The organism is Candidatus Solincola tengchongensis (genome assembly GCF_015711935.1).
Classification (GTDB): domain Bacteria; phylum Actinomycetota; class Geothermincolia; order Geothermincolales; family RBG-13-55-18; genus Solincola_A; species Solincola_A tengchongensis.
Map to the genome: position 1 here is coordinate 1 of NZ_MU158678.1, position 57,671 is coordinate 57,671.

Consider the following 57,671-nt stretch of genomic DNA (forward strand, 5'->3'; position numbering starts at 1 on the left):
GCAGGAGCACCCCTGCGGCCACCAAGAGGAGGAGCTGCTCCATGCCCGTCGCCGGGAGGGCGGTGGTCCCGCCGGTGATGGCCGGAGGTGTCGGGGGTGTAGGCGGGTTGACCTCCTCCCCTCCCACGATGACCACCCCGTTGAGGAAGTCCACGTTCTCCTCGGCGCCCGGAGCGAGCTCCACGTCGACGCTCTTGTCGGTGATCGCGGAGTACTTCTGGGGGTCGAACTCCTCGCTCACCGTGTAATGGCCGGCCTCCAGGAGCAGGAAGGAGTAGGTACCGTCCTCACCGGTGACCGTCTGCATGTTCACCACCAATCCGTCCAGGGTCTCGCCGGTGAGCTTGATGGTGAAACCGGGGCCCGGCTCGTCCTGGTCGGGCTCCAGGATGCTGTCGCCGTCGTCGATCCACTTGGAGCCCACGATGGACGCGTAGGGGGCGTTGGCGAATATGACCGCCGCCGTCCCGCCGGGATCCAGCGTCACCTCGACGCTGAAGGGGAGGGTGGCGTAGTACCCGGCGGGCACCGTCTCGCTCACCTGGTAGTCACCAGGCAGGAGGTCGACGAAGGAGAAGGTGCCGTCCTCCCCGGTGAAGGTCTCGGCGGAGGCACACTTCTGAACCAGCGATTCGGTCGTCTCTACCGGCATTTTGAGGGTGATCTTCACCCCCTGCATCCCGCTCTCGCCCTCGTCCAGCACCCCGTCGCCGTCAAGATCCAGGAACACGAGGCCCGTGATGCGGCCGTACATGCAGTTGCCGAAGTCAACCACGGCTCCCTCGCCGGGTGACAGTTCCACGGCGACGGAGTCGGGGGTGGTGGGGAAATACCCCTCGGCACCCTTCTCCACCACCGTGTAGTCGCCCGGTTCAAGCTCGGGGAAGGAGTAGGAGCCGTCCTCGTCCGTGACCGCCGTCTCCAGGAGCTCCTCAGGCGGGCTTCCCGACCAGAGCTCGATGGTTATACCGGGTATGACGGTGGTCTCACCGGCGTCCCAGACCCCGTCGAGGTCCTCGTCCAGCCACTTGTGTCCGGAGATGGAACCGTAGGGGGCGTTGCCGAAGTAGACCCTCTCCGTCTCCCCCGCTCCCAGCTCCACCACGATGGAGATGGGGCCGGTGGGATAGTAGCCGGGTATGGTGGACTCGTCCACGGCCACCACGTAGGTGCCGGGTATCAGGTCTTGAAAGGAGAAGAGGCCGCCCCCCGCGGTGACCGCGGTGCGCCAGCCGCCGTTGAGCTTGATGGTCACCCCGTCCAGGCCCTCTTCGCCCTCGTCCATGATGCCGTCCCTGTCGAGGTCCAGGAACTTGACCCCCTCGATGGAGCCGTAACGACAGTTGTGGAAGTCCAGGTCCTCGATGGGCTGGCCGTAGACTAGGTTGAAATTGTCGTGGGAACCGTCGCTCGGGTTGGTGGGGAACCACCCGGCGGGCAGCACCTCCTTCACAGTGTAGTTGCCGGGCAGAAGGCTGCCGAAGAGGTAGCTCCCGTCCTCACCCGTGACCGTATCCGCCACCTTGGCCCCGTCCTGCCACAGTTCCACGGTCACCCCGGGGACCGCCGGCTCGCCGGGGTCGTGGGCGCCGTCCCGGTCGAGATCCTCCCACTTGTGCCCGGATATGGAGAGGTGGCGGCGGTTGAGGAAGTCAAGGCCCTCGACGTTGTCGCCGCAGCCCACCTCCACGCCCTCGTGTATCCCGTCCGGCGGGGATACCGGATACCACCCGGCGGGAAGGACCTCCCTCACCTCGTACACTCCATCTTCCAGGTCGCCGAAGTAGTAGCTCCCGTCCTCCCCGGTGATCGTATCCGCCACCTTGGCCCCGTCCTGCCACAGCTCCACGGTCACCCCGGGGACCGCCGGCTCGCCGGGGTCGTGGACCCCGTCCCCGTCGAGGTCCTCGTATTTGTGCCCGGATATGTGGAAGAGAGGGTCGATGAGGAACTTTACCTGCTGCCAGGTGCAGGTAGGCACACAGTAGTAGCACTTCAGCTCGAAGGTGCTGAAGGTGTCGGTGTAGGTCCTACCGGCCCACTCCACGGTAAGGGCTCGCCACCCCTCCGGGACGACCATGTTCACTTGGTAACGACCGTGGAGGTTCTCGCCCAGAGGGTTTCCGAAGAGGTCGTAATTGTTGCATGGAAGCTCTTTCCAGCTGCTGCAGCCATGGGGATAGACGGGCAACCATGAGGGGCCGGCGCCCGTCGGCTTCTGGTAGGGACCGTCCCAGCCGTCGGCGGGGATCAGCATCCCGTCCATGTCGTGGAAGAGCTCGATGACCACCGGCTGGGGATGCAGTGAATCACCGTCATCCAACTGGCCGTTGCAGTTTGTGTCCTCGAAGACCAACACCTCGACCTTGCCCTTGAGGCACTCCGTCCTTTTGTTGAGGAAGTCCACGCCGGTGATCTCCTGGCCGGCGTCCACCTGGACGCCGTCGTGGGAGCCGTCGGCGGGATTGGTGGGCGTCCAGCAGTCGCAAAGGACCTCCTTGACCGTGTAGGTACCCGGTTCCAGTTCCTGGAAGGAGTATCCCCCGTCCTCCCCGGTGATCGTATCCGCCACCTTGGCCCCGTCCTGCCACAGCTCCACGGTCACCCCGGGGACAGCCGGCTCGCCGGGGTCGTGGACGCCGTCCCCGTCCAGGTCCTCGTATTTATGCCCGGAGATGGAGCCCGGGGGCTGAGGCAGGGGCGCGTTGCCGAAGAAAACGGTGACCGTCTCGCCGCAGGGCTGCGGCATCCAGCACTGGATGCTGGAACCGGTGCACAGCTCGATCTCGTAAGAGGTGGGTGTTGTGGCCCGGTACCCCGGAGGCACGGTCTCGCTCACCACGTAGATCCCCGGTTCGAGGTCCTCGTAGCATGCCCGACCGTCCTGACCCGTTAGGCGAGGATTGCCGCCGTTGAGGGTGATGGTCACCCCGGCCATTCCCGTTTCCCCGGAGTCTTTTACCCCGTCACCGTCAGAGTCCAGGAACTTGACCACGCAGATCTCGCACTCCGGCTGCGGCGGGGGGCAGCACAGGGGCTGGGACCCCTCCGCGGCTGGCGCCGCTTCCGCCTCGCTCTCGCCCATGCCCGTTCCGGGGTCAACAACCTTTCCGGCCCCGGCGCCCTCCAATGCCTGGCCCTCGCCGGTGGCGGGCACTCCTTCCGTGCTTCCCTCCCCCTGTGCCAAGACCTCCGCTTCGCACGATACCGCGGTCGCCGCGGCGCTCTGCGGCTCCTCGGGCGTCTCGCCATCGCCGGCCAACGCCGAGACTATGCCGCCGAGCAGTGTGGCCAGGAGCAGCAGGCACACGGAAAGGATCACCAGTCCCTTCCTTGACCCTTTCATTCGGTTCACCTCCGTTTTGAAGATCCTTCCATCTGATTTTTGGGCAACAGGAATAGTGGGCTTCCGATGGAAGGGCTTCTCGTCACGGTGACAAGGGGAGGATCATAAAGAGTCGGTTACCAGAAAGACTTTGCCGAGTGAGTTCTGGCCCAGACCGGAAAACCTGCCCCTTTTCCAGCCCTCCCTGGTTTTTGTGTCCTCCTTTTGTCATCCCTCCGCCAATATACCCTTTATACAAAAACCCGATCGCATAGCGATCGGGCCGGTTTCACCACTCGCTCCCCGTCATCCAGGTGACCAGGTCACGGACGACGGATCTCAGCTTTCCCTATCGCCAGTATAAAACTGAACCGATTCCCGTTATCCATTTTTATTATACAATTAAAAGGTGGAAAATTGAACAGTTTATTCCCGTCAAGACGATCATCCTCGTCAAGAAGCCCCGGCCATCCGTTCCCTTCCCCTCTCCGCAGGGAGCAGTGAGGCCGCCAGGAGCTCGGGCAGGTTGTGGAAGAGGGGCTCCCTCTCCTCCAGCGCTCCTTCCCGGAAGATGTCGTAAAGGGCTTCTCCCATGGCCAGGTAAACCCAGAAGAGGGTCAGCATGGGGATGGCGAAGAGGATCCAGGCCCCGAACATGTTGGACACGGCGTAACCCACCATGCCCAGCATGAAGGCCTCGGCATGGAAGTAAATGCAGGGGTCCTGGCGGGAGCGGGATCGCGCCCGGAGGAGGATGCCCCAGTAGATCCCGAAGAGGAGCAGGAAGGCGGTCAGGCCCACCAGGCCGTGGGACACAAGGTAGGTGAGGAAGGCGTTCTCCACCGCCGCCCAGGTCTGGCGGATGTTGTTCTCGATGATGCGCTGCCCCTCCATGCCCATGCCGATGCCGAAGATGGGGTGCTCGAGAAAGTAGTCTAAGGCCAGTTTGTAGGTATAGATGCGCACCTGCGCCGCCTCCTTGGCGCTGAGGCTGGAAAAGCGCTTCTTCACGAACTCCGGGGGGTTGAGCATGACGAAGATGAGCGCCAGAACCAGTATCACCGTGGCCGCCGTGAGCCAAAGCCGGCGGTCGAAGAGCCCGAATAGGCCGTAGAGGGCGGCGATGACCCCTGCGGCCACCCAGGCGGCCCGGGACCCGGTGAGGAAGAGGGCGGCCATGTTGATGCCCATCCCGGCCAAAAGGAGGAACCAGGAGAAGTAGCGGCGACCCCTCCAGGCCAGGCTCAGGAGACTCACGAAGAAGGGAAGTGCGAAAATGAGGTACCCGCCCAGGACGTTGGGGTGGAGGAAGGTGGAGTTGATGCGGTAGGCCTGCGCCTCGCTTTCCCCGGCCACATAGTTAACCGACTCCGGGTAACCGAGCTTGGCGAGCACGTGCTGGGCGACCCATTCCGTCTTCGTCTGCCCGATGGCCTTCTGGACCAGTCCAAACAGGGCCACCAGGGTGAAGCAGACCATCATCAGGATCACCAGGTTGCGGAAGGCCTGGCGCGTCCTCACGATGCTGATGACCACGAAGAAGACGTAGGCGAAGACGACGGTGCGCACGAAACGGAAGGCCATAACCAGCCCATTGGCGTCGTGGAGGAAGCCCACGAAACAGGCCAGGATGGAGGTGAGCACGTAGGCGGCGACGGCGATGGTGATCGGGCTTCGGACTTTCAACTCCGCCTTTCCGTTCACCGTCTTGATGAGGAGAGCCACGAAGGTCAAAGCCATGACGATCTCGTGGATGTTGAAGTGTATCCCCCTCGACTCACCCACCATGGCCACCTGTATGCCCAGGTTCCAGGTGGGGCCGGCCTGGGGGAGGGTGAGGTTGAAGAAGATGAAGATGGCCACCCCCAGCCAGAGCCACTGGTAGATGACCACCAGGAGGATGGCCCCCGCGGCCAGAAAGAGGATGATCTTCACCGGGAGCTGGGTGGAGATCAGGCCGGCCAATATGCCGCACAGGGCCACCGCGGCCAGGATCGCCGCCGTCTTGCGGGAGACGGAGCGCCCAGTCATCATTCCCCTCCTGCCGGGGACCTTAATCGGGGTCAGCACCGTTTACTCCTTTGTCCGCCGTTCCCGTCCCGTGGCCCATCTCCTCACCTCACCGCCCGGCGGTAGAGGTCGAGTATCCTGCGCGCGGCGGCATCCCAGGTGAAGGAGGCTGCCCTATCCCTTCCGCGGGAGGACAGTTCCGCCCTCAGGTCAGGCTCCTCCCAAAGTTTTCGCATCCCCCCGGCGATCTCCTCGGGGTCCAGGGGGTTCACCAGGATGCCCGCCTCTCCGACCACCTCGGGTATGGAAGAGACGCCGGAGGCCAGCACGGGCGTCCCGCAGGCCATGGCCTCCAGGAGGGGGAGGCCGAAGCCCTCATAGAGGGAGACGCAGACGAAGGCCGAGGCGCCCCCGTAGAGGGCCGGCAGGTCCTCCTCGGGCACGAAGCCGGGAAAGAGCACCCGGTCCTCCAGGCCCAGCTCCTCCAACTCGTCCTCCAGGTAGCCCTCGAAGCCGCGGCGGTCGCCGGCCATTACCAGGAGCACGTCCTCGTCGACGGAGCGGAGGAAGAGCTTGAAGGCCAGGAGGAGGTTGTGCAGGTTCTTTCGGGGGTCGAACCCCCCCAGGTAGAGGAAGTAAGGCCGCCGGATTCCGTAGCGGGAGAGGGCGCTCCCCACGATCTCGGGATCCTCGAGAGGCCGATATCCGGGGGTCACCCCCTCCGGGACCACGGCTATTCTCTCGCGGGGTATTCCCCAGATGCGGTGCACGTCACGGGCGGTGTTCTCGGAGACGGCGACCACGAAACTCGCGCGCCGGGCTGCTGCCCGGTGGAAGCGCATCCAGGCCCAGGCCGTGGGGCCCAGGTAGGGACCGCGCAGGACGAGGAGGATGAGGTCGTGGACGGTTACCAGGCTGGGGCGGGTCAGGAAAGGGCTGAGGTTGTGGTCGATGCCGTGGAAGACGTCCACACCGGTCTCGGACACACGCCGGGCGAAAAGCAAGTGCTCGGCGATCATCCCTGGATAGGAATAATTTTCCAATAATGGAACGCTAACCCAGTCTACGCGATCGGTCGTGCCGGCATCCAGCAGGTCCCCGCCGGGGCCGTCCCCATAGCCGAAGAGAATGAACGCCGTATCCCCTTCCGCGTTCCGCACCAGGGCCTCCACCAGGCGGGCGGTGTAGCGACCTATGCCCCGCCAGCGGTTGATGTTCCCCAGGCCCCGGGCGTCTATGCCCACCCGCATGACCTCAACCCTCCGCTTCCCGGCCATCCCTTACCGCCCGCAGCAGTATAACCCGGCCCCTCTCCCCCAGGCGGGGCATCTTTTCCAGGAAAAGGAAAAAGCCCAGGTCGCCGCGGTAGAGCGCGGGTAGCTTGAGGTCGGGGAAGAGGGAGGTCACCTCTTTCACCCGGAACCCCTGCTCCTCCAGGAGGGCCCGCAGGGAGGCGGGGGTGAAGGAGCGCCTCGGAGGGGTGCCGGGGCGGGGCTCGAATCCACGGAAGAGGGCGTTGCGGGCGGCGAGGACCAGGGTGCCGCCGGGTTTGAGCACCCTCCGCCATTCGCGCAGGGCTCCTCTCGCGTCCTCCAGCCGGTCGAGGGTGAACTGGGCGGCCAGGGCGTCGAAATGCGCCGGGGGGAAGGGTAGCGCGGCGGGGTCCGCTCCCAGGCGCCTGATCCCCTGAGGGGAGACGTTGACCTCCCCTTTCCCGTTGCTGCGCGCTGCGGTGTCCGCCCAGGTGACCTCCGTCTCCGCCAGACCGGCGAGGAGGCGCGCCAGCTTTCCCTCCGCCTCGCCGACGAGGAGCACGCGGGCTCCGCGGGGAGGGCGGAGCATCTCGGCCAGGCGGCCGGTCCTCACCTCCGCCTCCCTCCCGTGCAGACGCGGCCGGGCCACGGCCATGAGGCTGGTGCAGAAGAAGTATCCCTGGGGAGGTGCGAAGAGGATGCGCATCGCCAGCCTCTCCCAGCGGTTGGGGCTTATGCCCACGAAGAAACTGCGGGGGACCACCCGGACCCGGAATCCGGCCGCGCCGAGGCCCCGGTAGAGGCTCCAGGGGCTCTGCTCGTTGACGTGCATCACGTCATCGTACTGGCCGCGCAGGCTCTCCGGCAGTTCGCGGCGCAATAGGAGGCGGGCCGCGGCGCGCACCAGGGGGTATCCGAAACGGTAGAACCAGGTATTGGGTCCCGTGTGCACGATGAAACTCCCGCCCGGACGAAGCACCCGGAGGACCTCCCTGAGGGTCTCCTCTATCTCGTAGGGATGGAGGTGCTCGTAGACGTCGATGAAGAAGACCACGTCGAAGGAGCCGTCCGGGAAATCGAGCCCCTTGGCGTCGGCCAGGCGGAACTCCGCCCTGCTCCGGGCCTCCTCGTCCAGCAGCGAACGTCTTTCCAGGGAGAGCTCGATGGCCGCTTGGGCGTAATCGATACCCACCGCGCGCGCTCCCCGCCGGGCGGCCTCGCAGACCAGTTCCCCCCGGCCGCACCCGATGTCCAGAACCCATCTCCCGGAGAGGTCGCCGGCCAGCGCCAGTGCTTCCCGGATGCGGTCGGGTATTCTCTCCGGACCCTCGCCGAAGAGGTGATAGCCCTCGCAGTCGGTGGTGAAGTACTCGCGCGTGTAGAGGTCCGGAGAGACTGGAGCGGGGCGTCGCCGACTTTTCTCGGTCACCTCTACCGCCCCCTTGGTCCTCTCCGGCATCCCTGACCGCTTGCGCACGGGCAGCCGTCCGCATCCGGCGTTAGCGCGGGATGGCGGCGGAAGTCCGGCAATTCCCTGGTGTTTCCCATTTTATACCATCCATCACATGTACTTCTCGAACCAGGCGAACATGAGCTCCCAGACCTCAAGCCTCCCCGCCGGGTCGTTGACGCAGTGGGCCTCATTGGGGTAGACCTTGAGCTCCACCGTCTTCCCCGCCGCCTTCAGGGCCTCGTAGAGGCGGTAGGCCTGGTCCACCGGGCACAGGGGGTCCTTCGCGCCGTGGATGATGAGCGTGGCGGCGTGCATGGTATCCACGTAGTTGAGGGCGGATCGGGCGGCGTATTCGTCCGGGACCTCCTCCGGGGTGCCGCCCACCATGGGCACGAACTGGTCAAGCAGCGCCCTCACGTTGGGGTCCGGGGAATCCTTGGCCTTACGGTAGAGGTCGGCGGCGTCGTAGAAACCGGCTTCCGCCACCACCGCCCGGAAGCGGGGGTCTTTCTCCGCGGCCAGCACGGATACGGCGGCCCCGTGGCTCTGCCCGTACATGCCGACCTTCCCCTCGAGGACGAGGCCCCGGGATTCCAGGTAGTCCAGGGCGGCGATGACGTCGTCCACCTCGCCCTTGGCCCCTTCGTGCCTCCCCTGGGACTCGCCGCTGCCCCGGAAATCGGGGTTGAAGACCAGGTATCCGCGGTCGCGGATGAGGAGGGCCACGTCGGTGAAGTCGCCGGCGGTCCCGAAGCCCGCGTGGTTGACGATGACCGTGGGCCAGGGCCCTACCCCATCGCGGGGACGGAAGAGGAGGCCGGACACGGTGAGCCCCCCGCTGCTTTGGTAGAAGACCCTCTCCGCGACCAGCTCCAGGGTGGGGAGTATACGGTATACCTCGTCGATTAGGCGGTCGGCGCGGGAATAATCCCCCTGGTTGTAGGCATCCAGGGCCTCCATCCACTTGGCACGCGCCGGGCGCACGTCGTACCCCTGGTTGGCCTTCTGGCTTATCTCGTTGGCCGCCGCCAGGCCGCGCACGGTCACCGCGGCCTGGTCGATGATGCGGGTCACCGAGCATCCGCAGCCCTGGTTGAGGAACGCCGTCCCCAGCAGGATAAGGGTGGCCGCCAGCGCCTTCGGCCATCTTCCGTGTCTCATGGAACCCGCCTCTCTTCCTCCCATCTGGCCATACCAGCGGTCATCCCCCCGGGAAAGCGTGCCTTGCACGGTCGTGGGCTCACCCTCACACCGCGCGGCTCCTTCCCTGTCCACGCTCTTTTCGTGGTCCGGGAGCCTCGACCTCAACTCCCCGGGGTTCCCGTGAGACCTCCCTCGATTCGGGCCCTCATAGCCCGGGCATTCCCGTTAAAGTTGCCCTTCCTGCCCTTTCGCCCGCCCTCCGGAAGTTCCAGGAGGGTTCCCGAAACTCGCCCGATGTTTGCCGCCCCCCGCCGCGAGGACAACGGTCCTCCGGGGGGAGACGGTGCGGTCCGCGCGTGCCTTCCGGGTACAAGTCTAATTTTAGTACTTGTCGTCCTGCCACCCCCGCGGATCATCCCGTGGGCCCCGCAGTCATGCGCTTGCGCTCCGCTCATTCCGCCTCCTCCACGGTCAACAGCCGGTTCAACTCCCGGAGCCGCCCGCGGCTGAAGGCCCCGGTCATCGTGCCGAGGCACAGGAAGAGGGCCGCGAGTGCGGAACAGATGATCAGGGCGTAGCGCAGGGAGGCAAGGAAAGTCTCCTTCCCGGCGGCGAGGAAGGAATAAAGGGCGAGGCCCGAAGCGTAGAGCACGGCCAGCATAAGGAGAGGCACGGCGGCGAAACGCAGGGGTTTCAGGGGATGGTTCAGGTCGCGGGAGAGCAGGTGCGCCAGGATGCAGAAGACCAGGAATTCGCTGACCAGCACGGTGGCCGCGGCGCCGGTATAACCCCAGAGGGGGATGGTCACCAGGTCCAGGCCTCCCTTGATGGCCAGGGAGATCAGCACCACACGGGTCAGCTCCCGCTGGCGGTTGATGACCACGAAGAAAGGAAAGCTTATGGCGGTCATGAAGGTGAAGTTCATGGCCCCCATGGTGAGCCAGGTGGCGTGCCAGGCCTTGACGAAATCGTGCTTCTGCAGGACCAGCACGGGTCGGGCAAGGAAGGGGACGGCAACGGCCAGGAAGGCGATGAACAGCCAGACATAGCGCAGGAGGTGCTCCCATATCCCGCCCAACCTCTCCGGGTGCTTCCCTCCCACTCTGGATATGCCGGGCAGGACGGCCATGTTAACGGCCAGGGTGAGGAAGACGAAGGCTTTGGCGAACATGCCGGCCGCCCCGTAGAGGCCCACCTCAGCGTCACCGCGAAACCAGGAGAGCAAAGGGATGTCCATCCCCGCGTAGATGGTGACCCCGGCGGCGACGACTGCCAGGGGCCAGGCCCCGGACAAAAGATACCGCCACAGGGGCCGCTCCACGGTTAGGAAGCCCAGGCGGAGGTCCGGTTCGCCCTGAGGTGGAGGCACCTGGGAGCCCACTTCCGGTTCGCGGCCCGGTACAGCGGCATCCTCACCGGTCACGGACGAGCTTTCCTTCATCTCCGCGTAGGAGTAATCGGCGAGAAGCGCTTCCGAAGCCGCCTCTCCCCTGGGCTCCGGGAACCGGACCAGGGTTTCCGCCGCGGCAAGGTCGCTCTCGTCGGCGGAGGATTCGGCCAGCCGTTTGCGCAGCCGCCGGTAGAGGGGGTAGAAGTGCAGGATGGAATAAACGTAGGTCAAAAGATAAACCAATATCAGCAGGACCAGGATGTGCCGGAAGCCGGCGGTCAGCAGCCAGATGGAGAGCCCCACCTTCATGACGCCCATCACCAGGTACACCCCGGCCACCAGGACCAGTTTCTCCATGGCTATGAAATTCTCGGCCAGAGAGTTGGAGAACGGCTGCTCCACGAGCAGGCAGAAGGAGATGGTGAAGACCACCCAGAATTTCTCGCCCCCCACTCCCGCGGTGCCCTGCATAGCCAGGCTCACCAGGTTGGTGAGCATCAACAGAGAGAAGGCCAGGGTTCCCAGGAGGAGGCGCAGGGAGACGATGTTGGTGAAATAACGATGCATGCGGGAAGGCTCCTGGGAGACGTCTCTAATGGAAATGTTTCCCAACCCGAAGTCGGGAATGACCTGGAATATGGTGTAGAGGGCGAAAGCGTAGTTGTATATGCCCGCCTTCTCCGGTCCCAGGTTGCGGTTGATGATGATGGCCAGGAGGAAGGTGAGACCAGAGGTGACCACCCTGGCCGTCACCAGGGCCGCGGTGTTCTTAGTAAGCTTGCCGACCCGTTCCATGCCCCCTCTTTCCCGGCCTCTCCGCCTCTCCCGCTCGCGGGGAAGGAAAAAGGCCCGTTTCCCCTGCCTCCCCCTGTCGTCTCCTGCGGGTCATCCCCCTCGCGGGATTACCGGGCCTCCAGCCGCGGCGCGGCCACTATTCCCAGTCGACCTCCTCTTCGGGTTCCTCCCTACCCCCGTTTTCCGCCCCTTTCTCCTGCTCCGCATCGGATGCCGCCTGGCCCTCCTCGCGCCGCAGGCGCAGGCGCCTCTTCTCCTTCCGTTTAGGCTCTCTGACGGGTTCAGCCGTTTGCCGCCCGGCGGACGGCTCTCCCGACGGTCCGTAAGCCGGCCTTCCGCCGGAGGAGAACCTGGCCCCTGCCGCGAGGAGCATCTCCTGGAGGTGACGCCGGGCCTCCGTCTCGTCCATATGCGCGAACTCCCCTTCCCGCCGCATCATGCGGATGATGGACTCCGTGATCCTGGCCGTGTCTTCGTCCCCTATCCGGTACCGCCGCAGGAAGGCATGGTAGTAAGCGGTGATGGCTGCGGATGCGGATTCCCGCACGTCCGCCTTTTCCGAGTTCAGGGCGCGCAGCCAGTTTTTGGGGATCGGGGCGCCGGCCTCGCCAAGGCGCCGGAACTCGTCCAGCACCTTCTCGCTCGGCATGCCGGGTTCCTCCACCGGTACCGGCTGCGGCCCGGCTTCGGGTGAGACTCTGGTCTTCCCTTGCGCTTTCCCTTCCCTGGCTGGTGCGGCGGCGCCCGCCGTCTCCTTGCGCCGGTGGGCGGCCCCGTGTGGCGCTACCCCCGCCGCGAGCCTGTCCTCCCTGTAGGGGAGCTTCCTCTCGCTGCGGAGAACCGCCGGCGCGGCCTCCTTTCCCTCCAGGGCATGCTCCGGCTTTTCCCTCACCTTCACCTTGTAATTGGCCAGGGCCACGCCGGTGGGAACTATTCCCAGGAGGTGGAGGTTGTGCATGGCCTCCGCGGCCACCACACGGGTGCACAAGCCCACGTCAATGATCACCAGGCAGGACTGGGCCTGGGCGGCAACCACCGCGCCGTCCATGGAACCCACCAAGGGGGGTGCGTAGAGCACCACCTGGTCGTAGATCTCCTCCAGTTCCCTGAGGCCATCGGAGAAGGAGGTGAGGGAGAGGAGGTCGGTGGAGTTCTCGCACCTCCCGCCCGCGGAAAGGAAGGATAGGTTGGCGATTCCGGTGGCCCGCACGTTCTTCTTCAGGTCACCGTCGCCCTTCAGCGCCTCCGCCAGGCCGGGCCTGTCCCTGGCGTCGAGCAGGCGGCTCAAGGCCCCCTCGCGGAGGTCGCAGTCCACGAGCAGGGTATCCCTCTCGGTGAAGGCGATGCTCGCCGCCAGGTTGGCGGCCACAGCCGGTCCGGCCTCGAAGGGGATGGCCGGCACGGCCACGATGGAACGCGGCGGTTCCCCTTTGCGGGTGAGGAGGATACCGGAGCGCAGCTCGGAATAGGCTTCCCAGGTGGGAGAACCCTCGCCGAAGGAGGGCAGCAGCTTCAGCGCCCGGTCGCCCTTTAGCCGGGGGATTATCCCCAGGACGGGCAGCCCCAGGAGTTCCTCCGCCTCGCTGGGGGAGCGGAAGTGTGGGTCGAAGAACTCGATGATCACCGCCAGCCCTATCCCCAAAAGCAGCCCCACGAAGACCCCCAGGCCCAGATAGGCGGCAGGCTTGGGCTGTGTGGGCTTGGGAGGAGGGACGGCGCGGTTGGTGAAGACCATGCTCCCGTTGAGGAGCAGGGTCTTGAAGCTCTCGTCGTAGAACTCGTTGGCCTCACTGCGCAGGGTCTTGAGGACCAGCACCTCGCCCCAGGCGTTGGCGATGTCCGCCGCCCGGGTTGGGCTGCCGTCGGTGAAGGTTATCCTCACCGAGGTGGAGTTGGCCTCCGGCACGGCGCTCACCTTCTTGATCAGCTCCTCGGGGGCGATCTCGATGCCCTCCTGGGAGAGGCGCCTGCTCACCGCCTCCGCTACCCCCAGGCCCTCGGTGAAGTTGGCTATGGAGGGCATGAGGGCCACGTACGCGGTCTGGGTAAGGGCGTCGGGGAGCTTGGTGGTGGGGTTTATGGGGGCGGTGGCGGAAACGGCGATCTCCACCTTGTAGACCGGGCTCTGCACCTTGGTGACCACGGCGGCCACCAGCAGGGCCAGGAGGAGGATGGCGGCGATCATCCACCACCGCTTGCGTATGGCGAGACCCACGTCCCTGAATTTCATGTCCCCGCCTTCCTTTTGTCCTTTTCCGTCACACCGAAAAAACACCTTCCCACGCCGCCGACCGGCTCACACGTGGTTATATCGGTATCCACGCCCCTTTCTTTATCCGCGTTCATTATAGCAATGTGGAGGATGCCTGCGTTTCGCGTCCCGGTCCGCTGGAGTCCGCTCCTTTTAAGGGACGCAGGAGAGGTCGGACATCCTATATCCGGTTCATATCCCTCGCCTCGAGCATGTGATGCTCCAGGTTTTTTCGTCGTGGAGGCGGACATACACCTCCGGGGCGGCGCGCCTCTTTGGGGAGAGAAGAGCGCTGGAGATCTCTCCCGCGGCATGCCTCCGGTGCGGGAGCGACCGCTAAGGATACCGAGACGGCAGTCCGGCCGGAATGGAGTTCCGCCCGCTGGAAGCCCCTTCAGCGTGGCTCATGATTTCGGGCCTCTTGACGATATTCACCGTATAATCGGTCTTGAGGAAATCTCAGAGACGGAGATCGGTCTTTTAGGAATGGCTGTCGGCGAAAGGAGCGGTGAACATGGACCTGGAGCTCTGGATGAAGGCGGCCCGGGGATACCTGTTCCTGGGACGCAACCTCCTGGCGGGGAAGGTCACCAATAAGGTGCTGGACCTCCTGGCCTTCCTCGATTACCGCCTGCTCATGATCCTCTCCATGTGGCATCCCGACCACGCCACCCGTATCAAGCTGCTGCGCAAGCGGGGGGTGCGGATCTCGGAGAAGGCCTGGGTCGACCTGGGGGTATGGATAGAGATGACCACCCCTCAGCACGTGATAATAGAGGACTACGCCAAGATAGCCTACGGAGCCATCATCTTCGCCCATGACGCGGCGGTGAACTCCGTGGCCGACCTCCCCATGCGTGTGCAGGAGACCCGCATAGGGTACAATTCGGCCGTCGGCGCCCGTTCCATCATCATGCCCGGGGTGACGGTGGGCAAGCACTGCGGCGTGTTGCCGGGCTCGGTGGTGACCAAGGACGTTCCGGACCACACGGTCTGGGGCGGTGTCCCGGCGGTACAGATGTTCACCTCCGAGGAGCTGGGGCTGGCCTGGCAGGCCGACGTCCTGGCCCACCCGGAGAAATACTACGACCACCCCAATGTGGCCCGGGCCCCTTCCACCCCATTCGACCACCTCCTGAACTGGAGGGAATCGGGGGTCAAGGTGAAAGACTGGATGGAACTGCGCACAGGCACCCCCTTCGACTACATCATCGAGTTCAAACAGCGCAGGAAAAAGGGCCGGGAAGGGTGACGGAGAGGGGAACCCGGCCACGGGGTACGGCGGAAAGGGCGGCTCACAAGAGGAAGGGCATGTACGACGAGGAATACTACCGTTACCGTGAATCCACCCGTGATTTCCGCGTGGAGGCCAAACTGCTCTACCAGCTCTTACGCCCCGAGCCGGGCAGCCGCATCCTCGAGGTCGGCTGCGGGGGAGGCGCGTTCCTCTCCTTCCTGGAGGCCAGAGGCCACCGTGCGGTAGGGGTGGACGTGCTGGAGGAGGCGGTGCGCCTGGCGACGCGGGCAGCGCCTCGCAGCACGGTCCTCCGCGCTGACGCCTCTCGCCTTCCCTTCCCCGACGCCCACTTCGACCGTCTGGTCAGCCACCACCTCGTGGAACATCTGGAAGATATTGGGGGCGCCCTGCGGGAATGGAGGAGGGTACTGCGACCGGGCGGCGTCCTCGTGGTCTGCACGCCCAACCGCCTTTATCCCAGCCCGCGCATCTTCGAGGACCCGGGCCACGTCCACCTCTACGGCCGCAGGGAACTAGAGGGCGCGGTGAGGGAGTGCGGCTTCCTGGTGACGGAATCCTTCACCGTGTTCCCCCACCTCCTCCGCGACCGGGTGAGCGTGGCGGTGGGAGTCCCTCTCTACCGCCTCTTCTACCGCCTGCCGGGGTTCCGGGACCGGGGCCGCAGTCTTTTCCTCTCCGCCGTGAGGGAGTGAATCGGCGATGGGAGCCTACCGTCTGCTGGTGGTGAACCACGCTGTGGAGATGGGGGGAGCGGAGCGCGTGCTCCTCGATTTCCTCCGGCGGCTGGACCGCGAGCGGTTCGAGCCCGGGCTCGCCGTGCCCCGTCGCGGTCCCCTGGTGGAGGCGGCGGAAACACTGGGCATCCGCGTTCATCTGGGAATTCCTTCCAGAAGGCTTCTGGGGATAAGGAGGAGATCACTGGGTGAAGACCGGAAGGCGGTGGCCCTCTACCCCCTCGATTTCCTGTCCACCGTGCTGCGGCTGGCCCTCCTCATACGCAGGGAGGGCTACCGTCTCGTGCTCACCAACAGCGCCAAGGCGGATATCTACGGGAGCATGGCCGGGTGGCTGGCGGGAAGACCGGTGGCCTGGAGGTTTCACGACCTGGCCTCTCCCCAGACCTTCAGCCGCCTCAACCTGTGGCTCTTGAGGACCTGCGCCACCCTTTTCGCTCGCCGCGTTCTGGCCATATCCGGGGCGGTGCGGGACGCCCTGCTGGCCCTGGGGGTGCCGGGGGAGAGAGTGAGCGTGGTCTACAATGGGACGGAGGTCCGCGGGGAGACGGGGGTGATGCGCAGGAAGGCCAGAAGGGAGTGGGGGCTTCCCGATGACCGGCCGGCGGTGGGGATGGTGGGCAGGCTTGTGGAATGGAAGGGCCCGGACGTCTTCCTCCGCGCCGCGGCCCGGGTGGCGGAGTCCTTCCCGGAGGCGGTGTTCTTCCTGGTGGGAGGCGCCATATTCGGAAGGGAGGACTACCCGGAGGAGCTGCGCGAGTTGAGCCTCTCCCTGGGACTGGAGGGCAGGGTGGTCTTCACCGGGTTCCTCGAGGACCCCCTGCCGCTCATGGCCGCGCTGGACTGCCTGGTCCACGCCTCCGTTGAGCCGGAGCCCCTGGGGATGGTCATCCTCGAGGCCATGTCCCTGGGATTGCCGGTGGTGGCCACGGACGGGGGCGGGGTCCCCGAGGTGGTGGAGGAAGGGCGCACCGGCCTGCTGGTCCCTCCGGGAGACCCGGAGGCGCTGGCGCAGGCCGTTTGCTGGATGCTCGCCCATCCCGAGGAGAGGAAGGAGATGGGGGAACGGGGAAAGAGGCGGGCCGAGGAGGCCTTCGAGCTCGGCGCGCGTTGCAGGGAGATGGAGGAGGAACTCCTCTCCCTGCTCGATTGCGGGACCGGAGCCGGATGACCGGGGAGGCCGACCCTCCGGCGGGCTTTGCCGCGCGCGGCCGGAAGGCCCCGTCCCGGGAACGGGTCGATAGGCGTCGGGCGGTCTGGCCCTAAGGGGGGTGCGGGGTCTATCATTGCCCTTTGGAGAGAGGATTCACGCGGGGCGGGGGCCGACTTTTCCGGCCCCGGACGTGCACGCGGAAGGGTTAAGGATAGGAATTCCGGGGAGCGAAGAGAGGCCGAGCACCGGGGCCGGGGGGAGCGGAATGCCCAAAAAGGGGGATCGCGGCGGCATGATCGTGGGGATAGAAGGCCGGACCCTGCAGGGCAGGCGCTACGGGGTGGCCAGGTACCTGGTGAACCTCCTGCGTGAGCTCACCGTCCTGGAGGGGGAGGAGGAGTACATCCTCTACCTGTCGGAGCCCATAGAGCCTCTCCCCTTCCGCTCCCCGCGGCTGAGGGAGCGGGTCCTTACCCACGCACCCGGGCTCGCCTGGAGACATCTCCGCCTGCCGCTGGCCATGCGCCGCGACGGTGTGGACCTCCACTTCTCCCCTTCCTATTTCCTTCCTCTGCTGAAGGTCTGTCCCGCGGTGGTCACCGTGCACGACCTGACCTTCAAGGTGCACCCGGAGTGGTTCTCCTCCGACCGCCGCTTTCTTTTCGACGACATCTTCTGGCGCGAGGTGAGGCAGGCGGAGCGCATCATCACCGTGAGCGAGCATTCCAAACGGGACATCGTGGACGTGTTGGGGGTGGAGCCCTCCAGGGTGACGGTGATACCCGCGGCACCGGACCGCTTTTTCCGGCCCCTGCGGGACGAGAAGAGGCTCGCCGCGGTGCGGGAGAGGTTCGGCCTCCGCCCCGGTTTCCTCTTCACCGCGGGGTCCATCCACACGCGGCGCAACCTGGAGCGGCTCATCGAGGCCCTCTCCCTGGCCGAGGCGGAGCTGGGGGAGGAGCTGCAACTGCTCATCCTGGGCACGCCGGCCCCCTTCACCCCTCCCGTGGACATCTGGGGGACGGCGCGCCGCTGTGGGGTGGAAGGGAGGGTGGTTCACCTGGAATACGTCACCGAGGAGGAGCTGCTGTGCATCTACAACGCCTGCGGGCTCTTCGTCTACCCCTCCCTGTACGAGGGCTTCGGCCTCCCGGTGGTGGAGGCCATGGCCTGCGGGGCGCCGGTGGCCTGCTCTCGGGTCACCTCTCTTCCCGAGGTGGCCGGGGAAGCGGCGGCCTACTTCGATCCCCTGGACGTGGAGGACATGGCCCGGGTGCTGGCCTCCATCCTCTCCGACCCGGCTGAGCGGGAGAGGCTGGCCGCGGCCGGACTGAGGAGGGCGGGGGATTTCTCCTGGAGGAGGGCGGCGGAGAGCACGCTGCAGGTCTTTCGCGAGGTGGCGGGATGAACGGTGTTCAGGCCGGGGCTTCCGGGACCGAGTAAGAGAGCGGAGGAATGCAAGAGGAGACGGAGAAAGGGGAGGCCGGCATGCAGGAGGCGGGAATGGAGCGGGAATACAGGCCACGGGTGAGCGCGGTGATACCCAACTGGCACCGCAAGGACGATTTGCGGGAGGCGCTCCTGGCCATCAAGGCCCAGACCTACCCCGTGGAGGAGATCATCGTGGTTGACAATAATTCCCAGGACGGCACCCGGGAGATGGTAAAGGAGGAATTCCCCGAGGTGATGTTCATCCAGTCCCCCCACAACATCGTCATCCAGGCCCTGAACATCGGGGCCAAGACGGCCTCCGGGGACCTCATCCTCCACCAGGACAACGACGGCGTCCTGGAGCCGGACGCCCTGGAGCGACTGGTCCGGGTCATGGGCTCCGACCCCCGCATCGCCGTGGTGCACAGCAAGAACCTGTACTACGACACCGGTGAGGTGTTCGACCCGCTGCGCTGGTTCTCCCCCGAGGAACACGCCTCGGAAGGGGTTTTCGACGTCCCCACCTTCCACGGCAACGGGGCCCTGATACGACGGGACGTGCTGGAGGAGATAGGCTACATCGAGCCCGAGATACTCCTCTACCAATTCGAGCGCAACATCTCCGCCAAGGCCATCGACCGCGGCTACCGCATCGTCTACCACCCCGCGGCGGTCATCCGGCACAAGATCTCGCGGGAGGTGCGCGACCCGGGCCATCGCCTGTACATCACCATGACCGGGGGGTGGTGGTACTTGGCGCGTTTCTACCCCCTGGGCACGGCCTTGAAAAAATCCCTCCACTACCTGGTCTTCTTCATCCTCTATTCCGTGAAACACCATACCTTCCGCAGCTTCTTCCGCGGCATCCTGGACACCCTTCTGGGGCTCCCCAACGTCCTGAGGGGGAGGAGCGTGCTCAAACCGGAGACGGTGAGATTCCTGGAGAGCAGGCCCTACGAGACGGCGATGATAAAATACGGTTCGCTGGACACGGTACGCAAGTGGATCAAGGGTCGCTTGAGGGGAGGAAAGGGAGCGTGACCGGAAGGGGGGATCGCCTGTGGTCGAGGAGAAGAAGGCGCATTTCCTTGACGACCTGAGGCTGGCCCTGAAGCGCAAGGGGCTGGGGGGCCTGGTGCGCGACGTGCTCTTGCATCCGGGCAACCAGGCCATCGCCCTGTACCGGATCTACAGGTGGTTCTACCTCAAAGGGTGGGTGACCCTGGCCTTCCTGGGGTACCGCCTGAACTATTTCCTCTGTGGGGTGGAGATCCATCCCGACGCGGAGATCGGTCCCGATTTCCACCTCGACCACCCCATAAGCGTCCTCATAGGTAGAGGGACGCGTATAGGCCGCGGGGTCCGCATCTATTCCCACGTGGCCGTGGGGGCGGTGGGGCTCCCGGAGGAGAACCCCTTCATGGACATCCGTGACTACGTCCAGATCTACCACGGGGCCATGGTTGGGGGGAGCGCCACCATCGGGGAGTACGCCCAGATCGGCCTCAACGCCGTGGTCTGGAACCAGGACGTCCCTCCCTACTCCGTGGTGGTGGGGAACCCCGGGAGAGTGATCAAAGTGGAGGGAAAGCGGGTCAACCCCGAGGATTACGTGGGCTACAAGTACGACCCCTCGCATTTCCACGGGCCCCCGCCGGAGCACGACCTGGCGAAGGAGGAGGAGAAAAAGGAGTCCTGGATCGACCCCAGGACCTACCGTAAAGCCCCTCCGGGCCGGGATTCTTGAGCGTGCGGCCGGATGACTTAAAGCCGTCCTGGGCTTTGGCTCCTGTTCCCGCCCGTCTTCTCCGTAAGACTCCGGGAAAGGTCAGACGTCAAAGCGGGCAGGAGGTGGACGGAAAGGCCGTTTGAGGGCATGGGGTTTGGAGCGCTTCGAGCCGCAGATCGAGGGCCGGTTCGGGCGCCTGGGTGGTGGGCGGTATCCGGGAAGGCCTTCCCCTTGGCCCGGTAGCGAACCGACACTCAATCCCCGCAGGGGTTTTCCACGTACCGGCGCGCCTCTCCCCTGCTGTCCATCTCCGCATCGGGCCCCTTGAACCCGGAGCAACGGAAGATGTAGATCTCGCGTTCCCTGCCGTGGGAGGACAGGCGCAGGACGACCGGCTCCTCCACCTCCCGGAAATAGGGGGCCAGCTTGGCCTCCCAGAAGGAGGCCGGGGTCTGGAACCCGTCGGGGTTGTCCCTCTCGTCCACGAAGAGGAAGTCCCTCCCCTCCAGCCGGTCCAGCGGAACCCAGGGGGAGTAGGAGCTGTTGTCGCACATGACCTCGTTCTCGTAGACCAGGAAGGCGATGGTGTATTCGAGGGGATGCCCCCGTTGGTGGTAGGCGATCTCGCTGGATATGAAGTAGTAGGGGGAGGCCACCACGGGGGCCGTGCCTCCCCCTCCTTCTTCCGCCGAGGCCAGTGCATCCACCGCGCCTGCCACTTCCTTCCATCCGGAATGGACCGTGGAGGAGGCGCTGAGGTAGAGGGTGAGCGATGTGATGGCCAGGCAGGGGATGAGGAAAAGCCCCCAGTACGCCGCCGCCTGGAGTTGTCGGGAACGTCGCGAGGGGGTTGTGCCCATGAGCAAGGATGCGGAGGCCATGGCTAGGACGAGGGAGAAGAGATGGGAGGAGAACCCCCAGCGGGGAGGTCCGCCGGTGAGGGTGAAAAATACCGTGCCCGGAAGGGCGAGCCAGAAGAGGAAGAGCAGCTCGGGTTTCCTTCTCCTGAAGCCGAGGTATCCACCGCATACCAGGCCGATGATGCTGAACAGGTAGACGAAGGGCGAGAGGGAGAGCGCCTCCCAACCCGCATGTTTGGCCACCTTCACCAGATAATCGCCCGGCCCGGAATGGAGGAAACCGGGCCGGCTTGTCAGCTGGTAGATTATGGGTTCAAAGTGATGTACCGCGTACCAGGCGATGGTGGGGGTGAGGATGAGGAGAGCCAGGACCATGGCGAGGTAGGGCTCTTTCCTCTTCAGGTGGGAGCGGAAACCGGGGGAAGTGACCAGGAAGAACAAAATCCCCAGGATGAAGAGGACTGATTGCAGCTTGGAGAGGAGCATGAAGCCCACGGAGATCCCCGCCAGGTACCAGTACCCGCTTTCCCCGGCGGCAATCGCCCTCCAGGCGAGGATGGCGAAGAGCAGAGCGAAGAAGATCATGGGAGTGTCGACCACGACCATGGTTATCCAGTAATTGGTAAACGGCAGGCAGGCCAGGAGCAGCACGGTGAAGAACGACCACCGCCCGTCGAGCCCCATTTCCCGGCACAGCAGGTAGGCCAGGGCCAGGGAAGCGGCAGCCAAAAGGAGGTGGGCCATCCTTAGGCCCACAGCCCCGTCGCCGAAGACAAAGGTCCCGACGCGGACAAGAAAAGCTGTGAATGGCGGATGGAAATAATATCCTGCGCTCAGGTGCCTGCTCTGCATCCACCAGTTGGCCTCGTCCACGTGCACGCCCAGGAAGAGGCTCTTCAGGATATGTAAGAGAAGGAAAAAGGTGAGGAGCACGGCGAGCTTCCTGTTCCATCCCCCGAAGAGGCTTTTCCCTTCAGAATCACCGCATTCTCCGCCGCGGGAAGAAGTCACCTCCACCTTCCTTTTTGCCTTGGGACTCTGTAACGTCGTGAGGATCGCCTGTCAAGACGAAAGACGTGCCGTCGCGAAACCCCATGCACGTAATGTTACCCCATCCCTCGGGCAGGAGGACAGTCTTTTCGGATGGAAACTCCTGCCATGCCCTTCACCGATTCCCCGGGCGGGACCGCGCAGACGGACATACCGTATGTGGGAGGTCTCTCAAGACGGACGATCCCGCTCAATCTCCTGGTCAGGCCACATGGCGCACTTCGGGCTAAAGCGTGCTCGACGGCCCCACGGCCCGGGACCGGCGGTCGTTGTCCTGGAGAGCGAGGAGTTTCCGCTCCGCGCAGCTCGCGGCCTCTTCCGCTTTTTCGTATCTTCCCCTTTAAACCGGCCGGGCGGCACAAGGGCCGCCCGGCCTCCCCCCGATACGCACCCCCCGCGCCCTATCCCTCTTACCGCCCTTTTGCCGCCTCTCACGTGGTCTCCCGGACCGGTTTCTACGGACTGCGGGATATTTTTCCCGAGGGTCTGGAGGGCAGGAGTCCCCCCCGCCCTCTTCCCGCTCCGCAGCTCCCCGCTTTCCTCCGGTGGCCCCGTCGTCAATAAGCCCCATCCCCGGTGATTATGGCCTTGAAGGTGCGCAGGATTATCTTGATGTCCTGCCACAGCGACCAGGTCTCGATGTAGTAGAGGTCGAGCTTTATCATCTCGTCGAAGGGCAGGTCGCTACGCCCGCTCACCTGCCAGAGCCCGGTGATCCCAGGCTTGACGTTCAGGCGCTGGCGGTGCCAATCCTTGTACTGACGGACCTCTTCTTTGATGTGTGGACGGGGGCCTACTAGGCTCATCTGGCCGGCCAATACATTGAAGATCTGCGGGAGCTCGTCGATGGAGAACTTGCGAATCCACTTGCCCACCCGGGTCACGCGCGGGTCTTCCTTTTCCTTCCAGCACAGCCAGCCGAACTCGTTTCCCGACTTCCCGTTCACCAGTTCGGCCTGCATCTTGTGAGCCCCGTCCACCATGGAACGGAACTTGAGACAGTCGAAGCACTTACCGTCCTTGCCAACCCTGCGGTGCCGGAAGAAGACGGGCCCCGGCGAATCCAGCTTGATGGCGATGGCCGTCACCAGGAGGATGGGCCAGATGACCAGCAGTATGGCCGTTCCCAGCACGTAATCCTCAAGGGTCTTGAGCGCCTTCTTGTAGCCGTGCAGCCTCTTGTCCCTCAGCCGGATCAGGGGTATGCCCCCGATCTCGTTGACGGTTATCTCGTCGGTTATTACCTCGAAGAGGCGGGGCACGATGGAGCATTCCACTCCCGCCCCGTTGCAGGTGGAGGCCAGGTCGAGCAGCCTCTCGGCCGGCGAGGTGTTGAAGGCGATGATGACCTTCTCCACACGGAAATCGCGTATCACGTTCTCCAGGCTGTCCAGGTTGCCGAGCACCCGGAGGTCCCGGAGCTCGGGTTCCTCGAACTCCGCGAAGAGAGGATCGTCGTCCAGAAAGCCTATAGGCCGGAGCCCGAACCCCTGGTGCTTTATGAGCTTGCGGGCCACGGACTTCCCCACCCTGCCGGCCCCGATTATGAGTGTGTTGCGCATGACCACGTCGCCCCAGCCGATGAGGGAAGCCAGGAACTGGAGGAAGGTCCTGGACACGAAGATGAAGATGATGGAGGAGGCCCAGAAGAAGACCAGGAAGCCGCGGGGCGTGGCCAGCGAGTTGAAGAGGAAGGAGACGATGAGGGTGAACACCAGGTGGGCGTTGACCGAGCCGACTATCCTGGGTATGCGGTCCAGCACGCGGATGCGCTGGTACGGGTCGTACATGCCGCATGCCTTAAGGGCCAGGAAGAGCACCGGGGAGGTCATGGCCAGGGTGAGGGCCACGGGACCGAAAGAGACGGCGTTCTCGGGCGGGAAGAGCCGCACCACCAGCGGGTACTGGAAGCGCACCCAGTAGGAGAAGACCAGGGCCGCCCACATGGCCGAGGCGTCGCAAACGAAGCGCATGAGGATGCGGACGGTCACCTCCAGCCTGCGCTGGGAGCGGGGATGCAGTAGCTCCCTGCGAGCCTCTCTCAAGATGGCCTGCAGTTCCTGGTCGGAGATCTCCTCGACCTTTGGAGCGGTAACCCCAGACTCCACGGGTTGCTGCGCGGTCTGCGAGTCTCTCTCTTCGACCAGCCGCCCTTCCATTGCTTACCCCCTTTGGTTTGCCTCCCCGGAGGGCAGGCTTATCAACCGCCCTCTCCTTTCGCGAGCCGCCGATTCTTCCTGGAATCGCTCCCAGGCATCCCTGACGTATCTGGAAAACTTTTCCTTGAATGCCGAGGTGTCGAAGCGCATGGCGTGCCGCCTTATGGCCTGTGGGTCGAAGTCTCCGGGGTCGAACCTCCGGACCGCCTCCACCAGAGATTCCGTATCCTGGCGCTCGAAGAAGACGCCTGTCAGTCCCTCCCTGACCGTCTCCAGCGCGCCTCCCGCCCGGTAGGCGATAACCGGCCTTCCCGCGGCCATGGCTTCCAGGGGCACGATGCCGAAGTCCTCCTCCTGCGGGAACACGAGGGCCAGACAGCGAGAGTAGAGCTCGGCCAGTTCCGCGTCGCTCACCCGCCCCAGAAACTCGATGTTGGGCCGGGCCGCGCGGCGTAGGGAGTCCATCTCCGATCCGGTGCCGGCGATCTTCAGGGGGAGGCCGAGTCGGTTGAAGGCCTCCACTACCAGGTCGGCGCGCTTGTAAGGGATCAGCCTTCCCACCACCAAGAAATAGTCCTCCACGCGCTCCGAAATGCGGAGCCAGGAGGTGTCCACGGGCGGATAGATGACCTCCGCTTCCCTCCCGTAGTACTTGCGTATGCGGCGCGCCACGTGCTCGCTTATGGCCACGAAGAGGTCCACGCGGTCCGCAGCGCACCGGTCCCATATACGGAGGTAATTGGTCATGTAGGGAAGGGCCACCCTTACCAGGGGGTTGAGGACTCCGAAACGCGGGTTGGCCAGGTAATGATGATAGCCGCTCCAGTAATAGCGGATGGGCGTGTAGCAGTAGCAGATATGCAGTGTCTCCGGGCTGGTGATTACCCCCTTGGCCTCGGCGTGACTGGAGGAGATGACCACGTCGTATCCGGAGAGGTCGAAGCTCTCGAAGGCCACCGTCCGCAGCCAGGGGAAGGCCTGATGCCTCTTCCTGGCGCCGGGGACCCTCTGAAGGAAGGAGGTGCGCACGTCGGCGTGGCGGAGGGTGGGGAATTCCTCCGGAACGAAGACCGAGGTGTAGATGGGGGCATCAGGGTACAGCTCATGGAGGGTCAAGAGGACCCTTTCCGAGCCCGCCAGGTTGGTCAGCCAGTCGTGTACCAGGGCTGTCCTCATCGCTGCCTCTCGCCCCCGATGCCACGCCCGCCTCCGGCGCGGGGGATGGCCACTACTTCGGGTTGGGGATCCCGTCCTTCCCGGTCCCTCCGCCCGTCCGGCCACCGCCCATGACCGGTGCCGGCTCACTCAAAGAACCCGGATGGTGAGAAGAGATAGCCTGGGAACCGATTCGGGATTAGAAGAAGAACAATCGAATTGATCTTCGCCCGAGAGATGGTCCTTTTGCACCCAGGTTTTTGCTCTCACACACCCCCAGTCCGCAACGATCCCAACTGGCACCCCAAGAATCAGGTGGATCTCCTGCTCCGAACCTGGCCTTCACGGAGCTGCGGAATTACCGTCATACATCCACCCGATTTTTATATACCCCTTTAAAAAATCCCTTAAACCCGTTTCGGCCAGCCCGGGATGAACATGCTATCCACACAAAAATCATACAATCAATCGCTCCCGTGTTAAGTTACTCGCCTGTAAATGTAACATAAACTCAAAGTGGGCGTAACATTTATCACTTCAACGTAACAATTTCGTAACATCGAGTCTCGCCTTTCGGGGAACGATCTTTACCCCTCGCGAAATGTCCTTCTCCCGCCTTCCATTCCTCCTGAAGCACCCATTCTTCTTGAAGTCCTGAGGCTCCCGTTCTTCCTGAAGAGTTCTAAAGATTCACTTCACTCGCACACGGATCCCCCGTGTTCACGGAAGAAGGGGGATGGCCTTTTCCCTTAAATCCGCTTCGGGGTTGCCTTCGCTTCAGAAGCGGGTTTTTGCGTCCCGGCCTCCCTGCCTTTCCGGGGTCGTCAGCCCGCGAGGTGCCCGCAGTTGCGTCGCTCCCGGATTCCGTGTGCTCAGCGGGCTATGTGCGGCGTGGCCAGTGATGTTCGACATCCCGGGAGCCGCTCCTTCCCCCGGGAAGGTGCCGCTCAGGAGGCCACGGCGTTCCAGTGCCAGGGGTAACGGGACAGCAGAGGCAACCTGCCCAGCGACTCGTCCAGGGGGATGGCCAGGCGTTCCAGGGGGAAGAGCCTGACCGTCCTTCCCAGAAGCTGGGAGAGCTCTGTGGAGGCAAAGAAGAGGGCCGCCGAGAGGTAGCCGGCCGGTTTGAGATCCACGCGGTTGAAACCCGCCTCCCTGAGAAGGCGGGAGAGGGAGGCGGCGGAGAACCCCTCCGTGAGGCGGTCGGCCTCGGAGACGGTGTCCGGGGGTTCTTGCCCCTTTCCCGCCAGGGCCCGGATGATTCTCAGGAATATCTTTCCAACCGGGTATATGGTCCTGCTCTGCCAGGTGTTGGGCTCCGTCCCCAGTACCAGAAGCCCTCCGGGGCGGAGGACGCGGCGGGCCTCGCGCAGGGCTTTTCCGGGTTCCGGGAGATGGTGGAGGGAGGCCACCATGAGCATTCCGTCGAAGGAGGCGTCGGCGAAGGGGAGGCGGGTGGCGTCGGCAAGGAGGTGGAAGGAGGCGTCCTCGAACCCCTCCCCGTGATGGAGGCGGCGCGCCTCGGCCAGCTGTCCGGGGGAGACGTCCGTCTCCACCAGGCGGTATCCGGAGCGAAGGAGCTCCAGGCCGTCGTTTCCCAGCCCGCAGCCGGTCTCCAGGATGAGAGAGCCGGGAGGGAGGCGCCGCAGGTCATCGAGAAAGGCGGTGTGGTAATGGCGGTAAAAGGGGCTTCCGCACCAGGTGGCGTGCATGCGGAGGTAATAATCGACCTTCTCGGTGTAGTGTTCCCTCTCCGAGGCCACCAGGGGATGGACGTCCGGCGGGAGGAGGTCGGGCAGCCCGTTCACCTCCCCGAAGCCGGCGCCGCAGCCCGAACAGGCGGCTCCATTGGGTGATATTTCCAGTCCGCTGCCGCAGGAAGGACAGCGAAGCAGGTCCTTCCAGGGAAGCAGTGCGGACCAGGTGCCGCTCATGCCCCCTTCTCCATGATCTCGCGTGCCTGGTCCCACCAGGCCCAGAGCCCGAACCAGCTCATCCACTGTCCCGGGGCCATGCGTATGGTCCTCTCTCCGGCCTTGACCACCTCCCGCATGACCCTGGCCACCTCCGACTTCTTGTCCGCCGAGGTGTCGCAGAAGATGGGGGGCAGGAAGATGAGGCGGTTGTCGAAGGCCCCCTTTCCCCGCAGGAGGCAGAAGGGCTGGATGGGGGCACCGGTGTCGTAGGCGAAGTACCCGGCTCCCGCGGCGAGTGCCGCCGGACGGCCGAAGAACTCCACCACCCCCGTGCCGGGCACGTCGAAGGTGAGCCCGATGCACTTGCCCCGGGATAGGTGCTCGCGCACCTTGGGGATGATGTCCTTCCCGGCCAGGAATACCGGCTCCTCCAGGTCGCAGCCCAGGAAACCGGCGTAGAAGGCGAGATGTTCCACGTAGCGGGGCACCGCGGTGTCCTCGGGACGGTACATGATGGGCGTGTAAGGCTTTCCCAGGCGGGCCATGACCGCGTGCACGACGGCCACGCCGCCGATATGGGGACCGATGAAGATGATGCCCTTTCCCGCCTCCTCGGCCCGGGCCAAGTTCTCCCTGCCCTCTATGCGCAGCTCCCGCATGTAGCGTTCCCCGTGCCTTCCCAGGGTGAAGATGTCCAGGATGGGCATGAACACCGAGGCGCAGGCCTGGCGGGCTATCCTGGTGATCTCCCGGCGGTCGGTTATCTCCGGAAGGGCTTCGGAGATCTTCGCCTCCAGGCGGCGGCGCATCCCGGGTCGCAGGTAGAGCAGCGTGGCGCCCATGGCGCGGAAAAGGGCGTAGAAGAGTCCTGGCGGAAAGATGTAGAAGAGCAGGCGCGTGAGGTGAAAAAGAGCGGTCATGGACCATTCCACGGTCTTGAGGAAGAGGGGAGACCTCTCGGTGCTCTTTTCCGCCATGCTCATTCCCCCTTTTACGATCCGCATCCGGCCAAGGAATAAGGTTAATTATAGCCATCCGGGCGGCTTAATACTAACCGGGCTCCCAGTCCGTTTCGTCTGCATGGTTCGTTCCAGAGGAAGGGTGGCCCACCTTCTCCGCGAAAACTCGCTTCACCGTTTCTGCTTCTCGTCTTCATGGGGAGGAACCGCCTTACTGGTTTGGTTTCCTTCAGGTTACCGGAGGCTCTCTCCGGTTCGTGGTGGTCTTTTTTGAACCCGCTGGCCCTCCCCCGAGCCTTCACTTCCGCCCCGAAGTTTTCTCCCCGCTCCGCCGCGGAACATGGACGGGAGAGGCGCGAATACCCTTGAACCGCGGCGGTCCCCGCTGCACACCTCCACCTCTCTCGGTCCGGTTTGTCCTGCCGCGGTCGTGGGGAGGGGGATGAAAGGCTGCGTGGCGCGATCAGGGGAGGCGAGAGCTTGGTGGGGCCGGAAACGGCCGAATGGAGCACACCATTGATCGCCGTGCCCGGTCGAGGAGTTGCCTCGGGATGCCGTCAATAGGAGGGCATGAGGGCCTGTATCTTCTCCGCGGCCGCCTGTATGAGGGCGTTGGCCTCGTCGACCAGGGTGAGGTCACCCGTGGCTATGGCCTGGAGGAACAGGTCGCAGGCCTTGATGTACATGTCGAAGATCTGCAGCGCCTCCTGGCGTAGGGGCTCCAGTTCCGGAGGAAGAGGCATGGTGGCCACCTGGTTGCGGTAGTTGACCAGCGTGGACTTGATGCCCGACACCTGGGAGGCCATCTCCATCCCGGAGATGATGTCCTGCCCCATGACCTCTATATTGCGCTGCAGGGTGTTGAGGTCCTGGAATGTCTGGGCGGGTATGGAGGTCTCCAAGGCCTGGAAACCGGTGGATTCCTCCAACTCCTTCTCCTCGGCGGCCGCGGCCTCCTTCTCCTTTCTTATCTGCTCCTCGTGTTCCGGGCTGTAGCGGTCGACGTATTCCACCCGGTAGTTGGCGGCCTCAGCGGGACTCACCCAGGCGGTCTGCGTGTTGTCCTCCCATACGTGGTTGTCGATGGGGTCGCGGACGATGGTCCCGTAGCGGACGAGCACCTTTTCCGGGGTGAGGACCATCCAGGCCACGGCGAGCAACACCACGGCGGCCAGAAGGCCCAGTGAAGCCCACAAAAGGGCCTTGCCCTTCCGGCTGAGGTTGGAATACCAGATGATGATGCGCCGCATTCCCGCCCTCTTTCGTCTCCTCTGCGTTATGACCCTCCGTGAGCCCCTCAGGTTCCCCGGCGTCCCGCCCGACCGGTCTGCGGTGCCGGGGAACGATTTAAATGTTAGCATCTGCCGCCGGCGGCGGTAAAACGGGTGTGCTGGTCCACTACATGGTGAACACATCGCCCTTATCCTTGCATCCCTCCATCCAGACTTTCAAAAACTCCATGGTGATGAGATAACCCGGGCTCTGGTGGGGACGCACGTGGTTGTAAACGTAGTTCCACTCGTCCAGGATCTGGTTGAGCTCTTCCACCGTGTAGCCCTCCCGGAAGGCCCAGAGCTCGTACTTCGTGGTCTGGATCTTCCTCTCCACAAAGGCGTTATCCTTGGGGCAGTAAGGGTCATGGTGCCGGTTGGGAACATGCGGTCCATGAACGGGAGGGCGGCAGAGGTATCAAAGAGGCGTACGGTTCGGGGATCCCTATGGGCCTTCAGCCTTTCGGGGGAGGTGACGGTCGGCGTTCTTCGGCCTTTGGGCGCCATGGGGAGAGATCGGCTTGAGCGGAAGCCGGCGCTCCCGGACCTTGACCCGGATCATAGCCGGCGACGGAGGCGGGATGTATCCTTGTTGTCGAAAGGAGGAAGGAAATGCCCATATTCGAGTATCGCTGCGAGGAGTGCGGCCATCGTTTCGACGCCTTCTTCCGCCGCTCCGAGGACGCGGAGAAGGAGACCCCGCACTGCGATAGATGCGGGTCGGGGAGGGTGCGCAAGCTCTTCTCCCTCCTGGGATGGGGCGGCGGGAGCGGCCAAGGCCTGTCCGGGGGGTGCGCAACGCGCTCCACGTGAAGCCCCTGGTAAAGGTCCGGTCAGGACCGCGGAAAGATGAAGGCCCGGCGAGGCTCGATGCCTCTCCCCGGGCGTGGGCCTCACGTCCTTTATGCTTTTAGGCCTTCTTTTGACGGAAAGGCGTCCCAAGATGAACTGGATAGCGCTGCTGGGAGTCATAGCCGCCTGGCTGTTGTTGAGCGCCGTCGTCCTGCCGCGGCTGGGGGTGCCCACCTGAATGTCCGCGGGCTGCCGCGTGCGGCGGAAGGAAAGCCCCGAGGACGGCGGGCGAGCTCCCGAAACGGACGGTGTGGATGGCCGTTGCGGCGGCCTGCATGATTAGGCCCCGTGGAGCAGCGACTCGGCGGCGTCCATGCCGCTGCGCAATGCCCCGTCCACGGAGGGCATGAAGAGGTATTCCCCGGCCAGGCGCAGGCCCTTGACCTCCCGGGAGCTCCTTTCCTTGAGTTCCTCCATGGCGCGGAGCATGCCCGGAGGGGAGAGGCAAACCGCCTCCTCCCAGCGGTAGACCTCCGAGAACAGCGGCTCCCTGGGCATGGAGGGCATGAAGCGGCGGATCTCCTCCGCCAGCAGGGAGAAGACCTCCCCGTCCGGGCGGGAGTTCAGCTCCCGCGCGTGCTTCCCGTAGGTGAAGCAGTGCACCATCCCGGCGCCCGGCGGGGCGTAGAGCGGGGACTTTATGGAGTTGTCGGTGAAGCCGGCCATGGGGGACATGGCTCGCCGCGGGAGCCCCACTGCATACCATCCCTCGGGTAGCAGGCGTTCCTGCAGGCCGAACATCACGTGACAGCACGCGCTGTAGCGCACCCGCCCGAGGACCTCCCGCATCCGACCGGGGAGCTCGGGCATCAGCCGCCGGGCCACGCTGGCGGTGGTGGCGCAGATGACCGCGTCGGCCTCCATGAACCCCTTCCCGGTCTCCACCCCCTTCACCTTCCCGCCCTCCAGCACTATCCTCTGCGCCGGGGTGGAGAGCATCACCCGGTCCCGGCATTCCCGGTAAAGAGCCTCGGCCAGGGTCCCGATGCCGCCCTTCAGGGTGTACAGGCCGTGCAGGGCGTACCAGGCCAGCGCCAGCCCGTACCCCGCTCCTATCTCCTCCGGCTCGCCCAGGGTCAGGCAGGAGGCCAGCGGCTGGAAAAAATATTCCAGGGCCTCCTCCCCTCCGCGGCGCAGCGCCAGTTCGGCCAGGCTCTCGTCGTCGAGGTCCAGGGACGCGCGGTAGTCGATGAAATGCAGGTCCCTGCGCCTCTGGAAGATGAGGGGCATGATGCGGGCCATCTGCAGGATGCCTCGGGGGCCGAAGAGGCGGAAACGCAGAAGGTCCCTCCTGTCCTTCCACAGGAGCCGGGGGTCCAGGCCCGCGGTCAGGGGGTTGAGCCTGCCCTCCCTCCATATGGCCACCTTGAAGGGGAAGGCGACGATCTCTCCCTCAAGCCCCAGGCGGCGGCAGAGGTCGAAGGTGGTGTCGTAGTAGCGGAAGAAGAACTGCGCTCCCAAGTCGAGCACGTAACCGTCGCGCCTGGCTCCCGCCAGGCGTCCTCCCGGCGTGGAGGAGGCCTCCAGGGCGGTGACCTCCGCGCCGCCTTTTTTTAACACGTAGGTGGCGGCCAGCCCCGCGGTTCCCGCTCCCACCACGATTACCTTCATTCCCATCCCCCTTCCCGGTAGGCCCCTCCCAGGAAGCCGCGCCGCCCCTCGCTACCCGTAAAGGCGCCCGAGGGACGAAATGATTATAATCCCTCCCTCCGGTGTCGGTCCCGAGGGTGCCGCGCTCCGGAGAGGTCTCCGGAGACGGCGGAGACGGCTCGTGAATCGGCCAAGGTCGTGCCGGTGTCGGCGTTCCCGTTCCCGAATTGTGGGGCTCCCCGGAGACGGCACCGCCCGCGCCTTCCAGCGCCGTTACCCGGAACTCTCCTGGCGGAGGGTGTGAAAGATGATCACGCTCAGGTTGTGCACCAGCTTTTCCAGGTCGCAGTCCAGGCTGCCGTTCACCCACTGCACGGTGGCGAACTCCATCATGGCCAAGATGATGCGGGACACGACCTCCGGGTCGAGGTCGCGGCAAAGCCCCCTCCCCAGGTGTTCGCGCAGCTTGGCCTCCAGGATGCGGGCGAAGGGAAGATTGAGCTCGTCAAGGTCGCGGCGGAACTCCTCGCTTTCCACGGAGGCCCTGATGACCAGGGGGTGGATATGGGAATAACGCCGGAAGACCTCCATGACGCCGCGGATTATCCGCTCCACGTCCTGGAGATTCTCCACGGCGATCTCCTCGAGGTGGTTCTCGCGGTACCAGTCGAAGGACTCCAGCTCGCCGACCATCTCGCGGAGCATGTGGCGCAGGAGGTCCTCCTTGTTCCGGAAGTAGAGCCAGAAGGTACCGTGGCCGATCCCGGCGCGGGAGATTATGTCCGCCGCCGTGGTCTTCTCGTAACCCTTCTCGGCGAAGACCTCCCGCGCGGCGTCCAGGATGCGTTTCCTGGTCTCCGCGGAGCGTTCCTGCACGAACCGCACCGACCGCGCGTTTCCGCGTTTTGAGTCCTCCCTCAAGGCGACCCCTTTCGGAAATGACCGATAGTCACAATTTACCAGCGGAGGGCCAAAGGGTCAAACGGCCGGGGATGCCTCAGGAGACCCTTTTCTTCTTCTGAAGCCGGATTTCGCCACCGCGCCCCCTTCCTTTCCACGATCTTTTTGGATGGAAAAAACCGAAGGTCTCCTTGAGGCCTGGGGGGTTTGCGGGAAGGCCCCCGCCTCCAGGGGGGATGGAATCCGCAGGAGCACGGAGCGGCGCATCGGATTGCGGGGATGGTGGGTGGTCGCTCGATGCCCATACCGCTGCCGCTCTACGAGCCCCCGTTCCGCTTCGCATCCGGGCGTCTTGTGGCCGGAGGGGGTCGAGGGACTGCGGTCATCCCCGTGGGGGCAGGGAGACGACATGGGGCAAGAGCGGCCTTTTTCAGGACTTCCGGGGAAAACGCGCATCATGTTGCGCGGAATCTGCATGGTGCGCGAGCGGCCTTTTTCCCGCCTCCCGGTGGGAAGAAAGGCGAGAGGTTCGAGGGGCCTCCCCCAGGGTGAGAGGCGGCCCCCTCGCATCCCGGCGTAAGCCGGTTCATGACGGAGGCCGGGCTCGACGGAGATTAAGGCGGGAGCGGTGGGAAAAGCCTTTATGGTCCGCATGGTTAAGCCGCCGTTTTCAGGTCGAAAGAGGTCGAGAGGCCACCCCATCATCCTGGCGGAGCAAGTAAAAATGCCCGTTTGACCGAAAAAGGCGGGAATAGCTAAAATTTCATATATGAAAAATATGAGTGATGAAAACGTCAAACCCGGTTCCCCTCCCGAGGAACCCTTCGTCAAGTTGATAGAGACCGTTTTTCTCTTCATCCGCACCTATTACCCGGAGTTCAACGAGGTGCTGGAAAAATTCGGCCTTAACTATTCCCAGTACGTCGCTCTCCTGACCCTTTTCATGCACGGAAGCCTGGTCGAAGGGGAACTGGCACGCATGCTCCACCTCAACCCCTCGACCATGAGCCGCATGATATATGCCCTCGAAGAGAGGGGCTGGGTGAGATGCGTGAGGGACGCCTCCGACCGCCGGCGGGTTGTGGTGAGCTTCACTCCGCGGGGGAAGAAGCGCATAGAGGGGATGATGAGGGAGCCGGCGAGGGTCCTCGTCCGGCTCACCGAAGACCTGGGCGAGGAGGAGAGGAAGCGGGTATACGAGATGGTGGACTCCATCAACCGGGTACTCTGGCTTTTCATAGGCGCCCGGGAATCCTGAACCCTCTCTCAATCAGAACCCAGGGTAGGGGAGAGAAAGGCGACCTCACGGGAGACGTCCCCGAGCATCATCCGTCCCGGAGACCCGCGACCATGTCGGAAAAGGGTATCCTCGCGCCCGGGGAGGTCATGGAGAGCGGGGAGCACGTTAAGGCCTTTCCGAAACGCGAAGGCGTCGATGCCGCATGCCGTTCGCACCTCTTCTCTCCGCCGCCTCCTCCTTCAGCCCCCGTTTTCACGTGAACTCCACTTGGATTACGCATATCCCCCTCCCGTCTTATGCCGCCCTTTCGGCCCGGCGGTTGCCTGGCGCTCCGCGCCCTCTTCCGGCGCGGGACACCGAGACATTACGATTTGCGCTTCCCTTCAAGGGATGAAGGCCCGAAGGTCCATTCCAGGGATAGCCGTATTCAAAGGAGGAAACGGCAATAGGGAGAGGCGAACCGTCGGGTCGGAGCGATGCCCAAAGGCATAAAGCCGTTTTCTCAAAGCGGAAAGACGACATGGAGGGAATAAAATATGCAAATTGCAAATATTCTTTATTGCAAATATAATCCTTATTGCCGCCGTCGGGCGCGGTGGGCAGCGGATGGAGAGGAGGGGGGAGGATGCGAAAGGCTTTCGCGTTGATGACCTCGTGGAGCGCCAGGAGGCCCTGGTTGGTGCTGGGCATCATAGCCGTCTTGACCGCCGCGTCTGTGGCGGGGGCCTTTCGCATCCAGATGGAGTTCAGCCAGGAGGCCCTCCTGCCTGACAAGTATCCTTCCATCGCCGCCCTGCGTAAGGTGGAGAAGGAGTTCGGAGGGCTCAAGTACGCCAAGGTGCTCCTGACCGGCAAGGACCTCTTCTCTCCGGATGCCGCGCTGGCCCTTTTCGAGTACCAGCAGGCCCTAGAGAGCGGCGCCGATTCCGCGGGTTGGGAGGAGCTCGTCCTCCGCGCCGAGAGCTATCTGTCCTACTTGCTCCGCAATCCCGAGGCCCGGGCGCTGATGACTTTGTATTCCTCCTTGCGCGCCTCGAGCTCCGGGGAGGAAGCCCTGGACGCGGTGCGTGGGTTTCTTGATTCCGAGGCGGCGCGCTCCATGGAACGACAACCTGAGGCCGGTCCTTTCCTGCAGGGTCTGCGGACGGCCGTGGGCCAGGGAGAGGAGGGCGCGAGGACGGCCGGTTATCTGGTGGAGGCGGCGGTCTCCGAAGCCCTGGACCGTTACCTGGCGGCGGCGGGAGCCATGGTGGTGGGAAGGACCGTCACCGCTGACGGCAAGGCGGCGGTGGTGAACATCCAGGTGCGTCCGGGCCTCCCCCAGTCGGAGGTTCTGAGGCGCGCCGGCCGCCTGGAGGAATTCACGGCGGCTTTCTTCGCCTCCAGGGGGATGGAAGCGGAGGTGAGCGGCGAGGTCTACATGATGAAGGCCCTGCAGCGCCTCTCCCTGCGGGACAGCGCCGTCCTGGGGTTAATCGCCTTGCTCTTCATCGCCGTGGTGCTCTTCCTCACCTTTCGCAAGGTGCTGGACATCTTCCTCACCCTGGCCGTGGTCTTCGTGTCCCTGCTGTGGATATTCGGGATCATGGGGTTCGGGGGGATACACTACACGGTGATGGGGATGGCCCTCGTCCCCCTCATGCTGGGCATAGACATCGCCTATTCCATACACATCCTCACCCGTTACTACGAGGAACGGGACAAGAGAAAGGGGGCGGAGGACTCCGCCGTGAGCTCGGTGGTCACGGTGGGCATCGCCGTCTTTCTGGCCGCGGCCACCACCATGTTCGGGTTTCTCTCCTTCTCCATCTCCGACCTGCCTCCTATCCGGCAGTTCGGCCTCCTGTGCCTGGTAGGGGTCTTCTTCGGCTTCCTGCTCTCCATAACCATGCTTCCGGCAGCCCTGGTCATCCGGGACCGTAGGAGGGGGATAAAGGAGAGCAGGCGGGTGGAGGAACACCGCCTCCTTGACTGGCTGGACCGGGGGCTGGCCAGGCTTTCCCTCCTGGCCGAGAGGCACCGCCTGCCGGTATGGATCGGCTGCCTGGCGCTGGTGGTCGCCTGCGGGCTCTCCGTGCTGGGAATCTCCACCTCCGCCGACTTCCGCACCTTCGTCCCCCACGACCTCCCCGCCTACCGTTCCTTCATCCGCATAGAGGAGCATTTCGGGGGCCAGGACACGACGGTGGCCCTCCTGGAGGGGGAGGACCTCCTTTCGACGGCGTCCCTGCGCAGGATGGACGAGTTTGTGAACGCGGTCCTGGATCATCCGCGCAACCTCACTCCTGAGGGGGAGAGGAAATATTTCCGCCCCGAGAAGACGAACAGCATCCCGGGCATCCTCCGAGCCGCGAAGGCCCTGGCCTCGGCGGAGACGGCCGGCGTCAACCCGGGCAGCGGAGTGGGCGTGGAAGCGGAGCCCGGGCGTTGGGTCCCCGCCTCCGCGGAAGAGGCGGAAGCGCTCCTCTCCAAAGCGGAGGAGGCCTTCGGGTTCGAATCCTCGTCCCTCATATCCCAGGACCGGGACTCCTCCCTGGTGGCCTTCGAGGTGCCCTTCGTGGACGAGGAGGGGGAGAAGGAGATGGCCGCCATCCTCCGCGACGCCGCATCCGAGTCCATGGTTCCGGGTTCCTTGGACATGGAGTTGACCGGCATGCCGCTGATCATCTCCGATGCCCTGGACAAGCTCTTCACCACCCAATTGCAATCGGGAGCCCTGGCCCTCCTGCTCTGCGCCCTCCTCGTGGTGGTTGTCTTCCGCTCCCTGGCCTACGGCCTTACGGCCACCTCCGTGGTCTTCCTGGCCATTCTCCTCGAGATCGGCCTTCTGCGCCTCATAGGATGGCCTCTGGACATCATGACGGTGATGATCGCCTCTCTGGTCATCGGGGCGGGGATAGACTTCGGCATCCACGTGGCCCACCGCTTCCGGGAGGAGCTCTACGACAACCGCCTGCTTCCCGAGGAGGCGGTGAACACCACGGTGCGCAACGTGGGCAACGCCCTCATCTCCGCGGCGGTGACCACCTCCGGCGCGTTCCTCATCCTGGCCGTATCCAGTTTCTCGCCCCTTCGCCGTTTCGGCGTGGTCACCGCGCTTGCCCTGGCCAGCGCCTGCTTCGCCGCCCTGGTGCTGGAGCCCACCTTCCTGACCACCGTGGCCACCCGCCTCGACAGGCGGGTCCGGACGGACGGGGGGCGGGGCAGGAGAGGAAAAAGCGGGCGGGGCGGCCTCCTCGATGAGGGACGGAAAGGGCGCTCCATTTAGCCGCGATTTGAGCGGCGGGCGGTTCGCGGCCGTCGCCGGAGGCGGGTTCGCGCGATGCGGAGCGGTGGCCGCGCGCGGAAGGGAACAGGTCCGCCCTGCGGTAAACCGATGATTATTGCGTGATCCCGATATCTCCCGCGAAAGGCCTTTATCGGTCAGGATTTATCGCACGGCCGCCGGCCTATCCGCCCGGGGTCCTCATGCCATGAGCCGGGTTGAGGGTGCTCGCCATCACCGGGAAGGCGAGGGCGAAGAGGAACAAGACTTCCGCCGCAGGGGCCAGCCCCGCTCCGTGTCTTCCCCAGGCGGGGACGGCCTCCATTTGTTTCGGCCAAAATTTGACCCGTTTCGTCTTCGCCTCGTTTATCCGGCGAGAGGTGGTTCTTCTCGCGGTCATGTCCTGGTGAGCGCCTCGACTCGCAGTCGGCGCCGAGAGGCGAGTGGTGAGGGGACAGGGGAAGGGAATGAAGCGGGTGGCCAAGAAGGGGCCTCGGCTCATCGCTTTTCCTCGCCCACCCCTTTCCGAGGGAGCTCGAAGTACTCGGCGGGGCGGAAGTGCAGCGTTCCGGCCAGGAGGTTGAAGGGGAAGGCCTGGATGAAGGTGTTGTACTGGCGGACGGCCCCGTTGTAGTACTTACGCGCGGATGCCAGGTGGTCCTCCACGCGGACGAGCTCCTCCACCAGCCGCGAAAAGGAGGCATCGGCCTTGAGGTCCGGATACCTCTCGACCAGGGAGAGAGCCTCCCTCGCCGCCGCATCCAGCCCGCTCTCACTCCTCGCCCGGTAGGCCGGTCCGGCATCCCGAATGCCGCTGCGGGCGCGGGTCGCCTCCTCCAGGAGGGCCGCCTCACGTTCCGCGTATCCCCTCGCCGCGCTCGCCAGAAGGGGGAGAAGGCGGTGGCGCAGCTCGAGTTGGACGTCTATGTCCTGCCAGGCCCTGCGCACCCTGTTGCGCAGCCTTACCATGTGGTTGAAGGAGAGCGCGGCGGCCGCGGAAGCGGCTCCCAGGAAGCCGAGCAACAGCCAGGGGACGGCTCTCATGCCCCCATAATATCAGCTCCATGCGGTGGCGGGCCTGGGGGAGGCAATGCATTCCGCTTCTCTTCGGTCGTCGCGAGCCTTCGGCGGCCTCCCGGACAGAAGGACCGTAAAGGAGCGGAGGAGGGCAAACCGAGCTCCATGTCCCGGCCGGTCGACATGTCCCCGGCCTGATCTATAATAGGCGTTGGCGTAGCGGCTTTTAGTCACCGGGGGAGATGATGCCTGACCTGACCTTTATCCACACCGCGGATGTCCACCTGGGAGCGCCCTTCCTCTTCCTGGGCCGGAAGGGGAGAGAGCATAGAGAGCAGTTGAAAACCACCTTCTCCCGGGTGGTTGACCTGGCGCTGGCCTCGCAGGCGGACCTTTTGATCATCTGCGGGGACCTCTTCGACCGCCCCTATCCCGGAGCCGAGCTGGTGGGCGAGGCGGCTTTCCAGATCGACAGGTTGAGCCGGGAGGGCATATGGACGGTCATCGTCCCCGGCACCCACGACCCCTTGAAGGAAGGCGGGGTTTACGAGCAACCGGCTTTAAAGTCCATCCCCAACCTCCATGTCTTCAGCGATGAAGACCTGACCCCCTTTCCCATCCCCGGACTGGACCTGGTGATATACGGGGCGGCATGGAGCGGGAGGCGTCACAATCCGCTGGCCGGCTTCCGCCCCCGGGACGAGGCCCGCTGGAGGGTCGGCGCGCTGCACGCATCGGTGCGCCTCCCCGGCAGGGTGGAAGAGGACGGCGTCTGGGTGGACCGGGAGAGCATCGCCTCCTCCGGTTTGCACTATTTGGCGCTGGGGCACTGGCATTCCTTCTCCGGCCGGGAGGAGGATGGGGTTTCCGCCTATTACCCCGGCCCCCCGGAGCCACTGGGGATGGAGACGGAGGGGGATGGGGTGGTCCTCGCCGTGAAGCTGAGTGAGGGAGGAAAGGCGGAGGTAAAACCCCTGCGGACGGGGCGCCGCAGGTTCCTCTCCCTGGAGCTGGACGGCGCCGTTCTTGGGGGCCCGGAGGAGCTGTACGGCCACCTGCGGGGGATGGCCCATCCCGACCTTGCGCTGCGCGTCCGGGTGAGACGCGCCTGGGGAGAGGCCTGGTCGAGGTTCGACGCGGAGAGGCTGGAGGAGGAGCTCTCCACGCTCTTCTTTCACCTCTCCCTTCAGGTGGAGCTGGGTTCCTGCCGCTCCTGGGAGGTTGACGACTTTCCCGAGAACACGGTCGCGGGACGTTTCCTGCGCCTGGCCCGGCGGGAGATGGCCGGCCTGGAAGGCGAGGACCTGGAGGTGGCGGAGGAAGCCCTGCGCCTGGGCCTCTTCCACCTCTCGGGCGGGGAGGCGGGCTCATGCTGATCGAGGAGATCTCCCTGCGGCATTTCAAGCGTTTTCGTGAGGCCTCCTTCACGCTCCGCGAGGGCCTCAACGTGGTGAAGGGGCCCAACGAATCCGGCAAGTCCACCTTGCTCCAGGCGGTCATGGCCGGCCTTTTCTGGCGCGCCGATTCCACGCGCCGCGAGGTGCGGGAGAGCGTGACGTGGGGGGAGAGCGGCGGCATGCGGGTGGAGCTGAAGGGGAAGTCAGATGGTATTTCCTTCCATCTGATCAAGGATTTCTCGGCGCGGAGGGCGGAGCTCACCTGGGAGGGAGAGCGGGAGACCGACCCCGGGCGCATCCAGGAGCGGATGCGGGAATGGCTGGGAATAGGTAGCGAGGCCGCCTTCCGGGCCACGGCGGGCATAAGGCAGGACGAGGTGGCCGGCATCGCCGAGGGAGGTCGGGAGCTGGGGGAGAGCCTCCAGGCGGCCGTAGGGGGGCTGGAAGGTGGGCCGGGGGCAGTGCGGGCCAGAGAGGCGCTGGAAAGGGAGCTCGGCGAGATGCTCCGGGGAACAAAGGGGGCGGCCAGAAACCCCGGGCCCCTGGCCCGCGTCGAGGAGGAGCTGGCGTCGCTCTCCAGGCGCCGGGAGGAGCTTACCCGCGCGGTGAGGGAGAGGGAGGAAGCCCGCCGGCGCCTTGCCGAGCTGGAGGAAGAGAGCAGGAGGACAGAGCAAAGGTTGGAGGTCCTGGAGGCGCTGATAAAGGATACCCAGGAGCGCATGGACATCGAAGAGGACGTGGAGGACTTCCAGCGCCGTTACCGCATGCTCGAGAGCTCCATCAAGCTCCTGGAGGAGGACGAGGAGCTGGCGAGGGAGGAGGAATCCCGATACGCGGCTCTGCGGGAGGTCTTGAGTGAGGAGGGAGAGCGCCTGGAGGACCTTGAACGGCGCCGCGCCGCGGCGGGGGAGCGGATAGTGGGCCTCTCCCGGAACCTGGAGGAGGCGGCGGCGCTGCACCCGCGGCCCTGGGCTCCATGGGTCATGGCGGCGGGCCTCACCCTTCTGCTGGCGGGTCTGGCAGGCGTGGCCCTCTCGCCCTATATGCTCGTCCTCTGCCTGGCCGGTTTCGGCCTGGCGACTCTCTCCCTGGTCCGCGGGGGCTACCTCCGCATGCACTCCGCGAGCAAGCGGCTGCAGGAGCTGCGTGCCCAGGTGGAGGAGGTGAGGGCGGCGGAGGCCGAGGTCGCGCGCTGCATGGAGAGCATTATGGTCCGCGCGGGCTGCGGCTCCCTGGAGGATTTCGAACGGCTGAGGAGGGGATACGCGGAGCTTCGAGCCCGCAGGGAGGAGATCGCGGACCGCCTGCGATTGCTTTCCGCCTGGGGAGGGGACCGGGCGAGGCTTGAGGATGAGGCCCGCAGCCTGGCGGCGGAAGCCGGGCTGCGCAGCCGGAGGCTCAAGGAACTCAAGGGTCGCACGCTTGACCCGGAGGGGCTGCAGCAAGCCCTGCGGGAGAGGGAAGAACTGGTGCGGAGGATGGAGAACCTGCGCGAGGAGCGGGTACGCCTCGAGGTGATACTGGCCGGAGGGGAGCAGGAAGAGGAGCTCCTCAGGACGGAGGAGGAACTCGCCCAGCTCGAGGAGCGGAAGAGGCGCCTCACCATGAGGGCCAAGGCCCTCGAGTTGGCGCTGCAATGGCTGCGGCGCGCTTCTCGCGACAGCCTGGATTCGGTCACCGCCCGCCTGGAGGAGATGACCGGTGATTACCTGAGCCGCATAACCGGGGGGCGCTACCGGAAGGTCAGCGTGGAGGGGGAGGGCCTCTCCGTCTCCGTCTGGTCGCCGGAGAAGGGGGAGGAGGTGAAGGCCGATTCCCTCAGCCGGGGCACGGTCGACCAGGTATACCTGGCGGCCCGGCTTTCCCTGGTGGAGGTCATCTGCGAGGGGAAGAACCCGCCCCTGCTCCTGGATGACCCCTTCGTGACCTTCGACTCCGAACGCCTGAGGAGAGCCATGGAGCTCCTGCGGGAATACGCGCGGGGAAGGCAGGTGGTCATCTTCACCTGCGGCGACCATTACGACCTCTACGCCGACCGTGTGGTGACCCTCGCACCGGCCTGAGGGTCGCCGTCGTCTCGAGGCCTGCCGGTATTATCATGGGTATTATCATGGTGATATGACCCTCCGGGAACGTTTCGAGGAATACCGTCGCCGGATAAAGTTCAGCGACCTGGATCTGGCCTCACGGGCCATGGCCGTGCTCTGGCTGGACCTCTTCCGGGAAAGGGTGATACGCAATTGCTTCCCCCGAGCGGGGTCGAAGAGCCTGCTTCGGGAAGTGGGAGCGGTCATAGACTCCACCTTCCTCGAGGGATACATTCTGGCCCGTGCGGCCTACGGTGACGGCACGGAGGCGGTCATATACACCGATCCCAACCGCCCCGGTTCGGTGGAATGGGGGGTGGAGAGGCTGAGGCTCATGTACGAGGAGGAGGTGATCCCGGAAGCGCCCTTCGCCGGGGAACCCCTGGGCGTGGAATCCCTGGCCGAGTCGCTGGTGCGGGAGATAGCCTATGGCCCTTCGCTGGTCATGCTCGAGGAGCGCGAGCTGCTGAAGGTGCACCTCGTCTATGCCCTGTGGGCGGGCTACAGGTTGGCCGGTTTCGAGAGGAAGTTGAGCGGGCGCTGAGGACGCGCCCTGGCCGCGAGGACCCCCGAGCGGGGAGCCCCTCGAGACCTCGGGGCGCATGGGGGACAGGGATAAACGGTCGGCGGGCGGGCTGCCCGTCCGGTGTCGCCGGGAGAAGGAGTGGATATGGAAAAAATTGTAAAAGAAGCGTCGACCCTCTTTCTGCCCAAACCGGTGGCCCTGATAACCACCGCGCACGGCGGAAGGGACAACGTGATGACCGCGGCCTGGGTCAACGTGGTGTGTATGGAACCCCCGCAGGTGGCGGTGGCGGTGCGGGAGAGCCGTTTCACCCACGAGCTGCTGAAGGCCAGCGGGGAATTCGTGGTCAATATCCCTACCCGGGACATCTGGAGGGCCGTGGACATCTGCGGCATGGTCTCCGGCCGGGACCGGGACAAGTTCCGGCTGGCGGGCTTGACGCGGGAAAGGGGCCGGGAGGCTGAGGCCCCCCTGGTGGCGGAGTGCCCCCTGAACATAGAGTGCCGGGTTAGCGCTGAGCTGCCCCTGGGCTCTCACACCCTTTTCGTGGGCCTCGTGCTCGCCGTCCACCTGGCCGGTGAATGCGAGGGGGAGAGGGGAGCCGTTGACGTGCAGGCCTTCCGTCCCTTCGTGCTCAACCACCGGGAGTACTGGGACATGGGAAGCAAGCTGGGCCGTTACGGTGAGACGGCATCCGAGTTGGAGGTCATACCGTGAGAGGCGGAGGGGGAGCCGGGACCCACGGTAAGAACAACGGGTCTTACCCGCCCCCGCAGTCGGTCGGGCGCCTTTCAAGGACGGCATTGGCGGTGGCCTACTTCTTCCATCCGGTAGGGGAGGCCTGGAACAGGGTGCTCTTTTCCCTCCGCCACCCCCGCGTGCGCTACTACCAGTGGCTGCTGCGGAGAAAGGGCGTGGAATGCGGTCCCTACGTGTGGATATCCGGACCGCCCGACGTGGCCCTTGCCGGTGAGTCCACCTGCAGCATCGGGGACGGGACCTTCATCCCCACCACGGTACAGATACGGGGAAACGACCGGGGACGCATCGTCATCGGCCGCCACTGTTCCCTGGATACCCTGGCCCGGCTCTTCGCCGCCAACGACGCCACCCTCCTCCTGGAGGACAACGTGGCCGTGGGGCCCTACAACATCATCAACGCCTTCGACGACTGCATCATCAGGAAGAACTCCATGCTCGGCCCTTACGTGAACATCAACTGCGCGGACCACGGCCTGGAACTTGGGGAACCCATGCGCTTCCAGAAGGGGACTTACGGGCCGGTGGTCATCGAGGAGGACTGCTGGATAGGGTCCCATGCGGTGATCCTCAAGGGGGTCACCGTGGGGACGGGCGCCGTGGTGGCGGCGGGGTCGGTGGTCACCCGGGACGTGCCCCCCTTCGCCATCGTGGCCGGTGTCCCCGCGCGGGTCATAGGGGACCGCCGGGAAAGGGAGGCAGAAGGAAAAACGCGTCCATGATCGCCGATCCATGTGCGTTCGCCGCAAGGTCACGGACGCCCGCGCGGGAACACGCCATCGACCTTTTCCCGACGCTTTCGATCCGACAGGCGCATATCTTGACGGATAATAGGCAAGGGGAGGGCAAAATCGCTTTTCCCCGCTACTATTGGACCTGTGTATCGAGAGTCCCGGACGCGGCTTCCGTGATGTCGCCGGTGGTCGGTCGACAGAGCTCCGGGCTGCCGAGAGGTTGAGGGAAGAGCCTCCTCGGCCATACCACGCGGCCTATCCTCCCTTAGACCTGTCCCGTACCGGACATCCGGGGACAGAGGACGGTCTATTCCCGATCACCCCGCTGGAGGGGCCTTGATCCGCCGCGGAGGGCCTCCCCCGGGAAGGAACCCGGGTTTTGAGGGGCGCACAGGGAATGAGGGGAGGGCAGGTATGGCATCGGGAATCCGTTCCTTTGGCGAAGGCAGCAGCCCCCGTTCCCGGCGGCCTGAGCCCGGGCGTTCACATGTCCTTGGGCCGCATGTCGATGACCCGGTAGGCCTTGAGGGCCACCGTGGGGTCGTAAATCTCCTCCATGGACACGAACTCCACCTTGGGGGTCATCTCCACCGCGGTGCGCAGCTTCATCTTGATATCCTCCTCCAGCCGGCCGCGGTCCACTCCCTCGGCGGGGGCTATTTTCACCACCAGCTCGTCCAGGGAATAGGGGTCGCTCGGGTCCTTCTTGGTGAAGATTATCTGGTACTCCTTGACCCCTGGGGTGTTGGCCACCTCGTCCCGCAGCACCTCCGGGTTGATAAGGGTCCCCTTGAGTTTGACCAGCTCGGTGGTGCGGGTGGCGTAGGTGCTGCCCACGGCGATGATGATGCGCTCCGAGTTGCGGCCGCAGTAGGGGCAGGTCTCGTGGGTCATGGCCCCTATGTCCCCGATGACGTAGCGCAGGAGCACGGTTCCCCGCCGGTTGAGGTGCGTGATGCAGATCAGGCCCCGCTCGCCGTCCGGCAGGCGCTTTCCGGTCTGCTCGTCCACGACCTCGAAGAAGTAGAGGTTGGGGGCCGGGTTGTGGCAGCCGCTGAAGTCGGTGCACTCGGGCATGGCCCCCTGCATCTCGGTGAACCCGTAGGAGTTGCTGATGAAGGGGTCCTCGGCGCCCATGTTCATCAGGCGCTGCCGCATGTCCTCGCGCATCCCCCTGGGGCAGGCCTCGCCCAGGGCCTGGATGTGCTTGGTGGCCGAGAAATCCCTGCCCTGTTCCTCGGCGCGCATGATCAGGCGTCGGATGAAGCTGGCGATGCCCAGCCACACCTCCGCCCTCCCCTTCTCGATGAGGTCGATGGCGTAGTCGATGGAGCGGTGGACGGGGAATTCCGGGTAGGTCATGCCCGTGCACCCGTACATGGAAAGGGTCCCCAGACCCATCATGCCGATGTCCCGGGCGCGGAAGAAGCCGATGTGAGGGACGGGGCCCAGGGGAAAGAGGTTGATCCCCCGGGAATAGGGTGGAAAGCCCCCCAGCTTGATGCCCCGGAAGATCATCTGCCAGATGCCGTGAGCGTCGTGGATGGTATTCCAGAAGGGAGTGGGCACCCCGGTGGTGGAGCCGGTGGTGTAGGTGACCTCGAATATCCAGTCGTAGAGGGTGGGGTTGGAGGGCTTCAGCTTGAAGGCGTCGGGCTCGGCCATGTAGTCCTTCTTGAAGGTCAAGGGAATCTTTTCCAGGTCGTCCAGGGACTGGATATCGCCTGGCTCGATCCCCTGTTCCTTGAAGACCCGCTTGTAGTAATCGTGCCCGTCCCAGACCCACTCCATCTGCCGCCTGAACATCTGGTCCTGCATCTCGCGGATCTTCTCCTGCGGCCAGAAGGTGGGGTCGTCGTCGTCCCGGTAGAGCGGGATGCTCTCGATATAGCGACGGGTGTTCTCCGGGGTCACCGGGACCTTCTCGTAGGTGCCGTCGTCCTTGGGAATGTAGAGCACGCTCATGGTCGAACCCCCTTACTCTTTTCTTTTCCCCTCCCCGCAAAGGCGGCGCCGACTCACAGGAGACGTTTTATGCAGCCTCGACAGGAAGATTTTATCCGCACCCGCCGGCGGTGACAACCGGCGTTTCCAGGCCTCCGCCTCGCAGGCCGGGCACAGTGCCTTCTCTTTGGAATCGGACATCGAGAGATCGATCCTTCCCTCCTGCCATTTTGCTTGGTTTGCCGGTATGAAAGGTGGTCTATTGACCTTCTTCAACCTTGAAGGGAATTACGGAGGCGACACGGAAGCGGTCCGAACGGGCGGTCCCTCGACTATCCTCAAACCCTAAAGCGCTCATGGAGAAGATACGGCGCCTTCCGCCTGCGGTTCGGGCCAGCGCCGCTTTCCCTGCCTTCGAACGCGTGAAGGTACCGCCTTTTGTCCCCCGGGCCGTTCGTTCCGTGAGGAGGGAGGGCGGTCTCTTGTCCCCTCTCGAGCCGCAGAGCGAGGATTTGACCACCTGGTAGGAGCCGGAGCCCGCCCTGGCGGTCAGACGTCCAGCACGGTGAGTTCCAGGGGGGTGGTGTTGAGCATCTCGCCGCCGCCGGGAGTGACCCGTACCACGCATTCCAGGCGCATGCCGCCCACCCCGGGCACGTTCATGACCAGGGCGGCCACCTCCACCACGTTCTCCTCCAGGACCAGGTCTCGGAACTCGTCGCTGTTGATGACCGCGGGGTACCATTCGTGGCCGATGACCCCGATGCCGTGGCCGAAGGCCGGGAGGGTGTATTGGGCGTAACCCAGCTCGGATACCTCGTCGAACACCATCTGCCACACCTCTCCCACGGTGCTTCCCGCCTTCAGGGAGGAGATGAGGAGCTCAGCCGTGCGCAGGTAGGCCTCGGCCAGCCTCCTCTGGTCCATGGAAGGTTTTCCCAGGATGTAATTGTGGGAGAGGTCGGAGTAATAGCGGCGGTAGGTGGGATGCAGGTCCACAAGGAGGTTCTCTCCCGGCTGCACGATCTTGTCCGTGGGAGGGGTGCACCCGCCCAAGGGGTACCAGGTGCGGTAACCGGAGGCGATCTCCGAGGACCCGGTGACCGGCCAGTGGAACTCGCTTCCCAGCTCGCGCATGGCCATCTCCCCGATTCCGGCGATCTCCTGTTCCGTCATGCCCACCTCGAGGAGTTCCTTCACCCTCTGCTGCGCGGCATCGGCGATGGCCGCCGCCTGGCGGAGCAGCTTGATCTCCTCGGGGTCCTTCACGTAGGTCGCCCGGTCCACCACCTCCAGGGCGTTGACCAGCCGAGCCTCCGGGAGGTTCTCCTTGAGGAACTCGTATTCCGTGGCGAAGAGGTATCCGGCGATCATGCGCGGGGAATGTCCCAGCTCCACGCCGATGACCCCCTTGTCCCAGCCGTGTTCCCTTATCTGGCGCAGGGTCACCTCCCACAGCTCCATCCCCGGGAGAGGCCCGCAGCCCACCACGTTGTCCAGCCAGGAGTCGTCCTTTACCCGCTCGGCGTCCATGAGGAGGGTGTTCAGGCCCACATATCCGTCCCGCGAGACCAGCACCACGCTACGCCAGGGGATGAAGGCGCCCCCGATGTAGGTCACGCTCTTTCCCCGTGTGGCCAGGAGGAGGTCGATCCCCCTCGCGCTCATCTCCTCGACGATCCTCTCCACCCGCTTGCGGTAATCGATGTTCACGTCCATCCTGCCCTCCCTTATCCCGTATCCCTATGGGGACGTTTTACGATTTGCCGCCGCGCGTGCCTTCATGCCCGCGGGCGCCCGGAGTCTTTTCACCCGCCGCGGTGTCGGGCTCGTCGCGGGTGAAGGCGGAGGCTTGCGGTAGGGGGGTGGGCAACGGGAGACGAGGTCCCTTTTCCGCCCCGCCCCGCTCACGCCGCCCGTGAAGGGCGGGCCTACCGTCGGGAGTCTTCGCCGACCGCATCTCGCCGGGTGCAGACTAAAACCCCCGAAGGTCTCGCTTCCCGGCACCGCGAGCACCTTTTCGCGGCCTCCTCTCCGAAGAGAAGGGGTCCAATCCGGCCTCAGGCGCCCAGGTGGTCGATGAAGCCCAGGAGCAACCGGCCGGTGTTTTCGATGTGACAGGGATTGATCTTGTCGTAGGTGTCCTGCGGCGTGTGGTACCACGGGTCATCCTTGACCTCCAGCCACACGGCGGGTATGCCCGCCTTCTCGAAGGGCTCGTGGTCCGAGTAGCTCCCGCTCTGCAGATAGGGGAGAGGCACGCCGTTATCGGAGGCGTAGGCCAGAAGCGCGTTGCAGAGGTCCATGGGGCCGATGCCCATGGTGCGCGCGTAGAGCTGGGCGCCCACCCCCACCATGTCCACGATAATCGCGCCGCGCAGTGAAGGCCTCTCCTCCGGGGTCAGGGAGGCCACGTAATACCTGGAGCCGAAGTGGTGAAGGTCGGTCCCGTCCACCAGCCTCTCCTCCCCGCCGAAGAACACGAACTCCAGGCGCAGGCCCGGGAGAGGGCCTCTCTCCGAAAAGCAGCGGGCCAGCTCCAGGACCACCGCCGTGCCCGAGGCGTTGTCGTTGGCGCCCGGGCTTCCCGTGCCCCCCTTGGTGTCGAAATGGCCCCCCACCACCAGGGTCCGACGTGACCCGGAGGCGGCTCTCTCCTCGAGGGAGGCGATGACGTTGCGCGTCTTCGCCCCGTTGGGGAGGGGGACCTCCTGTATCCCCACCTTGTACCCGTAGCCCGCCAGGACCGAGGCCAGATAGGCGGCCGCCCTCTCCTCCCCCGCCGTCCCCTCCACCCGGGGCCCCAGGCCCACGCTCAATTGGAGTATATGGCCCATGGCGTTGAGGACCTCGAAATCGGCGCTCGGGAAGTAAAGGGGCCTTTCCACCACCACGGGCTGGTTCGACAGTATCCGGGTGGAGAAGTCCACTCCGCGGGGAAGCACATCCAGGACGTTCAGCGTATAACGGGAGGAGCCTGGTATGACCGCCTGTGTGGATTGGCTCCCTCCGTCACCCAGGGCGAAATCGACCCACACCGTGGCCTCCTGGGTCGAGGTGTTCAGAATGCAGATGTAAGGATGAAATCCCGGCCTGGTGGTACCCTCGCCCAGCATCCAGGATACCCCGGGATTCTCCGTTCCCGTGGAGACGTGCCCCCCGGGACAGGAACCGAGGTAGTTGAAGTACATGGGCCGCTCAGCCACCAGGGGGAGGGAGCCGGTGACCTCCAGGGAGAGCTCCCTTCCCGGGCCGGCGAGCTGGTTGATATTGAGGGTCTGGCGTCGCCCGCGCTGGAGTCGGAAGGTGAAGACGTCCTCGCCTCCTCCCTGGTACAGGCAGCGTACCTGGACATCGTTCTCCTCCACCTGTGCCTCGACCCTCCAGGGCCAGTAGAGGCAGAGCCATTCCTCGAAGCCCGCTCCGGTGTACCCCTCGGCGAAATAGGACTTCTCGCGCGGCGCGGTGAGCCCGGTCGAGGCATGGCCCCCGCACCAGGCGCCGCGGTACTTGAAGTACATAACCCTCTCCGCGCATACCGGACCGCCCGCCTCCACCTCGATGGTGACGTCATGTCCCGCCCCCACCACCTGGTTGACGGGTACGGTCCAGCGTGACTGGGGGAGGATATGGGTTGCATGCACCATGCTCGTTCCGTCCTCCAGGGTGAAGCGGGCGCTGGCGTCCACCTCGTTTCCCGTGGGATTGGCCAGCAGGAGGTATTCCTCGAACCCCTCCCGGGTGCACCCCTCGGCGAAATACCACTGCTGGGAGGGGGAGGTCACTCCCTGGCCCAGGGTGCATCCCTTCCATTTATTGGCATAGAGGAAGTACATGGGCCGCTCGGCGACCACCGGCCTGTCGGCCAGAAGGCGCAGGGAGAGTTCCCTTCCCGCCCCCGCCAGATGGTTTATGTTCAAGGTGGAACGGCACATGGGCGGTATCTCCGCCATGATGCCCCCCGGTGGGGCCCCGTTGTAGAGGAAGTCCACCTGGAGTTCGACGGGTTCCCCGTTGGGGTTGAAGACGCATAGCCATTCCTGGAATCCCTCGCCCGTGTAGCCCTCGGCGAAATACCATTCTCCGGATGCCGCGCTCACGGCCGTCCCGCAAGTGCCGTCCGCGGCCAGGGAGTGGCCCGGGCGGAGGAACGCGTTTCCTGGGAAGAAAAGGAAGCCGCATATGAGGATGCAGGAGATGAAAAGGAGCGCGGGAGCGGAAAATCGGGCGAAGGGGCGAAAGAAGGGAGTGAAGCGCATGCCTCCTTCACGCCTGCTGCCCCGGTCATGCGCGAAACCCGATGCCCCCTGCGGTGTACGCCCTTCATCGCGCCTCATCGTCCCCTCCCCTCAAATGCCGGACCTGACAGGGCCGGATGTTCAAGACGCCCCCCTCCCCGAACCGAGTCAATCATAACACCTCGGCCTTGAAAATATCATCTAAGAGGCGTGAATCGCCTTGCGTCCATTGCCGCTCTGGTCCCGGAGTGGGCCATGGCTTTGAGGCATGCAGGACACCCGAGGGATTGTTCTTCGGCTGGTGGACGGCCCGGCCAGCGCTTTCAAGCCGTTGCGTCATTGCCGCCCCTTCCCGTGCGGGCTTTGAGGGCACCGGATCTTGCGCGCCGGCGTCCTTCCGGGCGCCGTCGTCCCCGTGGCCTCGTGGGCGGTTCGCCGGTCAGCCCTCGCGCAGCGGCAGCTCCAGGAAGCTCAGACCCTCTCCGTAGATCACCCGCAGGCCTTTTCCGGGTACCGGGAGCACGAAGGGGAGGTTGCACCCGGCGAGAGTGAGGCGAAAACAGTGTCCCCGGGGAAGAAGGTAATCGGTGGCTACCAGCTCCACGACCTGTTCCAGTTCCTTCCCCGGCTCCACGTCCTCCAGGGTCGCCGTCCCGTAGGTGATGAGGCGGGGAAGCCCCTCGTCGTCCGGTGGCACGTCGTAGAGCAGGGCGTTGATCTGCGCACTGCGGTCCCTGGGCACCACCCTGAGGCGCAACCGCGGCGCGCCCAGGAGCTCAAAGTCCCGCTTTGCCGGGGACGTGGTGAAGGAGAAGAAACCCTCTCCCGCCTCCCTCCGCGGCCCGGGCACCGGCAAGCCCATGGCCTGAGGACGGATGACCGAGGGGCCGGAGTTGGCGGGGGTGAGGAGACGGGGCCGCAGTACCGTTTCCTCCCGCTTCCCCTTGGGCTTGGAGGTCAGCTTGAACCGGCCGTCTTCCCGGCCCAGGTATATGGTGTGGGTGCGTATCCCGCGCGGAGGCCAATCCTCCTCGGGTTCCACCATTTTTTTCCAGGGGCGGTACAGGCGCACGGGCGGTTCGTCGAGTATCCCGTTCTCCTCTCCCTTGAGCCAGTAGTCGAACCAGCGCCTGGTGATCTCCCAGATCTCCTTTCCCGCCCAGCGGGGCCCCACCGCCGGGTCCAGGCCGTGGATGCCATTGGAGATATAAAGCATCTTGGGGGTCTTGAGGCGGGTGTAGAAGTCCATCATCTGGTTGGGCTCGAACAGGTCGTCGTTCCAGGAGCCCACGATGAGCATGGGCTTGTCGCATTCCTCGGCGAGGTGCAGGCAGGACCTCTTGCGCATGTCCTCCAGGAACTCGTCCCTGTCGCCCCGGCCCAGCAACAGGGTGGAGGTCCAGCGGTAGAGGACGTTGCGGGGATCGAGGCGCGTGGCCCATGTGGCGGTCAGGAGCAGGAAAAGGCCCCAGAAGAATTTCACCGAGCCGTGGGGGGCGAGGCTGGAGGCCAGATCCGTCCATCCCGCCATGGGTACCACGGTCCTCACCCTGGGGTCCCGCAGGGCGATGAGGAAGGAATGCCCTCCGCCGTAGGATATTCCGGTCACGCCGAGCGCGCCTTCCTTGAGGGGCAGCCCACTCTTCTCGGTGAGCCAGTCTATGGCGTCCTCGAGGTCATTGAGCTCGTGGTCGGGACCGGCGCAGTGCACCTCTCCCCCCGAAGAGCCCCACCCACGGCAGTCGTAGGCCAGGACGACGTAGCCCGCGGAGGCGAAATAAGGAGCGTAAAGGTGGCACTGCCAGCGGTTGAACATCCAGGAATGGACCATTACGAGGGCCGGGAAGGGCCCCTCCCCGCTGGGGACATAGAGGGCGGCGCTGAGGCGCGTACCGTCCCTCGCCTTGAGCTTGAACTGCTCCACACGGAAGCCCTTGCGCCGCCCCTCTGCCTGGGCCAGGCTGCGCATCAACGCGGGTAGAGCGGGCAGGGAGGCGGCTACGGAGGCGCGGAGGATGCGCCTCGCCCTCCTCCTGGCCTCATGGCGGGGCTGCGCGCTCCCCCTTTTCCTTCTCCCATCCCTGCGCTGCTTCATGTTCGGCTTTTTCTCGGCCATAAGGAAAACCCCCTATCGTCCGGTAAACGCCCGTTTCCCGCAACATGATAACAGAAACCGTCGCTCCGTTTGCACGGCCACGGGCGGCCGGACCCTTTGTCTTGCGAGAATCCCGGCAGGAGCCGGCCGCTGACCGGGTTGAGGGGGCGTGTACGGCTATTGACGGTTTGCTTCGGAGATCACTGCTGGCCGGAGGCGCAGGCTTTTTTGGGGGACGGCGGAGTAGAACGTCGTGGTTGGACACCCTATTCCGGTAAGCCCGGCAACGGGGGTGCAGCTTGCCCGGTTGGTCAGGAAGACCGGCCCCCCGATGGCTGCGGCGGTGGGACACCGAGGAGGCCGGGAACCGCTTCTTCCCGTGCCCGTGCGCGGGTATGGGGGATGTCTTGTGCGTCGGACACTCTTCAGGCGGGAGGTATTCTCAAGGTGCGGGCCGCTTTCGCTGGACCGCCCGGCCCGCGTGGGCACGCCGGACATGGCCGAGGTGGCCTTTCCGGGGGCATGGAGAGCGTCGGGGAGTGTTATGCTTTGGGATGCGATGACCGACAGCCGGGCGGAGTTCCGCCGCCGGATGCCGCCGGATGCCGACGGGGAGGACGGGATATGGACGGATGGATGGGGCGGATGCTGGAGGTGGACCTGGGGAAAAGGGCCTTCCGGGATAGGGAACTGGACCCGGAGCTCCTCACCCGCTGGTTGGGCGGGAGAGGGCTGGGGGTGAAACTGCTCTTCGATTCGGCCCTTGGCGTGGAGCCCCTCCACCCTTCCAACCCGCTGATATTCGCCGTGGGGCCGCTCACGGGGACGCCCGTGCCCACGGCGGGCAGGTTCTCCCTGGTCTCGAGGTCGCCCCTCACCGGCACGGTGTTCGATTGCAATTCCGGGGGGCGGTGGGGGGTGGCTTTGAAGAGGTGCGGCCTGGACGTCCTCATGGTGACCGGTCGTTCACCGGAACCCGTGTATCTGGAGGTCAGCGAGGAGGGGGCACGCCTGCACCCGGCGGACCACCTGTGGGGGAAGAGGGTTTCGGAGGTCATGGCCCGCCTCGGCGGGGCGCACCCCGGGGCCGGGGTGGCGGCCATCGGTCCGGCAGGTGAGAACGGTAGCCTGATGGCCTCGGTGATGAACGACGGCGCACGGGCGCTGGGGCGAGGAGGCCTGGGGGCGGTCATGGGTTCCAAGAACCTCAAGGCCGTGGTGGTGCGGGGCCGTAACCGGGTGAGCGTGAGCCGGCCCGAGAAGCTGTCCTTCGTCCTCAACGAATCACGGAGGTGGATAAAGGGCAATCCGGTCACCGCGGTGGGGCTTCCCCGTTTCGGGACCGCCGTGCTGGTAAACCTCATGAACGAGCTGGGCGTGTTTCCTGCCAACAATTTCCAGTATTCGCGCTTCCCGGAGGCGGAGTCCATCTCCGGGGAGGCGCTGGAGGAGAGGTATCTCGTGAAAAGGCGTAGCTGCTGGGGCTGTCCCATAGGTTGCGGAAGGGTCACCAGGGCGGGTGACCTGGAGGGCGAGGGGCCGGAATACGAGACCCTCTGGGCGCTGGGGGCGCAGTGCGGGGTGGGCGACCTGGAGAAGGTCGTTCTGGCCAATTACCTGTGCAACGACCTCGGCCTGGACACCATATCCGCGGGCTCGGTCATCGGGTGCTGCATGGAGCTCTCCCAACGGGGCCTGGTGGAGGGAGGGCCACGTTTCGGGGACGCCGACGCCGTGCTCGGGCTGCTCGAGGACATGGCCCTGGGAAGGGGTCTGGGAAAGGAGCTGGCTCAGGGAGCCCGGCGTTTCGCCCGGCACCGGGGAGCGGGGGAATACGCCATGCAGGTGAAGGGTCTGGAGCTTCCGGCCTACGACCCCCGGGGGCTGCAGGGCCAGGGGTTGTCCTTCGCCACCTCCAACCGGGGAGGATGCCACCTGAGGGCTTACCTGGTGGGGCCGGAGGTGCTGGGCATTCCCAAGATGGTGGACCGGCACTCCACCATGGACAAGCCCGGACTGACCATCTTCGCCCAGAACCTCAACGCGAGCGTGGATTCTCTGGTGCTCTGCCGCTTTCTGCAGTTCGCTTTGAGCGACGAGTATTTCGCCCGCATGCTCGAGGCGGTGACCGGCGTGCCTTACAAGGCCGCGGACCTGCACCGCATAGGGGAGCGTATCTGGAACCTGGAGAGGTTGTACAACCTGCGTTGCGGGATGGACCCCGCGGAGGACACCTTGCCGTTGCGCCTTCTCCGCGAACCGGCCTCGGAGGGACCGGCGGCGGGTAGGGTCGTGCTCCTCGAGGAGATGCTCCCACTCTATTACCGGGCCCGCGGTTGGGACGAGAGGGGCATACCCGAGCCTCAGAAGCTGGCCTCCCTGGGCCTTGCCCCCTGACGGGGGCTCGGAAGAAGATCCGGGAGAGGAGATGGAGGAGACGGGGCCGGGGCGCGACCGTTTGAGGCGCGCCGTTCCCGCCGGGCACGGTACAACAAGGTAGAGGAACACCGGTCTTTTCATCACCTGCCGCCTCACCGTTTCTGCAGGCGTTTTTCGGGTTGAAAAAGGCAGAGAAACCGCACCTCATCCCCAGGAGACGAGCAGATTAGAAAGAGGAAGGGCTCTCTCCCGTTTCCCATCCCCTCCGTTGGAGGGGTAAATCCCCTCGGGGGTCATATCCGTCGGAGGTCATGTACGGTATGTACCCTCTCTCGGAGCACATCGTTTTCAGGGTCCTCCTGTCCGCTCTTCCCCGGTGATATTATTGAAGGGCGGAATACCGTACGATCCTTGCGGGAGTGGGCTTGCCATGCTGGAACAGTTCAGTTTCTTCGGGCGCGAACTGTTTCTGCAGGGGGTTAATTCCTCGCATAGCGGGAACATGAGCGTCCGCGTGGGGGACAGGATATTCATCACCCGCCGCGGTTCCATGCTCTCCCACCTCAAGGAGGGGGACCTGGTGGAGACCGGGCTCCAGGACGACGACAGCCACATAACCCTGGCCTCCACGGAGATAAAGATACACAGGGCCATATACAGGGAGACCTCGGCTCTGGCCGTGGTGCACGCACACCCGCCCTGCGCCGTCGCCCTTTCCCTCCTCGAGGATGAGATACGTCCCGTGGACACCGAGGGCATCTATTACTTCAAGGTCGTGCCCGTCTTGGGGGCGGACCTCACGGTGGGCTCGGACGAGGTGGCGGAGAAGCTCCCTCTCCTGCTCCAGAACTACAAGATCGCCATGGTCAGGGGACACGGCAGCTTCGCCGTGGGGCAGATGCTGGAAGAGGCGTTTCAGTGGACCTCCAGCCTGGAGGCCTCGTGTCGGGCCCTTCTTTTTTACCGCCTGCTCTCTCCGCAGCCGAAGCGGGAAGGGAAAGTCCGATGGTGACCCGTGGCCGTCTCTCAGCCCTCCGGAATCTGCTCCGGTTCACGAGGGGTTCGACCAGCAGTATAAGGAAGCAGGAGGCGGAGAGCGCGGCGAGGAGGAGGGCCGTGGTCCCGCGGCTCTCCGCGGCGGAGCTCAGCAGCAGCCCGAGGACCAGCAGAGCGGTCTTCGTCGAACTCATCCACACCTTCCTTTACTCTCGCGCCTGTATATCCGCAGCCGTTCGCAACATGCCGATGTTAGCATCCGGCGGTGACAAGTCCCTTCCGGGTGAGAGTGGGGAGAAACGGGTGGGGGGGAGGTCGGCAGTGAGCAAGCTGGAGAGGTTGATGAACCTCATCGCCATGCTCCTCGAGGCCCGCCGCCCAGTCACCCTGGAACAGATACGCAACAGCATACCCGGTTATCAGCAGGAGAGCGCGGCGTCCTTCAAGCGCATGTTCGAGCGCGACAAGAGCGAGCTCCGGGAGATGGGCATCCCCATACGCGTGGAGCCGCTGGACGCCTTCGGAGAAGAGACGGGTTATCGCATCCCCAAGGAGGATTACTACCTCCCCGAGGTGGATTTCACACCCGAGGAGAAGGTGGCCCTGCTCCTGGTGCACCGCTTCGCCTCGGGAGGGCTCATACCCCTCTCCCGCGAGGCCTCCTCTGCCCTCCTCAAGCTGAGCCCGGACCTGGGGGGCGCGAACCCCCTGGGTGGAGCTCGGCCGGTCCCCGTCCGCTTCGACCACCCGGCGGAGGCGCTGGAGAAGCTCGGCGCGTTCTGGGAGGCCTCGGTGAGGAGAAAGACGGTGCGTTTCGCCTACCGTTCCCTGGGTTCTTCCAAGCCCCGGGAACGGCTCGTAGACCCCTACGGGATGTATTTCGACCGCGGGGCCTGGTACGTGGTGGGTCACTGCCACTTGAGGGGGGAGATGCGGATCTTCCGCGTGTCACGGGTGGAGTCCGACGTGGTGCTGGAGCATCCCGAGAACCCCGGCCCGGATTTCGAGAGGCCGCCGGATTTCCGGTTGAGCGACCATTCCCGGGTGCTCCCCTGGGAGTTCGAGGAGGGCGCACCGCAGGAGGCCGAGGTCCGCCTCTCGCCCCGCATTGCCTGGTGGGTGGAACGCGACCTCGGGGACATCTATCCCTTCCGCTATCTGGAGGACGGGAGCGGGGTCATCAGGGTCACGGTGCGGAACGAGGAGGCCTTCTGCAACTGGGTGCTCTCTTTCGCCGAGGACGCCGAGGTGCTCTCGCCACCTGGCCTGCGGGAGGCCGTCAGGCGCAGGCTTCGGGGCATCCTGCGCGGACTGGAAGGAGGGCGGGATGTCCGGTCCTGAAGCAAGGTTGCGCCGCATGCTGGCTCTCATTCCCTACGTCCTGAAGCACCAGGGCGCCACCTTCCGGGAGCTCTGCGAGGTCTTCGGGGTGACCCGGGAACAGCTGATAAGGGATCTCGAGCTCATCTTCCTGTGCGGCCAGCCCGACTATACCCCCGCGGACCTCATCGAGGTGAGCATTGAAGGGGACCGCGTGTTCATAGGCATGGCCGATTATTTCGCCCGCCCGGTGCGCTTCACGCCTTCCGAACTGGCCGGGCTCTACCTGGCCTGCAGCGCCCTGGCCAGGCTGGCCGGGCCCGCGGCTTCATCGGCCTTGCACTCCGCCATGCGCCGTATTCAGCGGGCCATGGGGATGGAGGAACTTTCCCCGGAGGAGGTGGAGAAGAGCCTGGAGATGGCCACCCCGGATTCCAGGGAGGAAGTGCTCTCCCCGCTCCTGGAGGCCTGCGAGGAACACCGGGTGGTGGAGATGGAATATTTTTCCTACGGGAGGGGGGAGCTGACCCGGCGCCGGGTGCATCCCCTGTCCATGGAGTTCGGGATGGGGCACTGGTACCTCCACGCCTGGGACGAGATGAGCGGAGAGGTGCGCGTCTTCCGGGTGGACCGGATAAAGGACCTCGAGGTCACGAAGGAGAGGTTTACGCCTCACCGGGAGGAGGAGGCGGGGAGAAAGGGCACTTCCACGACGCCGGAATCGGGGGAGATCGTCGTGAGGCTGCGTTTTTCGCTCGCCCTGGCGCCGTGGGCCAGGGAACAGGCGCTGTTCAGCGAATTCCAGGAGGAGAAGGAGGGGCTGGTGTGCACCCTGAGGACGGACAGCCTCTCCTGGCTGGAGAGAGAGCTGCTCCGCTGGGGGACTGAGGTGGAGGTGCTCCACCCGCCGGAGCTCCGGGAGAGATTGCGGCGTCGCGTGAAGGGCCTTCTGGCCCTCTACGCCAAACGCAGCGGCCGCAGGCGAACCGATGAGAGTCCCGCCTCATGTGCGCCGTAACTCGTATTTTTCAGGCATG

At 64.9% G+C, this 57,671-nt stretch carries 38 protein-coding genes, 1 pseudogene and 1 riboswitch; of the genes and pseudogenes, 18 read left to right on the forward strand and 21 right to left on the reverse strand.

All coding sequences use genetic code 11. The annotated features are described in order from the left end of the window. The 7 genes from H7007_RS12280 to H7007_RS12310 all read right to left on the reverse strand — a co-directional run. On the reverse strand, positions 1-3,346 hold a 3,346-nt coding region (locus H7007_RS12280; protein WP_287155603.1), incomplete at its 3' end, for an SdrD B-like domain-containing protein. Positions 3,347-3,597: 251 nt separating this feature from the next. Next, positions 3,598-3,683: riboswitch (cyclic di-GMP riboswitch) on the reverse strand. Positions 3,684-3,778: 95 nt separating this feature from the next. Then, positions 3,779-5,359, reverse strand: coding sequence for an O-antigen ligase family protein (locus H7007_RS12285; protein WP_287155604.1), 1,581 nt, complete (start codon positions 5,357-5,359; stop codon positions 3,779-3,781). A gap of 80 nt (positions 5,360-5,439) precedes the next feature. Next, entirely contained in the window at positions 5,440-6,612 is a 1,173-nt protein-coding gene (locus H7007_RS12290) for a glycosyltransferase family 4 protein (RefSeq protein WP_287155606.1), read from the reverse strand. Then, positions 6,590-8,017 carry a class I SAM-dependent methyltransferase gene (locus tag H7007_RS12295; protein ID WP_287155607.1) on the reverse strand — a complete coding sequence of 476 codons (1,428 nt, stop codon included), beginning with the start codon at positions 8,015-8,017 and terminating at the stop codon, positions 6,590-6,592. Before H7007_RS12295 ends, H7007_RS12290 begins: the two co-directional genes overlap by 23 nt. Positions 8,018-8,149: 132 nt before the next feature. Further along, complete coding sequence (locus H7007_RS12300; protein WP_287155608.1) at positions 8,150-9,202, reverse strand: alpha/beta fold hydrolase; 1,053 nt, start codon at positions 9,200-9,202, stop codon at positions 8,150-8,152. 433 nt (positions 9,203-9,635) lie between these two features. After that, positions 9,636-11,369, reverse strand: coding sequence for an oligosaccharide flippase family protein (locus H7007_RS12305; RefSeq protein WP_287155609.1), 1,734 nt, complete (start codon positions 11,367-11,369; stop codon positions 9,636-9,638). A 136-nt stretch (positions 11,370-11,505) separates the two neighbouring features. Then, positions 11,506-13,599, reverse strand: a complete 2,094-nt coding sequence (locus H7007_RS12310) for a tyrosine-protein kinase domain-containing protein (protein ID WP_287155610.1) — start codon at positions 13,597-13,599, stop codon at positions 11,506-11,508. Between the two features lie 529 nt (positions 13,600-14,128). On the opposite strand from H7007_RS12310, the gene H7007_RS12315 reads away from it, so the two are divergent. From H7007_RS12315 to H7007_RS12340, 6 genes are all read left to right on the forward strand, one after another. Next, on the forward strand, positions 14,129-14,872 hold the full coding sequence (locus H7007_RS12315; RefSeq protein ID WP_350340658.1) for an acyltransferase: 744 nt from the start codon (positions 14,129-14,131) through the stop codon (positions 14,870-14,872). 59 nt (positions 14,873-14,931) lie between these two features. Continuing rightward, positions 14,932-15,570 carry a class I SAM-dependent methyltransferase gene (locus H7007_RS12320; RefSeq protein ID WP_287155611.1) on the forward strand — a complete coding sequence of 213 codons (639 nt, stop codon included), beginning with the start codon at positions 14,932-14,934 and terminating at the stop codon, positions 15,568-15,570. A gap of 7 nt (positions 15,571-15,577) precedes the next feature. Then, entirely contained in the window at positions 15,578-16,783 is a 1,206-nt protein-coding gene (locus H7007_RS12325; protein WP_287155612.1) for a glycosyltransferase, read from the forward strand. A gap of 247 nt (positions 16,784-17,030) precedes the next feature. Then, positions 17,031-18,173: a glycosyltransferase family 4 protein gene (locus H7007_RS12330; protein ID WP_287155613.1), complete on the forward strand. Its 1,143-nt coding sequence runs from the start codon at positions 17,031-17,033 to the stop codon at positions 18,171-18,173. Positions 18,174-18,220: 47 nt separating this feature from the next. After that, positions 18,221-19,237: a glycosyltransferase family 2 protein gene (locus H7007_RS12335; RefSeq protein WP_287155614.1), complete on the forward strand. Its 1,017-nt coding sequence runs from the start codon at positions 18,221-18,223 to the stop codon at positions 19,235-19,237. A 19-nt stretch (positions 19,238-19,256) separates the two neighbouring features. Then, positions 19,257-19,943 (forward strand): serine O-acetyltransferase, encoded by a 687-nt coding sequence (locus H7007_RS12340; RefSeq protein ID WP_287155615.1) that lies wholly within the window; start codon positions 19,257-19,259, stop codon positions 19,941-19,943. A 236-nt stretch (positions 19,944-20,179) separates the two neighbouring features. Here H7007_RS12340 and H7007_RS12345 read toward each other — a convergent pair whose 3' ends face one another. The 7 genes and pseudogenes from H7007_RS12345 to H7007_RS12375 all read right to left on the reverse strand — a co-directional run. After that, positions 20,180-21,718 (reverse strand): glycosyltransferase family 39 protein, encoded by a 1,539-nt coding sequence (locus H7007_RS12345; protein WP_287155616.1) that lies wholly within the window; start codon positions 21,716-21,718, stop codon positions 20,180-20,182. Between the two features lie 674 nt (positions 21,719-22,392). Next, positions 22,393-23,994, reverse strand: coding sequence for a sugar transferase (locus H7007_RS12350; RefSeq protein WP_287155617.1), 1,602 nt, complete (start codon positions 23,992-23,994; stop codon positions 22,393-22,395). 3 nt (positions 23,995-23,997) lie between these two features. Beyond that, positions 23,998-25,170 carry a glycosyltransferase gene (locus H7007_RS12355; protein ID WP_287155618.1) on the reverse strand — a complete coding sequence of 391 codons (1,173 nt, stop codon included), beginning with the start codon at positions 25,168-25,170 and terminating at the stop codon, positions 23,998-24,000. 926 nt (positions 25,171-26,096) lie between these two features. Next, complete coding sequence (locus H7007_RS12360; RefSeq protein WP_287155619.1) at positions 26,097-27,083, reverse strand: class I SAM-dependent methyltransferase; 987 nt, start codon at positions 27,081-27,083, stop codon at positions 26,097-26,099. Beyond that, positions 27,080-28,042, reverse strand: coding sequence for a lysophospholipid acyltransferase family protein (locus H7007_RS12365; RefSeq protein ID WP_287155620.1), 963 nt, complete (start codon positions 28,040-28,042; stop codon positions 27,080-27,082). Before H7007_RS12365 ends, H7007_RS12360 begins: the two co-directional genes overlap by 4 nt. Positions 28,043-28,581: 539 nt before the next feature. After that, positions 28,582-29,274, reverse strand: coding sequence for a hypothetical protein (locus H7007_RS12370; RefSeq protein WP_287155621.1), 693 nt, complete (start codon positions 29,272-29,274; stop codon positions 28,582-28,584). Between the two features lie 148 nt (positions 29,275-29,422). Beyond that, a pseudogene (locus H7007_RS12375) lies at positions 29,423-29,656 on the reverse strand (integrase core domain-containing protein); the annotation flags it as partial. 251 nt (positions 29,657-29,907) lie between these two features. Here H7007_RS12375 and H7007_RS12380 point away from each other — a divergent pair. Then, positions 29,908-30,108: an FmdB family zinc ribbon protein gene (locus H7007_RS12380; RefSeq protein WP_287155622.1), complete on the forward strand. Its 201-nt coding sequence runs from the start codon at positions 29,908-29,910 to the stop codon at positions 30,106-30,108. 318 nt (positions 30,109-30,426) lie between these two features. Here H7007_RS12380 and H7007_RS12385 read toward each other — a convergent pair whose 3' ends face one another. Beyond that, positions 30,427-31,758, reverse strand: a complete 1,332-nt coding sequence (locus H7007_RS12385; RefSeq protein ID WP_287155623.1) for a protoporphyrinogen/coproporphyrinogen oxidase — start codon at positions 31,756-31,758, stop codon at positions 30,427-30,429. A gap of 252 nt (positions 31,759-32,010) precedes the next feature. Continuing rightward, a complete protein-coding gene (locus H7007_RS12390) occupies positions 32,011-32,658 on the reverse strand; it encodes a TetR/AcrR family transcriptional regulator (RefSeq protein ID WP_287155624.1) in 648 nt (215 codons plus the stop codon). 757 nt (positions 32,659-33,415) lie between these two features. On the opposite strand from H7007_RS12390, the gene H7007_RS12395 reads away from it, so the two are divergent. Beyond that, positions 33,416-33,895, forward strand: a complete 480-nt coding sequence (locus H7007_RS12395; protein ID WP_287155625.1) for a MarR family winged helix-turn-helix transcriptional regulator — start codon at positions 33,416-33,418, stop codon at positions 33,893-33,895. Between the two features lie 607 nt (positions 33,896-34,502). After that, a complete protein-coding gene (locus tag H7007_RS12400) occupies positions 34,503-37,145 on the forward strand; it encodes an efflux RND transporter permease subunit (RefSeq protein ID WP_287155626.1) in 2,643 nt (880 codons plus the stop codon). A 495-nt stretch (positions 37,146-37,640) separates the two neighbouring features. On the opposite strand, the gene H7007_RS12405 is transcribed toward H7007_RS12400, so the two are convergent. Beyond that, entirely contained in the window at positions 37,641-38,186 is a 546-nt protein-coding gene (locus H7007_RS12405) for a LemA family protein (RefSeq protein WP_287155627.1), read from the reverse strand. Between the two features lie 215 nt (positions 38,187-38,401). Here H7007_RS12405 and H7007_RS12410 point away from each other — a divergent pair, with 215 nt between their 5' ends. The 5 genes from H7007_RS12410 to H7007_RS12430 all read left to right on the forward strand — a co-directional run bounded on the left by H7007_RS12410 (position 38,402) and on the right by H7007_RS12430 (position 43,650). Next, entirely contained in the window at positions 38,402-39,535 is a 1,134-nt protein-coding gene (locus tag H7007_RS12410; RefSeq protein ID WP_287155629.1) for a metallophosphoesterase family protein, read from the forward strand. Further along, a complete protein-coding gene (locus H7007_RS12415; RefSeq protein WP_287155630.1) occupies positions 39,529-41,619 on the forward strand; it encodes an ATP-binding protein in 2,091 nt (696 codons plus the stop codon). Before H7007_RS12410 ends, H7007_RS12415 begins: the two co-directional genes overlap by 7 nt. A 55-nt stretch (positions 41,620-41,674) precedes the next feature. Further along, complete coding sequence (locus tag H7007_RS12420; protein ID WP_287155631.1) at positions 41,675-42,187, forward strand: hypothetical protein; 513 nt, start codon at positions 41,675-41,677, stop codon at positions 42,185-42,187. Positions 42,188-42,313: 126 nt separating this feature from the next. Then, positions 42,314-42,886 (forward strand): flavin reductase family protein, encoded by a 573-nt coding sequence (locus H7007_RS12425; RefSeq protein ID WP_287155632.1) that lies wholly within the window; start codon positions 42,314-42,316, stop codon positions 42,884-42,886. Between the two features lie 92 nt (positions 42,887-42,978). Continuing rightward, the gene (locus H7007_RS12430) at positions 42,979-43,650 is read left to right on the forward strand and encodes an acyltransferase (RefSeq protein ID WP_287155748.1); all 672 of its coding nucleotides are present in this window, start codon (positions 42,979-42,981) and stop codon (positions 43,648-43,650) included. A gap of 495 nt (positions 43,651-44,145) precedes the next feature. Here H7007_RS12430 and H7007_RS12435 read toward each other — a convergent pair whose 3' ends face one another. From H7007_RS12435 to H7007_RS12450, 4 genes are all read right to left on the reverse strand, one after another. Continuing rightward, positions 44,146-45,627 (reverse strand): phenylacetate--CoA ligase family protein, encoded by a 1,482-nt coding sequence (locus tag H7007_RS12435; RefSeq protein WP_287155633.1) that lies wholly within the window; start codon positions 45,625-45,627, stop codon positions 44,146-44,148. Between the two features lie 528 nt (positions 45,628-46,155). Further along, positions 46,156-47,325 (reverse strand): M24 family metallopeptidase, encoded by a 1,170-nt coding sequence (locus tag H7007_RS12440; protein ID WP_287155634.1) that lies wholly within the window; start codon positions 47,323-47,325, stop codon positions 46,156-46,158. 341 nt (positions 47,326-47,666) lie between these two features. Beyond that, entirely contained in the window at positions 47,667-49,943 is a 2,277-nt protein-coding gene (locus H7007_RS12445; protein WP_287155636.1) for a M28 family peptidase, read from the reverse strand. A 340-nt stretch (positions 49,944-50,283) separates the two neighbouring features. Then, entirely contained in the window at positions 50,284-51,960 is a 1,677-nt protein-coding gene (locus H7007_RS12450; protein WP_287155637.1) for a CocE/NonD family hydrolase, read from the reverse strand. A gap of 603 nt (positions 51,961-52,563) precedes the next feature. Here H7007_RS12450 and H7007_RS12455 point away from each other — a divergent pair. The 4 genes from H7007_RS12455 to H7007_RS12470 all read left to right on the forward strand — a co-directional run bounded on the left by H7007_RS12455 (position 52,564) and on the right by H7007_RS12470 (position 57,652). Beyond that, positions 52,564-54,336 carry an aldehyde ferredoxin oxidoreductase family protein gene (locus H7007_RS12455; RefSeq protein WP_287155638.1) on the forward strand — a complete coding sequence of 591 codons (1,773 nt, stop codon included), beginning with the start codon at positions 52,564-52,566 and terminating at the stop codon, positions 54,334-54,336. A gap of 412 nt (positions 54,337-54,748) precedes the next feature. Next, complete coding sequence (locus H7007_RS12460) at positions 54,749-55,330, forward strand: aldolase (RefSeq protein WP_287155639.1); 582 nt, start codon at positions 54,749-54,751, stop codon at positions 55,328-55,330. A gap of 104 nt (positions 55,331-55,434) precedes the next feature. After that, entirely contained in the window at positions 55,435-56,655 is a 1,221-nt protein-coding gene (locus H7007_RS12465; protein WP_287155640.1) for a helix-turn-helix transcriptional regulator, read from the forward strand. After that, positions 56,642-57,652 carry a helix-turn-helix transcriptional regulator gene (locus H7007_RS12470; protein ID WP_287155641.1) on the forward strand — a complete coding sequence of 337 codons (1,011 nt, stop codon included), beginning with the start codon at positions 56,642-56,644 and terminating at the stop codon, positions 57,650-57,652. The genes H7007_RS12465 and H7007_RS12470 overlap by 14 nt, the downstream gene beginning before the upstream one ends. The last annotated feature ends 19 nt before the right edge of the window (positions 57,653-57,671 follow it).

Coding starts and splice junctions, on each gene's coding strand:
- H7007_RS12285 (WP_287155604.1), bottom strand. CDS start 5,359: ATGATGACTGGGCGCTCCGTCTCCCGCAAGACGGCGGCGATCCTGGCC.
- H7007_RS12290 (WP_287155606.1), bottom strand. CDS start 6,612: ATGGCCGGGAAGCGGAGGGTTGAGGTCATGCGGGTGGGCATAGACGCC.
- H7007_RS12300 (WP_287155608.1), bottom strand. CDS start 9,202: ATGAGACACGGAAGATGGCCGAAGGCGCTGGCGGCCACCCTTATCCTG.
- H7007_RS12305 (WP_287155609.1), bottom strand. CDS start 11,369: ATGGAACGGGTCGGCAAGCTTACTAAGAACACCGCGGCCCTGGTGACG.
- H7007_RS12310 (WP_287155610.1), bottom strand. CDS start 13,599: ATGAAATTCAGGGACGTGGGTCTCGCCATACGCAAGCGGTGGTGGATG.
- H7007_RS12320 (WP_287155611.1), top strand. CDS start 14,932: ATGTACGACGAGGAATACTACCGTTACCGTGAATCCACCCGTGATTTC.
- H7007_RS12325 (WP_287155612.1), top strand. CDS start 15,578: ATGGGAGCCTACCGTCTGCTGGTGGTGAACCACGCTGTGGAGATGGGG.
- H7007_RS12330 (WP_287155613.1), top strand. CDS start 17,031: ATGCCCAAAAAGGGGGATCGCGGCGGCATGATCGTGGGGATAGAAGGC.
- H7007_RS12335 (WP_287155614.1), top strand. CDS start 18,221: ATGCAAGAGGAGACGGAGAAAGGGGAGGCCGGCATGCAGGAGGCGGGA.
- H7007_RS12350 (WP_287155617.1), bottom strand. CDS start 23,994: ATGGAAGGGCGGCTGGTCGAAGAGAGAGACTCGCAGACCGCGCAGCAA.
- H7007_RS12355 (WP_287155618.1), bottom strand. CDS start 25,170: ATGAGGACAGCCCTGGTACACGACTGGCTGACCAACCTGGCGGGCTCG.
- H7007_RS12360 (WP_287155619.1), bottom strand. CDS start 27,083: ATGAGCGGCACCTGGTCCGCACTGCTTCCCTGGAAGGACCTGCTTCGC.
- H7007_RS12365 (WP_287155620.1), bottom strand. CDS start 28,042: ATGGCGGAAAAGAGCACCGAGAGGTCTCCCCTCTTCCTCAAGACCGTG.
- H7007_RS12370 (WP_287155621.1), bottom strand. CDS start 29,274: ATGCGGCGCATCATCATCTGGTATTCCAACCTCAGCCGGAAGGGCAAG.
- H7007_RS12380 (WP_287155622.1), top strand. CDS start 29,908: ATGCCCATATTCGAGTATCGCTGCGAGGAGTGCGGCCATCGTTTCGAC.
- H7007_RS12385 (WP_287155623.1), bottom strand. CDS start 31,758: ATGAAGGTAATCGTGGTGGGAGCGGGAACCGCGGGGCTGGCCGCCACC.
- H7007_RS12395 (WP_287155625.1), top strand. CDS start 33,416: ATGAGTGATGAAAACGTCAAACCCGGTTCCCCTCCCGAGGAACCCTTC.
- H7007_RS12400 (WP_287155626.1), top strand. CDS start 34,503: ATGCGAAAGGCTTTCGCGTTGATGACCTCGTGGAGCGCCAGGAGGCCC.
- H7007_RS12405 (WP_287155627.1), bottom strand. CDS start 38,186: ATGAGAGCCGTCCCCTGGCTGTTGCTCGGCTTCCTGGGAGCCGCTTCC.
- H7007_RS12410 (WP_287155629.1), top strand. CDS start 38,402: ATGATGCCTGACCTGACCTTTATCCACACCGCGGATGTCCACCTGGGA.
- H7007_RS12415 (WP_287155630.1), top strand. CDS start 39,529: ATGCTGATCGAGGAGATCTCCCTGCGGCATTTCAAGCGTTTTCGTGAG.
- H7007_RS12420 (WP_287155631.1), top strand. CDS start 41,675: ATGACCCTCCGGGAACGTTTCGAGGAATACCGTCGCCGGATAAAGTTC.
- H7007_RS12425 (WP_287155632.1), top strand. CDS start 42,314: ATGGAAAAAATTGTAAAAGAAGCGTCGACCCTCTTTCTGCCCAAACCG.
- H7007_RS12435 (WP_287155633.1), bottom strand. CDS start 45,627: ATGAGCGTGCTCTACATTCCCAAGGACGACGGCACCTACGAGAAGGTC.
- H7007_RS12440 (WP_287155634.1), bottom strand. CDS start 47,325: ATGGACGTGAACATCGATTACCGCAAGCGGGTGGAGAGGATCGTCGAG.
- H7007_RS12445 (WP_287155636.1), bottom strand. CDS start 49,943: ATGAGGCGCGATGAAGGGCGTACACCGCAGGGGGCATCGGGTTTCGCG.
- H7007_RS12450 (WP_287155637.1), bottom strand. CDS start 51,960: ATGGCCGAGAAAAAGCCGAACATGAAGCAGCGCAGGGATGGGAGAAGG.
- H7007_RS12455 (WP_287155638.1), top strand. CDS start 52,564: ATGGACGGATGGATGGGGCGGATGCTGGAGGTGGACCTGGGGAAAAGG.
- H7007_RS12460 (WP_287155639.1), top strand. CDS start 54,749: ATGCTGGAACAGTTCAGTTTCTTCGGGCGCGAACTGTTTCTGCAGGGG.
- H7007_RS12470 (WP_287155641.1), top strand. CDS start 56,642: ATGTCCGGTCCTGAAGCAAGGTTGCGCCGCATGCTGGCTCTCATTCCC.